Below are 47,120 nucleotides of genomic sequence, written 5' to 3'. Positions count from 1 at the left end.
CTATGCTACGGCGGAAATGACGGAGCGACTGGCGGCATAGAAACCAACCCGATCCACCTTAGCCAAGCCGCCAAACTGTCTCACCAGGCGGGTCCACCTCTGGTGGGGGTCCGTTCGCCCTCGACCATGTCCAGCATCTCGTCCTCCAGGGCGCCGGGCGGACCCAGCCGCTCGGCCCAGGCGGTATCGGTGGCGACATGGCAGGTCGCGCAGGCCAGGGCTCCGCCGCAATCACCGTGAATGCCCTGCACGCCGGCATCGACGGCAGCCCGCATCAGATTGGTTCCCGCGGCGACATTCGCGCTGATTTCCGTGCCATCGGCATCGCGCCAGGTTATGAAGGGCACCGTATTCCTCTCCGTCGTCTTGCGAGGCGCGCCCATCCGCGCCCCGATTGCAGCCGCGGCGGGCGGCACGGGCCACCCGCCACGGCCTCGACCATTTCCGGCGACGGCCTTACTCGGCGGCGACGGCGAACGCGCGCCGGTAGCCGCCTGTCCGCTCGGCGATGTAGCGCATGAAGTCGTGGATCGGGCGTTCCAGATAGGACAGATGCCCCGCCCGCGCCGCATCCGCGCTGAGGCCGCGGAACACCTTTTCGGTGCAGCCGCGATCCTCGGCATTGACCTCGTCCAGCAGGCCCTTGAGCGTCGCGACATATTCCTCGGCGCGCGGATCGGCCATGAACTCGGGCGAAAGGCCGCCGCCGAAGACGATCGACACCTGGCCAGTGCCCTTGGGATGCAGCGACAGATACCAGAAATAGCCCGGCGTCAGCGTGATCAGATGGCTGGGATAAAGCGTGATCAGGGCCGTGGTCTTGCGCCAGCGCCCCTCGAGCCGGCGATTGTCAGGATGCGCATTTCCCATCGGCAGCGAGGCTTCCTTGGTGATCCAGTGATAGTTGAAGGCTTCAAGGCCCGGAGGGCACTCCATTTCCTCGAGCCTGGAGTGACCGCCCACGGTCGCGGCATGGCAGACCGGCAGGTGATAGCTTTCCATGAAGTTCTCGGCGAGCACCTTCCAGTTCGTGTCCCAGACATGGGTCTCGCGGAAGCACTCGACATAGTTCTCCATCTCATAGGGGGCGATCAGCTTTTCCAGCGGGCCAAGGGCCGCGGCGACGCCGGGGCGATCCTTGTCGAGCGTGATGTAGATCCAGCCCAGCCATTCCTCGCAGCGGATCGGGGGCAGGGCGTAGTTCTCCTTGCAGAAGCCGGTGGTCTGGGTCATGAACGGCGCCCCTCGCAGGCGGCCGTCGAGGTCATAGGTCCAGGCGTGATAGGGGCAGACCAGCACCCGCTTGTTGCCGCAGCCCTCGACCAGCGTCGACATGCGATGCAGGCAGACGTTCGAGAAGGCGCGCAACTGGCCATCCTTGCCGCGCAAGACCACGACGGGCTGGCCGGCAAGGTCATAGGTCAGATAGTCGCCGGTCTTGGCAAGCCGGCTGGAGCGGCCGACACAGATCCATTCCTTCGAGAAGATGGTCTCGATCTCATGGGACAGGAATTCGGGGTTGGTATAGACGCCCGGCGGCATGGCGCGTGCGTCCTCGAGCGGCCGGTCGGCGGCTTCGAGCAGTTCGGCAAGGGGTTGGGCTAGAGACATCGGGGCGCTCCTTGTCTTGGCGTGGGAAGCGGACAGCCTGTTCGCGCGGGCCGCAGGTCGGGAACCAGCTTGACCTTTTTGCAAGGAATATGAAAACTCGAATATCCGATGATTAAGACAGGTAAAATATGGTTCGCTTCACGCTGCGCCAATGCGCCTATTTCCGCGCCGTCGCCGAGCATGGCGGCATCGCGCAGGCCGCGCGCGCGCTGAACATCTCTCAGCCCTCGGTGGCGCAGGCGCTGGAAAAGCTCGAGGACGTGACCCGCCTGGTGCTGTTCGAGCGGCATCATGCGCGCGGGCTGACGCTGACGCTGCAGGGCCGGCTGTTCCTTGAGCATGTGAACCGCCTTGAGGAACAGGCCGGGCAGGTCGAGCGCGAGGCGGCGGCACTGGCGGCCGAGACCGCCGGAGAGATCCGGCTGGGCGTGTTCCGAACGCTGTCGCCCTTTTACGCCGCGGGGCTGATCCGCAGTTTCGGCGAGGTGGTGCCGGGGGTGATCGTGCGGCAGCGCGAGATGGCGCTGGCCAATCTGGCCGATGCGCTGCGCGACGGTTCGATCGACCTGGCACTGACCTATGATCGGGGCAGCGATCCCCAAGGGCTGGCCTTCGTGCAGCTTGCGGCGTTACGGCCGATGGTGGTTCTTGCCGCCGATCACCCGCTTGCCGGGCGCGATTCCATCGACCTCGCCGATCTGGCCGACGAGCCCTATGTCATGCTGGAAGGGCCCGGAAGCCGCAGCTATTTCGAAGAGCTGCTGGCCGAAAGCGGGATCAGCCCGCCGGTCTCCTACGTTTCTACCTCGCTGGAGGCGGTGCGCAGTGCGGTCGCGGCGGGTTTCGGCTTTACGCTGCTGGTGATGCGGCCCCCGTCGTCGATGACCTATGACGGGGGCGAGGTTAGGACCTTGCCGATCACGAACGACCTGCGCCCGCTGCGCATCGTGCTGGCCTCGCGCGATGGCGCGCATCGGGGACTTGTCGCGCGGCGCTTCACCCAGCATGCGATCGGCTATTTCGCTGCCCGCCATCACGCCCCGGCCTGACGGCCTTGGAATGCCGGGACGCCGGGGACCGCGCCGTTCGGCAGGGTTTGTCAGGGCAGGGCGGGGCGGGGCGCCGACAACTCGCAAGCCGCATGGGCGGGCCGTATCCATCAGGAAGGATCGGGCGATCCAGGCGCAGGCCGGGCCAGCCCTCCCCTGAGCGCCGCAATCGCCCGGCCCACGGCCAATGACTATGATCATACGATCAAAGCGAGTGTTTTCCTCCTGCAGCCTTGCTCAGGCGATTTGGAACCCGTGGCGCAGCGGGTCGTCGTCGTCGACCAGGATGGTGTTGTGGCCGGTGATCCGGGCCCAGCCGCCGATGCTGGGCAGGATGCCGGAATAGGCGCCCACCGTCACCGCCTGCTCGGCCCGGCCCTCGAAGACGGTGCCGATCAGGCTCTTGTTGCGGAAACTCTCGCCCACCGCCAGCCGGCCCTTGCCATGAAGCTGCGCCATCCGCGCCGAGGTGCCGGTGCCGCCGGGCGAGCGGTCGATGGCCTTGTCGCCGTAAAAGACCGCGTCGCGCCCGTCGCAATCCGGCCCGTCCGGGCCGTCGCACCAGATGGCGTGATGGACGCCGCGGATGCGGTCGTCCTCGGGATGGACGACCGCTTCGCCGATCTCGGCCAGGGCTTCGCGCAGGGCGCGGCTATGCGTCACGATCTCGGCCGCGCTCATGCCGTCGAGGCCGGCCCAGCTCTCCTGCGGCTCGATCACCGCGTAGAAATCGCCGCCATAGGCGATGTCCACGACCAGCGGGCCAAGCCCCGGCACGTCGACGGCAATATCGGCGCTGTGCAGGAAGCTGGGGACGTTGAACAGCCGCACCGAGGCGACGCGCTCGCCTTGCATCGCATACTCCACGTCGACGCGGCCGGCCGGGGTCTCGATGGCCAGCCGGCCGGGGGTTTTCGGGGTGACCAGCCCTTCCTCGATGGCGACGGTGGCAAGGCCGATGGTGCCGGCGCCGCACATCGGCAGGCAGCCCGAGACCTCGATGAACAGGGCTGCGAAGTCGCAATCCTCGCGGAAGGCGGGATAGAGGATCGCGCCCGACATGATGTCATGGCCGCGCGGCTCGAACATCAGCGCGGTGCGCACCCAGTCGTGGTCGCGCAGAAACAGGTTGCGGCGTTCGAAGATCGGCAGATGCGGCAAGAGCGGCGCACCCCCGGCGACGACCCGGAGCGGGTTGCCGCAGGTATGGCTGTCGATGCAGAAAAAGCGGTGGCGCATGGATCGGACCTTTGCAAATGGCTTGACGTTCAGCGTGTCGATTGGGCCGGCGTTCGGCGGGTGAAGCCGTCCGGGTGGTTCACTCGATCCCGGCCCTGCGTTCCCTGATCGCCAGGTTGGCCTTGACACCGATGGTCAGGAAAGGCTGCGGGGGCAGTCTTTTCGGTGCGGGGAAGTCGCGATAGATGCGGGTCAGGTCGGTCTGGACCCCCATGATCTCTTCCGCCGCGGCAAGGCCCGAGGCGGTCGCGCTCGATGCGCCCAGCCCGTTGCAGCCGCAGGCGGCGAAGACGCCCTTCTCGACCTCGCCTCAGGCCGGGACGCTGTTCAGCGTCAGGGCCATGGCGCCGCCCCAGCGGTATTGCATCTTCACGTCCGAAAGTCCTGGGAGGCGCTGGGCGAACTTCCCGTCATGCACATGGCCAGCCCTTCGCAGCGTGCCCTCGCCGACATTCATGCCGGGATTGTAGGTATAGCGCGAACGCACCAGCAGCCGGTCGCCATCAGACCCCGAGACGCGGCGCAGGGTCGTGCCCATGGGCGAGGACGGCGTCGCCGCCCAGTCCCTGAGCCCGCCGAGGCGGTTCGGCGAGAAAGACTCGGTCATCGAGGCATAGGTATAGACATGCATGAGCCGGCCGCGGAAGAAGCCGAAGCGCTCGGCATAGCCGTTATTGGCCAGGACGATCCGCCCCGCCGCGACCGACCCGCCGGGCGTCTCGACCCGCCAGCCATTGCCCTTGGGCTCGAAGGACATCGCCGGCGACTGCTCGTAAAGCGTCACCTTGCCGGCAAGCGCATCGGCCAGCCCGCGGATATAGGCGGCGGGTTGGACGATGGCCGTGCCCGGCATGAAGATCGCCGAGCTGAACGCCTGCGAGCCGGTCACTTCCGCGATCTCGGCGTGGTCCAGCAGCCGGTAGGCTTCGCCCAGTTGGTCGAGCTGTTTGGCGTAGTCGAGGATGTGGTGATCGCCCTCAGGCGCCCGGCTTTCTTCAGACGCGCGTGGCCCGGGAACTGACCACCGCCATGACCTATGCCCAGATGCTGCCCACTATTGCGGTGATCACCTGCGCTTCGGGCCTCGGCAAGAGCATGGCGGCTCGTGGCGCGCCTTCTCGGACCATGACATTGACCACGCCACCCCGACCACAGCAGCAGAGAGGATGGCTGTGGTGGGGCGTGGAGAATCGCGCGCTGAATTGCGCGAGTTCTGTGATTGCGTCCGCAGGGAAGGGTTCAATCGACTTAGGCGCGCTTCGTATGCGCTGGCCTAAGTCGTTGAAAATAATGGTGGGCGATAACGGATTTGAACCGCTGACATCTTCGATGTGAACGAAGCGCTCTACCGCTGAGCTAATCGCCCGATGCGCGCTAGATAGCCGCAGCCGCGGCGGGCCGCAAGAGGCTTTGGCGGAAAAATCACGCCTCGCCCGTCGTGCGGCGGCGCAGGCGCAGGGTGATGACCTCGCCGCCCGAACTGTCGTTGCGCCGGCTGATCCGTGCCCGGCCCAGCGGCGGCAGCGCCAGCGTCATACCGGCGGCAATGGCCTCGTCCAGCTCGGCCAGGGTGGCCTCGACGACGGCCTTGACCTCGCTGTTGCGCAGCCCGGTCCGGCGCGCGACCTGGGCCAGAAGCTGCCGCTTTTGCAGAACCCTTGCCGGCTCCGGCTCGGCCATGCTTTCCCTTCTCGGCTTTCCCTCCGATCTTGCCATGAGCGAACTCCTTTCTGCTGGAGCCTCGGTCAAGAAAAAACCGCGCGGGATGGCCCGCGCGGTCAAATGTCAATGGGCGACCGCCGCGCCGCCGCTGCCCTGGTCGCGGGTCGCGGCCAACCGGCTGGCCTCGGCCGCCTCCTCGGCGGCCTCGTCCCATTCGATGGGCTCGGGCATCCGCACCAGCGCCTGCTGCAGCACCTCGCGCACATGGCTGACCGGGATGATCTTCAGCCCTTCCTTGACGTTGGCCGGGATCTCGGCCAGATCCTTTTCGTTATCGGCCGGGATCAGCACGGTCTTGATGCCGCCGCGCAGCGCCGCCAGCAGCTTTTCCTTGAGCCCGCCGATGGCCAGCACGTTGCCGCGCAGCGTGACCTCGCCGGTCATGGCCACGTCCTTGCGGACCGGGATCTGCGTCAGCACCGAGACGATCGAGGTCACCATGGCGATGCCCGCCGAAGGACCGTCCTTGGGCGTCGCGCCTTCGGGGACGTGGACATGGATGTCCACCTTCTCGAATTTCGGCGGCTTCACCCCCAGTTCGGGGCTGATCGAGCGGACGAAGGAGGATGCGGCGTCGATCGATTCCTTCATCACCTCGCCCAGCTTGCCGGTCGTCTTCATGCGGCCTTTGCCGGGCAGCTTCAGCGCCTCGATCTGCAGCAGATCGCCGCCGACCTGGGTCCAAGCCAGGCCCGTCACCACGCCGACCTGGTCGTCCTGTTCGGCCAGGCCATAGCGATAGCGGCGCACGCCCAGGTACTCCTCGGCCTTCTCGGGCGTGACCTCGACCGACTTGACCTTGCCCTTGAGGATCTCGGTCACGGCCTTGCGGGCCAGCTTGGCGATCTCGCGCTCCAGCGACCGCACGCCCGCCTCGCGGGTGTAGTAGCGAATCACATGGGTCAGGGCCTCGTCGCTGACCGCGAACTCGCCCTTGCGCAGCCCGTTCGCCTTGATCTGCTTGGGCAGCAGGTGCTGGCGCGCGATCTCGCGCTTCTCGTCCTCGGTATAGCCTGCCAGCGGGATGATCTCCATCCGGTCGAGCAGGGGGCCCGGCATGTTGTAGCTGTTGGCCGTGGTCACGAACATCACGTTCGACAGGTCGTATTCCACCTCAAGATAGTGGTCCACGAAACTCGCGTTCTGTTCGGGATCCAGCACCTCGAGCATGGCCGAGGCCGGATCGCCGCGGAAATCCTGGCCCATCTTGTCGATCTCGTCGAGCAGGATCAGCGGATTCGTGGTCTTGGCCTTTTTCAGCGCCTGGATGATCTTGCCGGGCATCGAGCCGATATAGGTGCGGCGGTGGCCGCGGATCTCGGATTCGTCACGCACCCCGCCAAGGCTGATGCGGATGAACTCGCGCCCCGTGGCCCGCGCCACCGAACGGCCCAGAGAGGTCTTGCCGACGCCCGGAGGCCCGACGAGGCATAGGATCGGCCCCTTGAGCTTGGTCGAGCGGTTCTGCACCGCCAGGTATTCGACGATCCGCTCCTTGACCTTTTCCAGGCCGTAGTGATCGGCGTCCAGCACCTCCTCGGCCTTGCCCAGATCCTTGCGGATGCGCGACTTGACGCCCCAGGGCAGCGACAGCAGCCAGTCCAGATAGTTGCGGCTGACCGTGGCCTCGGCCGACATCGGCGACATCGACTTCAGCTTCTTCAGCTCGGCCTCGGCCTTTTCGCGGGCCTCCTTGCTGAACTTGGTCGCGGCGATCTTTTCCTCCAGCTCGGTGATCTCGTTCGAGCCGTCCTCGCCGTCGCCCAGCTCCTTCTGAATGGCCTTCATCTGCTCATTCAGATAGTATTCGCGCTGGGTCTTCTCCATCTGCGTCTTGACGCGGGACTTGATCTTCTTCTCGACCTGCAGCACCGACATCTCGCCCTGCATCAGGCCATAGACCTTTTCCAGCCGCTCGGCCGTCACCAGGGTTTCCAGCAGTTCCTGCTTCTTGTCCAGCGCGATGCCAAGATGGCCGCTGACCAGATCGGCCAGGCGGGTGGAATCGCGCGCCTCGGCCACGGCCGAGACGACCTCCTCGGGGATGTTCTTGCGCACCTTGACGTAACGCTCGAACTCCTCGGCCACGGCACGGGTCAAGGCGGCCAGCGTCTCCTCGTCGCCCGGCTCTTCGGGCAGCAACTCGCAGCGGGCTTCGAAATAGGCGTCATTGGGGACGAAATCCGTGATGCTGACGCGCTCGCGCCCCTCGACCAGAACCTTGACGGTCCCGTCGGGCAGTTTCAGGAGTTGCAGCACATTGGCCAGAACGCCGGTGCGGAAAATCCCCTCGGCGGCGGGCTCGTCGACCGCGGCATCCTTCTGGGCAGCGAGAAGGATCGGGCGGTCCTGCTCCATCACGGCCTCGAGCGCCCGCACCGATTTCTCGCGCCCGACGAACAGCGGCACTATCATGTGCGGAAACACCACGATGTCCCGCAAGGGCAGGACCGGATGGGTGGTTTGGGCGAATTCGTTCATGGAATCAGTCCTTTCTCGCCAAGAGGCGCAACCCCTAAAGACAGGCAGTCTGCGCCCCCTGCTGGCAGACAAGATAGGAAGCCGGCGCAAGAGGTTCAATGGGGGATTGGTTCGCACTTTGTTCCCGCGCGCGGCCGGGTTTGCGGCAAGAATAGGGGCCCCCGGCGCGAACCGGAGGCCCTGGCGGTCGTCCGACCTGGAAAGGCGAGGGGAAGGTCAGGTCTTGTCGCGGAAGAAATGGTCGATCTGCTCGTCGGCCTTTTCCTTGGTCCAGCCGTATTTCTCCTGCAACTTGCCGGCAAGCTTGTCCTTCTTGCCCGCGACTTCGGTCAGCTCGTCATCGGTCAGGTCGCCCCATTTCTCGCGGATGCTGCCCTTGAGCTGGTTCCATTTGCCTTCGATGATATCCCAGTTCATCGCTACTCCTTTCGAGCGGTTTGTGTCCGCATGTGGGAATTGAACGACCGTTCCATGGCAGAGGTTCCCGCACCGGGCCGGAGATCCCCCGTGATTCCCGTCGTGGATGTCGAAGCGCGGCCGTTTTCCGGCAAGGCGGATCGATATGGGAATGGCCGGGCAGGGCGACAGGCGGCAGCCTGCCTTGGCCTGGACAACGAGCACGGCGACGCCTCCGGCCGCTGGGGCAATCATGCGCGGGCCACGGCGCGGTGCTTCAACCATCGGGATATGCACGACTCTTATGGCCTGCTGGCGGATCGCGGGGGGCGGCGTCGCGTCGGTGCGCGGAACGATCCCGACACGTCCGGTGACGCATCCGGTTGTGCAGCGCGGGATCGGATAAACCTGCACCAGCATATCGGCGGAAAAGCGCCGTGGATTTACCGAAAAGATCGACAAGTCCTAAGCTTGATGCCAAATTCGGAAAAGAGCGACCGGATGAGCACGGTGCCCACGTCTCACCCGGTCTTGCCGTACCTGTAAAAGCGGAAATCGTTCAACGGCTGAAGTAACCCTGCAATGAAAGCCGTTGAGCGGGAACCTGCCTTTTTGGTGAGGTTTTCCGATGAATTTCCGTATTTGATGCAATTCAGGCGTGTTTCCGTTTCCGGTTTATTCCATCGTATCGCATGGCGGTTGAATATGGAAAATACAATTCGCCTCTGGAATGAAACCCTGTCCTGTTGCTAAACCCTTTGCGGTAAAGATTCGCAATCAGGGTGTGTGCAACGTGGCCAAGGACAAGGGAAAAGACGAGGATCGCGCGGACCCGGCCAGGATCAGCAAGCAGGCCGCGCGGCAGGCGGCCAACCGCGCCGAGCGCGAAGCGCGGCGCCAGTTGCGTCAGGCCGAGCGCGCCGCAAAGCGCGGAAAGACGGCAGCCAAGGCCAAGCCAGAAGCCAAGCCAGAAGCCAAGCCCAAGGCCGCTCCATCCGCGCCGGTGCAGGCTGTCCCCTTCAACATCCTGCTGGTCGGCCAGGACATTCGCCTGGGCATGGAGGCGGCGCTGTTTGCCGCCAGCCTGCGCCGGAACGCGCCCGGCTGGCACGGCAGGCTGATCGTCGCGGAGCCCAGCCCCGAGGGCGCCTGGGCCGGCGCGCGGACCCGGATACCGGCCCCGATCCGCCTGGCGCTTCTGGGTTTCGGGGCCGAGATCCTGCCCTTTGCCGCCCGGCATTTCGGCGCCAGCTATCCCTTCGGCAACAAGATCGAGGCGCTGTCGGTGCTGCCGCCCGGCGAACCCTTCATCTTCTTCGACAGCGACACGCTTGTCACCGGGCCGCTGGACCGGCTGCCCTTCGACTTCTCGCGCCCCTCGGCCTCGATGCGCCGCACGGCGACCTGGCCCGAGCCGCCACTCTACGGTCCGGGCTATGGCGCGATCTGGAAATCGCTCTATGACCGTTTCGGGCTGGATTACGAAAGCTCGCTGGACACCAGCCAGCCCGACGAGCATTGGGAGCGTTACCTGTATTTCAACGCCGGCTGGTTCTTCGGTGCCGACCCGCAGGAATTCGGCCGGCGCTTCCTGGATTGGGCGCTGGCCATCCGCGACGACCCAGGCGAGGCGCTGGCCAGCCAGAAGCTGGACGTGCTGCTGGACCAGGTGGCGCTGCCGCTGGTGATCCATGCGCTTGGCGGCGGGCGTCCCGGCCCCGGCCTGGCGGGGCTCGACGGTGATGTGACCTGCCATTATCGCGACCTGCCGCTGCTTTACGCGCGGGAAAGCGACCTTGCCGTCGAGACGGCCGAGACGGTGCTGCGCGATCCGCGGCTGGCCCCGCTGGCCGAGGCATGGGCACCCGCCCGCCAGATCGTGCTGGAAGGCATCGGCCGGGACCGCATCCGCCCCATGTTCGACCGTCGCCTGCCGCTGAACGAAGGCCGCACGCGGCAGATCCTGAAGAAGGCCGGCCTCTGGCTGCGCTAGCAGCCAGACCCGCGCCGCGCCGCGGCGGTTCCCGGCGGGCAGGGCGCTGCCGGGACCGCAGCCCTCATCCCTTGGACAGCACCGCATCGCAGCGGGCGCAGGTGCCCGGATGGCGGTGGCTGCCGACATCGGGCAGGATCTTCCAGCAGCGCTGGCATTTCTCGCCCTCCGCCGGCTCGAAGACCACGCCGATGCCGGGCACATCCGACAGCCGGAACGCCTCGCCCGGCGCCGGATCGCCGGTCAGGCTCAGGTCCGAAGTGATGCAGATATCGGCGAAATCCACCGATTTCAGCGCCTTCAGATCCTCGGGCTCCTCGACATGCACGACCGGTGCGGCCTCCAGGCTGGCGCCGATCACCTTGTCCGTGCGCTTGATCTCCAGCGCGGCGGTCACGGTGCGGCGGATGCGGCGGATGGTGTCCCATTTCGCCGCCAGCGGTTCGTTCAGCCATTCCGCCGGGGTGACGGGGAAGTCCCGCAGATGCACGCTGTCCTCCTCCGAGGGGAAGCGGCTCAGCCAGACATCCTCCATGGTGAAGGGCAGGATCGGTGCCAGCCAGGTGACGAGCCGGTGGAACAGCAGGTCCAGCACCGTGCGCGCCGCCCGCCGCCGCGGCGCATCGGGCGCGTCGCAGTAAAGCGCATCCTTGCGGATGTCGAAATAAAAGGCCGACAGGTCCACCGTCGCGAACTGGAATACCGCCTGGAACACGCCCTGGAAGTCGAAGCCGTCATAGCCATGGCGCAATTGCCGGTCGATCTGTGCAAGGCGATGCAGCACCCATTGCTCCAGTTCCGGCATCTCGGCCGGATCGATGCGCTCGGCCTCGGTAAAGCCGGCCAGGTTGCCCAGGATGAAGCGCAGCGTGTTGCGCAGCCGGCGATAGCTGTCGGCGGTGCCCTTGAGGATCTCGGGGCCGATGCGCTGGTCGGCGGTATAGTCGGTCTGCGCCACCCAGAGCCGCAGGATGTCGGCGCCGTATTGCTGGATGACCTCGGCCGGCACGATGGTATTACCGAGCGACTTGGACATCTTCATGCCCTTCTCGTCCAGGGTGAAGCCATGCGTGACCACGTTGCGATAGGGCGCCCGCCCCTTGGTCGCGCAGGCCTGCAGCAGCGAGGATTGGAACCAGCCGCGATGCTGGTCGGTGCCTTCCAGATAGACATCGGCGATGCCGTCCGGCGCCCCGTCGGCGCGGTCGCGCAGCACGAAGGCATGGGTCGAGCCAGAATCGAACCACACGTCCAGCACGTCCATGACCTGCTCGTAATCGGCCGGATCGGCCACGCCCGCCAGCACCTCGGCGGCAAAGCCGGGGCGATACCAGGCATCGGCGCCGTCCCGTTCGAAGGCTTCGATGATGCGGTCGTTCACCCGCTGGTCGCGCAGCAGGAACTCCGGGTCGCCGGGCTTGGCGCCCTTCTTCACGAAACAGGTCAGCGGCACACCCCAGGCGCGCTGGCGCGACAGCACCCAGTCGGGCCGGTTCTCGACCATGGAATGGATGCGGTTGCGGCCCGATTGTGGCCACCATTTCACCAGCCTGTCGATGCTGGTCAGCGCCCGCGTGCGGATGGTGTCGCCATATTCGCCCATGCCATCGGCCAGCGCATGGTCGATGGCCGCGAACCATTGCGGCGTGTTGCGATAGATCAGCGGCGCCTTGGACCGCCAGCTATGCGGATAGGAATGCTTGATCTTGCCCTTGGCCAGCAGTGCGCCGGCCCAGGCCAGCTGCTTGATGACGCTGACATTGGCCGGGCCTTCCTTGCCGTCGGGCGCGATGATCGCCTGGCCGCCGAACAGCGGCAGGTCGGCGCGATAGGAGCCGTCCGGCTCGACATTATAGGTCATCGGCAGCTTGAAGCGCAGCCCAAGCTGATAATCGTCGTCGCCATGGCTGGGCGCGGTATGGACGAAGCCCGTGCCCGCGTCCTCGGTGACGTGATCGCCCGGCAGCATGGGCACGTCATAATCCCATTCGCCCGCGCCGCCCTCGACGCTGCGCAACGGATGCGCGAGCAGCAGCCCCTCCAGATCCGAGGCCGCCACGTCCCGGACCCGCTCCCATGCCTCGATCTTCGCCGCCTGTCGCACGCTCTCGGCCAGCGCGTCGGCCAGAACCAGCAACTCGCCGGTCTTCGCCGTCGCATTCTCGACCACCGCGTCCACGCGATAAAGCCCGTAGGCCACGCCGGGGTTATAGGCCACGGCCCGGTTCTGCGGGATGGTCCAGGGGGTGGTGGTCCAGATCACCACGCTGGCCGGGCTTTCCGTTTCCCAAATACCCTGCGACGATTCCACCCGGAACCGCACCCAGATGGTGTGGCTGGTATGGTCGTGATATTCGACCTCGGCCTCGGCCAGGGCGGTCTTCTCGACCGGCGACCACATCACCGGCTTCGAGCCCTGGTAGAGCGCGCCGTTCATCAAGAGCTTCATGAACTCGGCCGCGATCACCGCCTCGGCGTGATGGTCCATGGTCAGATAGGGATCGTCCCATTTGCCGGTGATGCCCAGCCGCTTGAACTCCTCGCGCTGGACATCGACCCAATGCTCGGCAAAGCGGCGGCATTCCTGGCGGAACTCCACCACGTCGACCGCGTCCTTGTCCTGGCCGGCCTTGCGATATTTCTCCTCGATCTTCCATTCGATCGGCAGGCCGTGGCAGTCCCAGCCCGGCACATAGCGCGCATCGCGGCCCATCATCTGGTGGCTGCGCACGATGATGTCCTTGATCGTCTTGTTCAGCGCGTGGCCGATATGCAGGTTGCCGTTCGCATAGGGTGGGCCGTCATGCAGGATGAAGGGCGCGCGTCCCGCTGCCTTCTCGCGCAGCCGGTCGTAGATGCCGATGCGCTCCCAGCGGGCCAGCCATTCGGGCTCGCGCTGCGGCAGGCCGGCGCGCATCGGGAAATCGGTCTGGGGCAGGAAGACGGTGTCGCGGTAATCGGTCGCGGCCTGGGTCTCGGTGGTCGTGTCGCTCATCTGGCGGGAATCCTTCGCTGGCAGGGCAGGCATGCATGACCCGGCGGCGAGGGCTCCCTACGCCGCCGGGCGAATAATTCGGAAAATCCGCGCCCTGCTGAACATGCGCGGGTTATAGGAAACCGCCCCGGACCCTGCAAGCGCCGCTTGCACCGCCCCGCCAGCAGGCAGGGGCCGTGCCTTTGCCGCATCGCGCCTGCGCTGCCATGCCGCGCCGAGCGGGGCCGCCTCGGGCTTGCGGGCCCGGTCGTTCCGGCCCATATCCGCCGCATGATCCCGCCGCGCTTTGACGTCACCCCCGAACAGATCGACCGCGTCGTCGCCACCTTCTACGCCGCGATTCGCCGGCACGAGGTGCTGGGCCCGGTCTTTGCCGCCCATGTCGCCGACTGGCCCGAGCACGAGGCCAGGATCGCCCGCTTCTGGCGCAATGCCATTCTCTACGAACGCGGCTATGACGGCAATCCGATGCAGGTCCACATGCGCGCGGGCGACGTGCAACCGCAGCATTTCTCGCCCTGGTTGATGCTTTTCGACGAAACCCTGCGCCGCACCCTGCCGCCCGAGACGGCCAGGGCCTGGTCGGCGCTGGCGCATCGCATCGGCGCCGGCCTGCGCATGGGGGTCGAGGACCTGCGCGAGCGCCGTCCCGGCCCGCCGGCCTTGCGCTAGGCGGCGCGCGGGGGCAAACAAAACGGGAACATTTGAAAGGACTTCCCGATGAAGATCGACTATCTCGAATTTTCCTCGCCAGACCTGCCGGCCACGAAAGCCTTCTTCAGGGAAGCCTTCGGCTGGGGTTTCAACGATTACGGCCCCGAATACCAGGAACTCGCCGATGCCGGAATCGCGGGCGGTATTGCTGCCGCTGCCCTGGCGCCGCCGCTGGTGATCCTCAAGGCCGACGACTTGGAAGCCGCGCTGGCCCGCGTGACCGAGGCGGGGGCGACGATCACCCGGTCGATCTTCGACTTTCCCGGCGGCCGCCGTTTCCAGTTCCGCGAGCCGGGCGGCACCGAAATGGCGGTCTGGTCCGAACGCTGACGCCGGTCACTGCCGCGGCGGCCGCGCCTTGTAGACCGGCAGCCGCCAGCCGAAGCCCAGGCCCCCGGCGCGCAGCATCAGCACCATGGCCGCGCAGCCGATCAGCGCCCAGCCGCGCCCGGTACCCAGGCCCAGCAGCAGCAGCGCCGCCACCGCCCCGCCAAAGGCGGCGGTGACGTAAAGCTCGCCCTGCTTCAGCACCAGCGGCACCTCGTTGCCGACCACGTCGCGCATCAGCCCGCCGAAGGTGCCGGTCATCACCCCCATCAGCACGGTCACCACCGGGCTCACTCCCGCCTCCAGCGCCACGCCTACGCCCGCGGGCACCGCCACGGCCAGGGCAAAGGCATCCAGCCACAGGATGGCACGATAGCGGCTTTCCAGGCGATGCGCGGTAAAGAACACCATGATCGCCGCGCCTGCGGTCAGCAGCAGCAGCTCGGGCCGCCCGACCCAGAAGACCGGCACCCGGCCCAGCACCAGGTCGCGCAGGGTGCCGCCGCCGATCCCGGTCAGCGTGGCGAAGAAGATGAAGCCCACGACATCAAGCTGCCCGCGGCTGGCGACCAGCGCCCCGGTCAGCGCAAAGACCAGCACGCTGGCATAATCCAGCAGCGGGATCAGCGCCTCGACGCTCACCCCGAGACCTTCGCCGGCTTGAAGGGCGCCATCCCCGCCCGCGCCAGCGCATCGGCGCGCTCGTTCTCGGGATGGCCGGCATGGCCCTTGATCCATTCCCAGCGCACCTGGTGGCGGGCCTGCGCCGCGTCCAGCCGCTGCCACAGCTCGGCATTCTTCACCGGCTTGCGGTCGGCGGTGCGCCAGCCGTTCTTCTTCCAGCCATGGATCCATTGCGTGACGCCGTTCTTCACATAGGCGCTGTCGGTGGTCACGGTGATCTCGCTCGGCCGGGTCAGCGCCTCGAGCGCCGAGATCGCGGCCATCAGTTCCATGCGGTTATTGGTGGTCATGGCCTCGCCGCCCGACAGTTCGCGCTCCTTCAGCACCCTCTCGCCCTCCATGGCCCGCATCAGCACCCCCCAGCCGCCGGGGCCGGGATTGCCGCTGCAGGCGCCGTCAGTCCAGGCATGAAGCACGCTCATGCCTCCAGCCCCTCGTAGCCGGGCAGGGCGGCGATGCGGTCGAGCCAGCGCCCGATGCCGGGGAAACGCGCCATGTCGAAGCCGCCCAGGCTGCCCGCCGTATGGGTATAGCCGTAAAGGCAGATATCGGCGAGGCTCGGGGCATCGCCCACCAGCCAGTCATGCCCGGCCAGCCGGTCCTCCATCACCTGCAGCAGGACATGGCCGCGTTCCAGCAGCTCCGCCATGCGCTCGGGCGTCGCCTGCGCACGACGGTGCGGATAGGTCCGCAGGGCGGCGCGCACGGCGACGACGCCCTCGTGCTGGTTCTGCTCCCAGAACATCCAGCCCAGCATGGCGGCGTGCCCGAAGGCATCCTTCGGCACGAAGCGTGTGCCCTCGCCCAGCCAGCACAGGATCGCGTTCGATTCCGGCAACAGCCGCCCGTCATCCAGCTCCAGCACCGGCGCCTTGCCAAAGGGCAGCCGCCCTTCGGCCTTGGCGCGTTCCAGCGCCTCGGTCTGGTATTCCACGTCCAGGATCTCGCAATCCCGCCCCAGCAGTGCCAAGAGCAGCCGTACCTTGTAGCTGTTGCCGGATGACGGCATCGACCACAGTTTCATCCCGCAATCCTTCTTTCTTGTCCAAATATCCTGGGGGAGCCCCGCAGGGGCGGGGGCAAGGCCCCCACGGGCGAGGCTCAGGCCTCGCGCAAGACCCGCGGCACCTTGAACTCGACATTCTCGCGCGCCGTCTCGACCATCTCGACGGTCAGGTCGTAGCGTTCGGCAAAGGCTGCGACCACCTCGTCGACCAGCACCTCGGGGGCCGAGGCGCCGGCGGTCACGCCAACCGCCCGCGCGCCCGCGATGGCGCGCCAGTCGATCTGGTCGGCCCGCATCACCAGCTGCGAATAGGCGCAGCCGGCGGCGCTGCCGACCTCGACCAGCCGGCGCGAGTTCGAGCTGTTCGGCGCCCCGATCACCAGCAGCGCGTCGATCCGCCCGGCGATGGCCTTGACCGAGGCCTGGCGGTTGGTCGTGGCATAGCAGATGTCCTCCTTGGCCGGGCCGACGATGCCCGGAAACCGCGCCTGCAGCGCCGCGACGATGGCGGCGGTGTCATCGACCGACAGCGTGGTCTGGGTGATGAAGGCCAGCCGCGAGGGATCGCGCGGCGCGATCATGGCCACGTCCTCGACCGTCTCGACCAGCAGCACCTCGCCCTCGGGCAATTGCCCCATGGTGCCCAGCACCTCCGGGTGGCCGGCATGGCCGATCATCACCATCTGCAGGCCCTCGGCATGATGGCGCTCGGCCTCGACATGGACCTTGCTGACCAAGGGGCAGGTGGCGTCCACGAAGACCATCTCGCGCCGCCGCGCCTCGGCCGGCACGGATTTCGGCACGCCATGGGCCGAGAAGATCACCGGCCGGTCGGAGGGCACATCGTCCAGCTCCTCGACAAAGACCGCGCCCTTGTCGCGCAAGCTGTCCACGACGAACTTGTTGTGCACGATCTCGTGGCGGACATAGACCGGCGCGCCCCATTTCTGCAGCGCCATCTCGACGATCTTGATGGCGCGGTCCACGCCGGCGCAAAAACCGCGCGGCGCGGCCAGGTAAAGGGTCAGGGGCGGTTTCTTGTCCATGGGCCTCACCTAACCCCGGCAAGGGCCTGCCGCAAGGGATCAGGCGCCCTCGAAACTGGTCAGGGCATGGACCTCGTGGCCCAGCCCCTCCAGCAATGCCCGCCCGCCCAGCTCGGGCAGCTCGATCACGAAGGCGCTGCCCACCACCTCGGCCCCCAGCCGCTGGCAAAGCGAGATGCCGGCCGCGGCGGTGCCGCCGGTGGCCAGAAGATCGTCGACGATCAGCACCCGCTCGCCGGGTTTCAGCGCGTCGTCATGGATCTCCATCACCGCCTCGCCATATTCCAGCGCATAGGCCTGGCTGATGACCGCGCCGGGCAGCTTGCCCTTCTTGCGGATCGGCACGAAGCCCACGGAAAGCTGATGCGCCACCGCGCCGCCCAGGATGAAACCGCGCGCCTCCAGCCCCACCACCTTGTCGATATCCTCGCCGGCATAGGCGGCCAGCAGCTGGTCCACCGCCATGCGAAAGCCGCGCGCATCGGCGAAAAGCGTGGTCACGTCGCGAAACAGGATGCCCTCATGCGGGAAATCCACGATGGTGCGGATATAGTCGCGCACCGTGCGGCTGTCGCGGCGGCGTCTTTCGGGCCGGTTCTCCATCAGGGGCGCTCCATCTCGAAGGTCTGGGTGGTGATGGTGTAATCCTTGTAGCCCATGCGCGACAGCCAGCCGGTGCCGTGCAGGTCGAAGCGGCCGTCCTTCAGGCAATCCTCGCGCAGGTGGATGCCGGTGACGACGCCCAGCACCATGTAATTTGCTTCGCCCGCCAGCCGCAGGATGCGGGTCGCGCGGCATTCCAGCGCCGCGGCGGCGCCGGCCACGCGCGGGCAGTCGATGGTCTGGCATTCGGCGGGCTCGATCCCGGCCGCCTCGAATTCGTTCACCCCGGCGGGGAAGGCGGCGGAACTGGCATTGACCTGGTCCTTCAGCGGCCCGTCGGCGATATTGACGCAGAAGACGCGCGACTCGGCGATCTGGGCCACGCTGTCCTTGGTGCCCTGCCGGTCCGGCTTGGCCGAGGTCGAGGCGAACATGACCTGCGGCGGCACATAGGCGGTCAGGTTGAAGAAGGAATAGGGCGCCAGGTTGTCGCCCTGCCGGCCGCGGGTCGAGATCCAGCCGATCGGGCGGGGCGCAACGATGGCGTTCAGCGGGTTGTGCGGCAGCCCGTGGCCGTCCTGGGGTCGGTAGAACATGGCGTGCCTCGCTGGTCCCTGCGTGATGCGGGGCCCAGAAGTGACCCCATGCGCCGGGCGCGTCAAGCGTTCTTGCCGCCCACCCGTCTACCTTTGCGACAGGCCGGCGAATTTTGCCGCCGGGGTTCCGCAGGCGGTTTTCCCGGCCGCGGCCGCATGTTACGCGGTCCCTGCGCCGCGCCAAGACCACCCGAATCCCGACCCCAGCACCGGAGGCAGGATGTACGAACTTTGCCCCGAAACCCCCGCCGACACGCCCGAGGTCGAGGCGCTTCTGGACCTGTGCTTCGCGCCGGGGCGCACGGCGCTGTCCTCTTACAGGCTGCGCGACGGGGTCGCCCCGGTCGGACCGCTCTGCCTGATGCTGCGCGGCGATTTCGGCGCATTGATGGGGGCGATCCGCTATTGGCCGGTGCGCGTGGCCGGGCGGCCGGTGCTGCTCTTGGGCCCCGTCGCGGTGCATCCGACCACGCAGGGCGAGGGGCTGGGGGCGCTGCTGATGCGCGAAAGCCTGACACGGGCGGCCGAGATGGGGTGGCAGCGGGTGATGCTGGTGGGCGATCTTCCTTATTATCAACGCTTTGGCTTTTGGAAGCTCGAAGGCGTCGAGATGCCGCCGCCCACCAACCCCGACCGCGTCCTGGGGCTGGAACTGGTGCCCGGCGCCTGGGCCGGCATCACCGGAACGGTCGAGCGCGAGACCGGCGAATCCGCACCCGGCCAGCGCGAGATGCGCCGCGAGGGCGGCGCCGGTCTCGCGCCGCCCGATCACTCGGCATAGATGAAATCCTGCGGATGATTGGCCAGGCTGCCGGTCAGCGCCGCATAAAGGATGGTGCGCCCGTCGATCGTCTCGGGCCCGCCGGCCATGCCGAGCCAGGTCAGCAGTTCCGCCCCCTCGCCGTCGCGCACCGAAAGCACGCCATGGGCCGTCCCGCTGCCCGGCGCATAAAGCACCGCGAACTGGTTTGCCGCGCAATCGTGCTGCTTGCAGGCGGTCATGGCCAGATAGTCCTGGCCGCCGAAGGCGACCCTCTGGCTGGGCGAGATCACCGCGCCTTCGCTCAGCCATTCGGGCATCTGGTGGCCCTCGGCCATCTTCTCGACCGCGGCGGTCAGGCCCTGGTCCTTGCCCAGATCGGCCAGCGTCAGGCCCATATCGGCGGCGGCTGCCTGTCCGGCCGATTGCCCGGCCGTCGCCTGCGCCCCCGTCTCTTGCGTTGCCGTGTCTTGCATCCCGGTGTCCTGTGCCCCGCTCTCCTGCGCCAGGGCGGCCGGCCCCAGCGCCAGCGCGGCGGTCAATGTCAGGGCGGGGATCGTGCGGCGGATGTTCATTGCGATCTTCCTCGTCTTCCGTGTCTTTGCTGTTCTGCCCGTCTTCCGGCGCCGGGCTGCCCATTCGCCAGCGGAACCCGCGCGACGGGTTGCGGGTTCCCTTGCCAACGCCCAGTTCTAGCACAGCCAAGACATTGCAGGGTATCCGCAGGATGACCGAACAAAGCCAAATCCCCGTCCACCAGGCCGTCCTGCCGCCGATCGACGACCCGACCGTGCATGCGGCGATCGACCGGCTGGCCCGGCGCTATCTCCAGGCGGGCGGCGTGGCGATGGAATTGCTGACGGCCATCGGCGGCAAGGCCGAGGGGCTGATCGAGCGCCTGCCGCCCTCGGTGCGCGGGCGGGTGGACCGGATCACGCTCGCGGCGCTGAACCGCGCCTTCGACGCCGCCTCGCGGTCGCGCGGGGTGCTGCGGGAACGGGGCGATCTGTTCAACCGCCTGCTCTCGACCACATCGGGCGCGGTGGGCGGGCTGGCCGGGGTCGGCGGCGCGGCGCTGGAACTGCCGGTGACGGTGACGTTGCTTTTGCGCGCCATCATGGACATCGCCGCCGAACACGGCTTCGACCCGGTCTCGGACGAGGCCCGGCGCGAGGCGCTGCATGTCTTTGCCTCGGCGGGGCCGCTTTCGGATGACGACGGCACCGACCTGGGGCTGCTGGCGGCGCGCATGACCATCACCGGACAGACCGTGCAGGCGCTGATCGCGCGGGTGGCGCCGCGGCTCTCGGCCTCGCTGGCGCAGAAGCTGGCGGCGCAGGCGGTGCCGGTGCTGGGCGCGCTGGCCGGGGCCTCGATCAATTACAGCTTCACCCGCTACTATCAGGAACTCGCCCGCGTGCATTTCGGCCTGCTGCGGCTGTCGCAGGAAACCGGCATCCCGCGCGAAGCGCTGGCCGAGGCGCTGGAGCTGCGCATGATCCAGCTGCGCCCGAACACGGCGGCGCGCAAGCTGTCGCGGCGCGGCTAGCTAGGCTCCTGCGGCTATTCCTGGGCCTCGGCGGCCAGTTCCAGCACCGCGGCCGGGGCCTCCAGGTGATCGGTCCGCAGCGGTGCCGAGGGCCGGGCCAGCCGCGATTTCACCACCCAATGCAGCCGCTCCTGCGCGCGGGTGATGGCGACATAGGCCAGCCGCTTCCACAGCGCGATGCCGGCCTCGGACCGGCCGGACCAGGCGGCGGCGGCGATATCGGGGGCAAAGACTTGCACGTCGGGCCATTGGCTGCCCTGCGCCTTGTGGATCGTCACCGCGGCGCCATGCAGGAAGGCCGCGCCCATGCGGGCGGCATAGGGGATGAAGGGCTCCTCGACATCCGGCATCTCGATCTTGACGATCGAGGCGGCGGAAAGCCGCGGCTCCTCGGCGCCCACGACATGCAGGCGCGAGAAGCCGGGCTTGCGGCCGGGGCCCAGATAGATCACCTGCGCGCCCTTGATCAGCCCGCGCGCCTCCAGGTCGATGCGCTTCTTGCGGTGCTTCAGCGGCAGTTCCAGCCCGTCGCAGATCAAGGGTTCGCCCGGCAGCAGCGCATCGCCCGGCGCGCCATAGGCCGAGCGGAAGGCCTGGATCAGCTTGATGCGGGTGATGTTGCGCCAGACCAGCACCGGGCTTTGCGCCATCAGGTCGGATTCCACCCGTTCGGCCCAGGTCACGCGCGGATCGCGGCTGGCGGCGTCGCGGATCATGCGCTCGAAGCCGTCGAATTGCAGCGCCGGATCGGCCAGCGCATGCGCGAGGTCCAGGATCGGGCTGTCGCCCTCCTGGCGGTGGATGCGGCTCAGCATCAGCCGCTGCGGGGCGGCCAGCCGGTCGAAGACCATCTGGCCCGATTGACCGACCGGGGCCAGCTGCGCCGGATCGCCGAACAGGATCAGCAGCGGAAAGATCTCGCGCAGGTCGTCGAACTGGCGCTCGTCCAGCATCGAGGCTTCGTCGACCAGCCCGATGTCCAGCCCGTCCTCGCGCCGCTTCCAGCCGCGGATGAAGTCCGAGCCGCGCAGGCCGGCGGCGGCCAGGGCGCCGGGGATCGAGGCATGCTGGTCGTAAAAGGCCTTTGCCCGGTCCAGCGCCGCCTCGGTCAGCCCTTCCATCAGCCCCTCGACCGAGGGGCGCTCGCCCGCGCCGGTCAGCCAGTCGGCGATGCGTTCGTATTCCGGGTCGTAGACCGGGGTATAGAGGATGCGGTGGATCGTGGTCGCCGGCACGCCGCGCATGCGCAGCACGAAGGCCGCCTTGTTGGTGGGGGCCAGGATGGCGACGGTGCGGCGGTCCTTGCGCTTCTTGCCCTCGTAATCGCCCGAGACGATATCGACCCCGGCCGCCTTCAGCGCCTTGGTCAGTTCGGCAAGCAGCAGGGTCTTGCCCGAGCCGGCCTTGCCGATCACCGCCATGACCCGGCCCTTGCCGGGCTGCGGCGGCGCGATCTCCTCCGAGACCAGGTCGATGCCGGACTCCTCGAGCGCGGCGGCAAGCGCATCCCAGGCTTCGGCCTGATCGGGGGAAAGGGCGGGCAGGGTCATGTGCCCTTGTTAGCCCGCGGCGCGAGGGGCGGAAAGGCCGATCCGGTGGCGCCGCCGCGATTTGGGTATTTGTGCAACGAAGAAGAAGCCGGGTGCGGCCCCGATCTTCTCTGTTCTCCAAATACCCATGCGGCGCGCGCGCGTTCGTCATGGGCAGGGTTTTTTCGGGGCGCAGGCGGGCGGCCTTATCCGTGGCTTGCCGCGATCAGCGCGGCGACGCCCAGCACGATCAGCGCCATGCCCGCCACCTGCCGCCCCGAGATGCCTTCGCGGAACACCCGGCCCGAGACGAGCTGCGCCATCACCACCTCGACCAGGGCCAGCGTGCGGACATTGGCCGCCGCTGTCAGCGCGAAGCCCAGGAACCAGAACAGCGAGGCCAGCGCTCCCAGCGCGCCCGCGCCCAGCGAACCGCGCCAGTGCCGGGCGATACCCCTCAGCGCCGCGCGGTCGAGCGCGCCCAGCCAGGCCAGCATGATCGCGCTTTGCAGGGCCAGGCTGAGCAGCAGGACGGTGGCGGCCCGCACCGGCTCGGCGCCGAAGGGCAGGGCAAGGATCGCGCCGCGAAAGCCGATGGCCGAAAGCCCGAACAGCGCCCCGGCCGCGATGCCGAGGCCCGCCGCGCGCCAGGTGCCGCGCCGCCAGTCGGCCCCCGACATCAGCACCACGCCCAGCGTCGCCGTGACGATCGCCGCCATGCGGACGGGGCCCAGCGGCTCGGCCAGGATCAGGGCGCCGATCAGCGCCAGCGTCACCGGTTCCGTCTTGATCAGCGCGGTGGTGACGCCGAAGCCGCGGCTTTCCATCGTCACCAGCATCAGCGCGGTGGCGGCGATCTGCGAGGCGGCCCCCAGCGCCGCCCAGAGCAGCACCGCCGCATCGGGCAGGGGCACAGGCACCAGCGCCGCCAGCCCCGCCAGCACCAGCGCCGCGAAGGGCAGGCCGAAGAGGAAGCGCACGGCGGTCGCGCCCATGGTGCCGAGTTCCGCGGTCAGCCGGCGCTGCGCCGCATTGCGCCCGGTCTGGGCCGCGGCGGCGATCAGCGTGGCGAGGATCCAGCTCAAGCCCCGACCCCGCCCATCAAACGCGGATCGCCTCCAGCATCCGCGCGACGTTCTCGGGGTCGGCCTCGGGGGTGATGCCATGGCCGAGGTTGAAGATATGCGGCCCCTGCGAGAAGGCCCTCACGATCCGCCGCGTCTCGGAGACGAGTTCCTCGCCGCCCGTGACCAGCAGGCGCGGGTCCAGGTTGCCCTGCACGCAGCTGTCCTTCTGCACCTGTGCCGCCGCCCAGTCGGCGCCGACCGAATTGTCCAGCGCCACGCAATCGGCCCCCGTGGCACGGGCAAAGCCCGCATAGCGCGGCCCGGCCTCGCGCGGGAAGGCGATCACCGGCACGCCGGGGTGGCGGGCCTTGAGCGCGGCGATGATCCGGCGCGCGGGCTCGACTGCGAAATCGTCGAAGTCCCGGCCCTTGAGCGAGCCGGCCCAGCTGTCGAACAGCTTCACCACCTCGGCCCCGGCATCGATCTGGGCCGAGAGATAGTCGATGGTCGCCTCGGTGATGCGGTCGATCAGCGCGGCGAAGGCGGCGCGATCCTCGGCCTTGAAGCCGTGGGCCGGGGCCTGGTCGGGGGTGCCGCGGCCGGCGACCATATAGGTCGCGACGGTCCAGGGTGCGCCGGCAAAGCCGATCAGCGTGGTTTCCCGCGGCAGTTCGCGCGCCAGGATGCGGACGGTTTCATAGACCGGCGCCAGCGTGTCGTGGATCGCCTCGGCCGGCTTCAGGGCCGCCACCCCGGCGGCGCTGGTGATGGTGGAAAGCCGCGGCCCCTCGCCGGTCACGAACCACAGGTCGAGCCCCAGCGCCTGCGGCAGCAGCAGGATGTCGGCAAAGAGAATCGCCGCGTCGAAACCATAGCGGCGGATCGGTTGCAGCGTGACCTCGGCCGCCAGGTCGGGGGTGTAGCACAGCGACAAAAAGTCGCCGGCCTGGGCGCGGGTGGCGCGGTATTCCGGCAGGTAGCGGCCGGCCTGGCGCATCATCCAGACGGGCGGAACGGGCAAACGCTCGCCCTTCAGCGCGCGCAGGATGGTTTTTTCGGACATAATTCACCTCTCGCCCCCTTCATGGCGCGCGCGTCCCCGTTGTCAAGGCCGAGGGGGGGCGCTAAGCCCTGTGCCATGACCCAGATGCCCGACCCCCAGAACCCCATCCGCATCGGCACCCGCGGCTCGGCGCTTGCGCTGGCGCAGGCGCATGAAACCCGCGACCGGTTGATGGCCGCGCATGGCCTTGCCGCCAAGTCCTTCGAGATCGTGGTGATCAAGACCACCGGCGACCGCGTTCTGGACCGCCCGCTGAAGGAGATCGGCGGCAAGGGCCTGTTCACCCGCGAGATCGAGGATGCGCTGCTGGCGGGCGAGATCGACATCGCCGTGCATTCCATGAAGGACATGCCGACGATCCAGCCCGAGGGGCTGGTGATCGACTGCTACCTGCCGCGCGAGGATGTGCGCGACGCCTTTGTCAGCGCCCGGTTCGCGGCGATTTCCGAGCTTCCCCAGGGTGCTGTCGTCGGTTCATCGAGCCTGCGGCGGCGGGCGCAGCTGGCGGCGCGGCGGCCCGACCTGAACCTGGTCGAGTTTCGAGGAAACGTGCAGACCAGGTTGAAAAAGCTGGAGGAAGGCGTGGCCGTGGCGACCTTCCTGGCCATGGCGGGGCTGACGCGGCTGGGCATGCTGCATGTCGCGCGCGGCGCGGTCGATCCCGACGAGATGCTGCCCGCGGTGGCGCAGGGCTGCATCGGGGTCGAGCGGCGCGCCGATGACGCGCGCATTGCCGCGCTGCTGGCGGCGATCTCGGACCGGGACAGCGCGCTGCGGGTGACGGCCGAGCGCGCCTTCCTCGCCCGGCTCGACGGCTCCTGCCAGACGCCCATCGCCGGGCTGGCGGAACTGGATGGCGACCGGCTGCGGCTGCGCGGCGAGATCCTGCGCCCCGACGGCAGCGAGGTCATCGCGGGCGAGCGCATCGGTCCGGCCTCGGAGGGCGCAGCCATGGGCACCGACCTGGCCGAGGAATTGCGCGGCCGGGCGCCGGCCGATTTCTTCGACTGGTCCTAGAGCGGAATCGCCAGCGCCAGACCCAAACCCAGCAGCGCCATCGCCCGGCGATAAAGCGCCAGCCCGCGCAGCAGGTCCGTTGCGCCGGGGTCGCGAGCGGCCCCGTTCAGCCATGGCTCGGGGCTTTCCACGCCGTGATAGCGGCGCGGGCCGGACAGGCGCACGTCCAGCGCGCCGGCCATGGCGGCCTCGGGCCAGCCGGCATTGGGCGAGCGGTGGCGGCGCGCGTCGCGCCGGATCACCCCTGCCGCGCGTCCTCCGGCAGGCGGCGCGGCCAGCAGGAACAGCAGCGCCGTCAGCCGCGAGGCCGGCAGGTTCACCAGATCGTCCAGCCGTGCCGCCGCCCGCCCGAACAGCGCATGGCGCGGGCTCATGTGGCCGATCATCGAATCGAGCGTGTTGATCGCCTTGTAGGCGGCGATTCCCGGCAGACCGGCCACCGCTGCCCAGAACAGGGGCGCGACCACGCCGTCCGAGGCGTTCTCGGCCAGGCTTTCCAGCGCCGCGCGGGCGATGGGCTCGGGCCGGTCGTCCAGGTCGCGGCCGACGATCATCGCCACCGCCGCTTTCGCCGCCGGTACATCCCCCTCGGCCAAGGGTCGCGCCACCGCGGCGACATGGTCGTGCAGCGAGCGGGTGGCGACCAGCGGCCAGGCCAGCACGCCCAGCAGGACGGGGCCCAAGGGCAGCGGCGCGAGCGCCCAGGTCAGCAGCAGCGCCGGAAGCAGCGCCGTGCCGACCGTCACCCCCACCGCCAGCGCGCCGCGGGCGATGCGATGCCCACCCCTGTTCCAGCGGGCGTCCAGCGCCGAGATCAGCCGCCCGAGCCAGACCACCGGATGCGAGATGCGGCGATAGAGCGCCTCGGGCCAGCCGATCAGCGCATCGACCAGCAGCGCCACCAGCGCAATGGTCAGCGTGTCCTGCGACAGGATCATGGCGCGGCCTGGGGCGCGACCCGGTTGACGGCCTCGACGGCCCAGCCGGCAGGGCTGCGCGACAGGATGGTCAGCGACAGCGGCGCCACGGAAAAGGACAGTGCCGCCGGGCCGACCGCCAGGGCCAGGGCGGCGCGCACCGTGCCGGCATGGGCGATCACCGCCACCGTGCCCTGCGCGCGCGCCAGCAGCGGCTGCACCCGCGCCGCCATGTCGAGGAAGCTTTCGCCCCCCGGGGGGCGCTGGCGGGCAAGTTCCGCGGGCGGCAGCGGGCCAAGGTCCGGGATGGCGGCGCCGGGCTGCTCCCAGGCGCCGAAATCCTGCTCCCACAGGGCGGGGTGCCATTCGGGGTCCAGCTCCAGAGCCGCGCAGGTCTGCCGGCAGCGCAGGGCGGGGCTGGACCAATGCGTTCCCGCCACAGCCAGCGCCGTGCGCGCCCAGGCGAGTGTTGCCCGGTCGCTGCAATCCGCCGCCACGTCGCGCCGCCCTGCCAGTCCAGGTTGGGCCAGTGGCGCGTGGCGCAGGATCAGCAGCCGCGCGGCGGTATCGGGAAGCGGGCTCATCGGGCATCCTTGCGGCTTTCCGCGGCAGGAATGGCGCGAGGGGACAGGCTTGTCAACGAAGCCTCGGCCGGCGCAGGATCGACCGCAAGAGGAGATGCCGCACAGAAGGCTTGACGCGGGCCCCGCCCCGGCGGCATAAATCAGTTAAATGAACACTCGTTCAATAAATGGAGGAGATGGCCGATGTTCACCGCGGGAATGCAGTTCGACCTGGGCGAGGACGTGAACGCCCTGCGCGACACCGTCCATCGCTGGGCGCAGGAGCGGGTGAAGCCCATCGCGGCCGAGGTGGACCGCAGCAACGCCTTTCCGAACGAGCTGTGGCGCGAGATGGGCGATCTGGGCCTTCTGGGCATCACCGTGCCCGAGGAGTTCGGCGGCAGCGGCATGGGCTATCTGGCGCATGTGATCGCCACCGAGGAGATCGCCCGCGCCTCGGCCTCGGTCAGCCTGTCCTATGGCGCGCATTCCAATCTTTGCGTGAACCAGATCAAGCTGAACGGCACCGACGAGCAGCGGGCGAAATACCTGCCCGACCTGTGCAGCGGCAAGGCGGTCGGTGCGCTGGCCATGTCCGAGGAAGGCGCGGGCAGCGACGTGGTCGGCATGAAGCTGCGGGCCGAGAAGAAGAACGACCGCTATGTGCTGAACGGCAACAAATACTGGATCACCAACGCGCCCGACGCCCATACGCTGGTGGTCTATGCCAAGACCGACCCCGAGGCCGGCAGCAAGGGCATCACCGCCTTCATCGTCGAACGCGGCATGAAGGGCTTCTCGACCAGCCCGCATTTCGACAAGCTGGGCATGCGCGGCTCGAACACCGGCGAGTTGATCTTTCAGGATTGCGAGGTGCCCTTCGAGAACGTGCTGGGCGAGGAAGGCAAGGGCGTGCGGGTGCTGATGTCCGGCCTCGATTACGAGCGGCTGGTGCTGTCGGGCATCGGCACCGGCATCATGGCCGCCTGCCTCGACGAGGTGATGCCCTATGTCAAGGAACGCAAGCAGTTCGGCCAGCCGATCGGTTCGTTCCAGCTGATGCAGGGCAAGATCGCCGACATGTATGTCGCGCTGAACACGGCGCGGGCCTATGTCTACGAGGTGGCGAAAGCCTGCGATGCCGGCAAGGTGACGCGACAGGATGCGGCGGGCGCGGTGCTTTACGCCAGCGAACAAGCCATGGTGCAGGCGCATCAGGCGGTGCAGGCGCTGGGGGGCGCGGGCTTCCTGAACGATTCGGTGGTCAGCCGGCTGTTCCGCGACGCCAAGCTGATGGAGATCGGCGCCGGCACCTCGGAAATCCGCCGCATGCTGATCGGTCGCCAGCTGATGGAGATCGCCTGATGCGCCCGCTTGTCCTGTCCCTGCTGCTGGCCGCCGGCCCGGCGCTGGCCCAGGACGGCCCGCGATACGATGCCGATGGTTTCGCGAAATGCATTGCGGATGCGGAAGCCGATGCCAGCGCCGCGCCGGGGCTGCGAAGCTGCATTGGCCAGGCCTCGACGCAATGCATGGCGACTCCGGGCGGCGAGACCACCGTGGGCATGGTGGAATGCCTGGGCCATGAGGCGAAGGNCGCCGCGCCGGGGCTGCGAAGCTGCATTGGCCAGGCCTCGACGCAATGCATGGCGACTCCGGGCGGCGAGACCACCGTGGGCATGGTGGAATGCCTGGGCCATGAGGCGAAGGATTGGGACACGCTGCTGAACGGCTATTACGAGCGGGCGCTGAAGGCCGCCAAGGCGGCGGATGCGGAACTGGCCGATCTCGGCTCGGCCGCCGAACCGGCGGCCCCGGCCCTGCAGCAGGCGCAGCGCCACTGGATCGCCTTCCGCGATGCCTCTTGCCGCTATGAGAGCCTGCGCTATCAGGGCGGCACGCTGGGCGGTCCGGCAGCCCAGGATTGCGTGCTGCGCCTGACGGCCGAACAGGCGCTGCGCCTGCGCGACATCGCGGAGGGGATGGAATGAACCGCCTGGCCGGATGCGCGCTGGCCCTGCTGCTGGCGGCGCCATGCTTGGCCGGCGATGCCTCGGGCTTCGATCCCGCCGCCATCGACCGTTGCCTTGCCGATGCCTCGACCCAAGGCACCCGCGCCGATTGCGCCGCGACCGGCATGGAAGCCTGCCTCGACTACGCACGCGGCAAATATACCGGCGACGACCCGGATTTTCCGATGGCGAACTGCCTCGACGCCTCGCATCAGGCCTGGGAGGCGAAGCTGACCGGGGTCTACGAGGCGGCGCTGAAGGCCCAGGGAAAGAAGGACAACGGGGCGCAGGAGATGCTGCGCCAGGCCGAGCGCAGTTGGCTGCAGTTCCGCGAGGATCTGTGCAACCAGGTCCGGGACGCGGCGGCCGAGGGCAAGGGCGACCTGGCCCGTGCCCGCTGCATCCGGGACGAGACGGCGCGGCAGGTGGCGCTGCTCATGGCGCTGGTAGACCCGCGATGAACAGGACGGCGATGAGCAGAGACACGCAAAAGGGGCGCCGCCGATGGCAGCGCCCCCCGCAAGGCCGTGACGGCGGCCTAGAACTTGATCACATAGCTGATGCCGGCAACCACCGGATCGACATCGACCGAGCCGATATTGGCGCCGTCCAGCTCGACATCGGCATTGATGTCGATCCAGCGCAGGTCGGCGCGCAGGGCCGAGCGGTCGTTGATCCAGTGATCCACGCCCAGATGCGCGGCCAGGCCCCAGCTGTTCTTGACCCGCAATTCGCTGCCGGCCAGCGGCCCCTTGGCCTCGCCGTCCCAGAAACCGGTGAAGTTCACGCCCAGGCCGACAAAGGGCTTCCAGCGCGGATGCATGTCAAAGTGATATTGCAGCGAGACGACCGGCGGCAGGTGCTTGACCGTGCCGATCTCGGTCCCGTTCGACTTGATCGAATGCTTGAAGGGCAGGGCGCCCAGCACCTCGATGCCGATATTGTCGCGGATGAAATATTCGAAGGTGATGCTGGGGCGGGTGCTGTCGTCGATGCTGATCGGCGTCGGCCCTGCCAGCACGCCATTGTCCGATTTCGGATTCACATGCGCGATCCCGAAGCCGAGCGTCCATTCGCCTTGCGATTGCGCAAGTGCAGGCGAAGCAAGCGCGGCAAGTGCCGCGGCAATGGCAAGCTTGTGTCTCATGGCGATCCTCTCTTCTTGTCGCATGTCCGCTCATCGCGCCTTGCTTCGGGCTTCGACGTTGATCTGGATCAAGATTTCCGCTTTTGGCCGACCTGCGACAAACTGGCGCAGATCTCCGGCACCCTGCCCGAAAGGATGATGCGATGAAGCTTGGCACCTCGGTCCTGCCTTCCTCGGAAACCTTCCGCGCCAATCGCGCGGCGCATCTGGCCATGCTGGAAACCGTGCGCGAGGCGGCGCTGGCCGCGGCGTCGGGCGGCGGCGCGAAGGCGCTGGAGCGCCATGTCGCCCGCGGCAAGATGCCGCCGCGCGAGCGGGTGGCGAATCTGCTCGATCCCGGCTCGCCCTTCCTGGAGATCGGCGCCACGGCCGCGCATGGCATGTATGACGGCGCCGCGCCCTGCGCGGGCGTGATCGCCGGCATCGGCCGGGTGCATGGGCAAGAGGTGATGGTGGTGGCCAACGATGCCACGGTCAAGGGCGGCACCTATTACCCGATGACGGTGAAAAAGCACCTGCGCGCGCAGGAGATCGCCGAGGAATGCCAGCTGCCCTGCGTCTACCTGGTCGATTCCGGCGGCGCCAACCTGCCCAACCAGGACGAGGTCTTTCCCGACCGCGACCATTTCGGCCGCATCTTCTACAACCAGGCGCGGATGTCGGCCAAGGGCATCGCGCAGATCGCCGTGGTCATGGGCAGCTGCACGGCGGGCGGCGCCTATGTCCCGGCCATGTCCGACGTGACGATCATCGTCAAGGGCCAGGGCACGATCTTCCTCGCCGGACCGCCCTTGGTCCGGGCCGCGACCGGCGAGGTGGTCTCGGCCGAGGATCTGGGCGGCGGCGACGTGCACACCCGGCTTTCGGGCGTGGCCGACTACCTGGCCGAGGACGACGCCCATGCCCTCGCCCTCGCCCGCCGCGCCATTGGGAACCTCAACCGCAGCCTGCCTGCGACCGTGCAATGGCAACCCCCCGAGCCCCCGGCCCATGACCCCGAGGAGATCCTGGGCGTCGTCCCCGCCGACCTGAAGATCCCCTATGACATCCGCGAGGTGATCGCGCGCGTCGTGGACGGCTCGCGCTTCGACGAGTTCAAGGCCCGCTTCGGCGAGACGCTGGTGACGGGATTCGCGCATCTCGAAGGCTGCCCCATCGGCATCGTCGCCAATAACGGCGTGATCTTCTCGGAGGCCGCGCAGAAGGGCGCGCATTTCATCGAACTCTGCTCGATGCGCGGCATCCCGCTGGTCTTCCTGCAGAATGTCACCGGCTTCATGGTCGGCCGCAAATACGAGAACGAGGGCATCGCCCGGCACGGCGCCAAGATGGTGACGGCGGTGGCGACCACCAGCGTGCCCAAGATCACCATGCTGGTCGGCGGCAGCTTCGGCGCCGGCAATTACGGCATGGCCGGCCGCGCCTACGGGCCGCGCTTCCTCTGGACCTGGCCCAATTCGCGCATCTCGGTGATGGGCGGCGAGCAGGCGGCGGGCGTGCTCGCCACCGTGCGCCGCGAGGGGATCGAGCGCCAGGGCGGCAGCTGGTCGCCCGAGGAAGAGGCCGAGTTCAAGCGCCCCACCATCGAGATGTTCGAGCGCCAGTCCCACCCGCTCTATGCCTCGGCCCGGCTCTGGGACGACGGCATCATCGACCCGCGCAAGACCCGCGACGTGCTGGCGCTGAGCCTGCGCGCCAGCCTCAACGCGCCGATCGAGCCGACCCGCTTCGGCATCTTCCGGATGTGACGGCCATGGACCGGCCCCGCCTCACCACCCTGCAAGGCGACATCACCCGGCTCGCCATGGACGCCATCGTCAACGCCGCCAATCGCAGCCTGCTGGGCGGCGGCGGGGTGGACGGCGCCATCCACCGCGCCGCCGGGCCCGAACTGCTCGACGAATGCCGCAGCATCGGCGGCTGCCCGACCGGCGAGGCCCGCATCACCCGCGGCTACGCCCTGCCGGCCCGCTACGTGATCCATGCCGTCGGCCCGGTCTGGCGGGGCGGCGGGGCGGAGGAGGACGCGCTGCTCGCCAGCGCCTATCGCCACAGCCTGCTCCTCGCCCAGGCCCATGACCTCGCCCGCATCGCCTTCCCGGCGATCTCGACCGGCATCTACGGCTTCCCGGCCGAGCGTGCCGCCCGCATCGCCGTGGCCACCATCCTCGGCCACGGCGCCGGCCTCGAGGTAACTCTGGTCGGCTTCGACGCCGCCAGCCACGCCACGCTTCGCCGTGCGGTGGACGAGGCCCGCCGATGATTTCTCCGTTTCCCCAATACCCCACGGGGGTCCGGGGGTGTGAAACCCCCGGCGCCGCCCGCGCCACGAGGAGCTGCCCATGTTCCAGAAGATCCTGATCGCCAACCGCGGCGAGATCGCCTGCCGGGTCATCGACACCGCCCGCAAGCTGGGCGTGCGCACCGTCGCAGTCTATTCCGAGGCCGATCGCGGCGCCCGCCACGTCGCCATGGCCGACGAGGCCGTGCCGATCGGCGGTCCGGCGCCCAGGGACAGCTACCTGCGCGGCGACGCCATCATCCAGGCCGCGCGCGAGACCGGCGCGCAGGCCATCCATCCCGGCTACGGCTTCCTCAGCGAGAACCCGGATTTCGTCGATGCGGTGACGGCGGCGGGGCTGGCCTTCATCGGCCCCTCGGCCGACGCCATCCGCAAGATGGGCCTCAAGGACGCCGCCAAGGCGCTGATGGCCGAGGCGGGCGTGCCGGTCGTGCCCGGCTATCACGGCGAGAACCAGGACGCCGCCCATCTGGCGGACCAGGCCGACAGAATCGGCTATCCGGTGCTGATCAAGGCGGTGGCCGGCGGCGGCGGCAAGGGCATGCGCCTGGTTGAGCATGCGCGGGACTTCCCGGCCGCGCTGCAATCGGCGCAGGGCGAGGCCGCCACCGCCTTCGGCAACCCGGCGGTGCTGATCGAGAAATACATCCAGCAGCCCCGCCATATCGAGGTGCAGGTCTTTGGCGACGGCAGCCGCGCGCTGCACCTGTTCGAACGCGACTGCTCGCTGCAACGCCGTCACCAGAAGGTGATCGAGGAAGCCCCGGCCCCCGGCATGACGCCCGAGATGCGCGCGGCCATGGGCGCGGCCGCCGCCCGCGCCGCCGAGGCCATCGGCTATGCCGGCGCCGGCACGGTCGAATTCATCGTCGATGCCAGCCAGGGCCTGCGCCCCGACGGTTTCTGGTTCATGGAGATGAACACCCGCCTGCAGGTCGAGCATCCGGTGACCGAACTGATCACCGGCGTCGATCTGGTGGAATGGCAGCTGCGCGTCGCCAGCGGCGAGCCCCTGCCGGCCCGGCAGGAGGATCTGACCATCACCGGCCATGCCTTCGAGGCCCGGCTCTATGCCGAGGACGTGCCGGCGGGCTTCCTGCCCGCCACCGGAACCCTTGCGCATCTGCGCTTTCCCGACCATGCCCGGATCGAGACCGGGGTACGGCCCGGCGACACCATCTCGCCCTGGTATGATCCGATGATCGCCAAGATCGTCACCCATGGCGCGACCCGCGCCATCGCGCTGCGGGCACTGGAATCGGCGCTGGTCGATACCGAGGTGGCGGGTTCGGTCACCAATGTCGATTTCCTGATCGCGCTGACCCGGCACGAGGGCTTCGGCAAGGGCGAGGTCGATACCGGCCTGATCGCCCGCGACCTTCAGGCGCTGGTCGCCGCCGCCGAGCCCGATCCGCGGGCCAAGGCGCTAGCGGTCCTCGGCCTTGCCGGATTGGACGATCCGATGCTGCGCGGTGGCATCACCCTTTGGCAGCCCCTGCGCCGCACCATCGCCTGGGAGGGCGGCGAGGCGGTGCTGGAGGTGCTGGGCCCCGGTGCCGCCCGCGTCACGCTGGACGGCAGCACGCATGAGATCGGCTATGAGGGCGGGCGCTGGTGGGTCGACGGCAGCCCGCGCCGCTCGCGCATCGTCAACCACGCCGCGGGCACCAGCGTCTTCGGCGGCCGCTCGCTGACGCTCGCCCCCCTCGACCCGCTGGCGCGCGGCGGCGAGGAGGCGGGCGGCGGCATGACGCTGTCGCCGATGCCGGGCCTCGTCAAGGTGATCTTCGTCGAGCCGGGGCAGGAGGTGGCGGCGGGCGAGCCGCTGGCGATCCTCGAGGCGATGAAGATGGAGCATACGCTGACCGCCGCCCGCGACGGTCGCGTGGCCGAGGTCTTCGCCCAGGCCGGCGACCAGGTCGAGGCCGGCGCCGCCCTGATCCGGCTGGAGGAGGAAGAACACGCATGATCCTGCATCACGTCCCCGGCTCGCGCTCGATGCGCGTGCTCTGGCTGATCGAGGAACTGGGGCTCGATTGCGAATTGCGGCTCTGGTCGCTGACCGACGGCAGCCTGCGCAGCGCCGCGTTCCGCGCGCTGTCCCCCGCAGGCCGCATCCCGGCGCTGGAAATCGACGGCCGCGCCATCTTCGAATCCGGCGCCATCCTGCAATACCTGACCGAGCGCGAGGGCAGGCTGGCCCCGAAACCGGGCGCGCCCGAGCGCGGCGATTTCTTGGAATGGGTGCATTTCGCCGAGACCCAGGCGAATATCCTGCAGGCCCTGAACATCCACCATATCTTCCTGCGGCCCGAAAGCGCGCGCTCGATCCCGCTGATGCGCCTCGACACGAAACGGCTGGCCGTCACCGCCCGGGCACTGGACGATCATCTGGCGGGGCGCGAGACGCTGCTCTCCGGGTTTTCCGCCGCCGATTGCATGCTGGGCTTCAATATCGAGGCGCTGTTCCGCTTCCTGCCCGCCGCCGACCATCCGGCGCTGGCGGCCTATCGCGACCGCATGACGGCGCGTCCCGCCTATCGCCGCGCCGCCACCCGCGCCGGGGGCGACGCGATCTATGACCGCGATTTCTACGAGGTGCCCGATGTCCAAGGTTGAGATCTTCGAAGTCGGCCCCCGCGACGGCCTGCAGAACGAAAAGCGCCCGATCCCGGCGGCGGAAAAGATCGCGCTGGTCGACCTGCTGTCGCAGGCCGGCTTCCGGCGCATCGAGGTCACCAGCTTCGTGCCGCCGAAATGGGTGCCGCAGATGGCCGACGCGGCCGAGGTCATGGCCGGCATCGCCCGGCGGCCCGGCATCCGCTACGCGGTGCTGACCCCCAACCTGCGCGGCTACGAGGCGGCGCGGGCGGCCGGCGCGGACGAGGTGGCGATCTTCGCCTCGGCCTCGGAAGGCTTCTCGCGCGCCAACCTGAACGCCAGCATCGCCGAAAGCCTGGAACGCTTCGCGCCCGTGGCCGAGGCGGCGCGGGCCGACGGCATTCCGCTGCGCGGCTATGTTTCGGTGGTGACGGATTGCCCCTTCGATGGGCCGGTGCCGCCCGCGAATGTCGCCCGGGTCACCGCCGCCCTGCGCGACATGGGCTGCTACGAGGTCAGCCTGGGCGACACCATCGGCCAGGGCCGGCCCGAGACCATCGATGCCATGCTCTCCGCCGTGCTGCAGGAACTGCCGCCCGACAGGCTGGCTGGCCATTACCACGACACCGCCGGCCGGGCGCTGGAGAATATCGACGCGAGCCTTGCGCGTGGGTTGCGGGTCTTCGACGCCGCGGTCGGGGGCCTGGGCGGCTGCCCCTATGCGCCCGGTGCGGCGGGCAATGTCGCGACCGAAGCCGTCGCCGCCCATCTGGCTGCGCAAGGCCATGACACCGGGCTCGACATGGCGGTGATCGAACGGGCCGCCGCCATGGCGCGCGCGATGAGAGGAGGAGCATGATGGAGGCGATCCGCATCGACACCGACGCCCGCGGCGTGGCGCATCTGTGGCTGGCGCGCGCGGACAAGCACAATGCGCTGTCGGCGCAGATGATCCGCGAATTGACCGAAGCCGCCCGGGCGCTCGGCGCCGATCCGGCGGTGCGCGTCGTGGTGCTGGCGGCCGAGGGCAAGAGCTTCTGCGCCGGCGGCGATCTGGGCTGGATGCAGGAGCAGATGCGCGCCGATGCCGAGACCCGCCGGGCCGGCGCCCGCGAACTCGCCATGATGCTGAACGCGCTGAATACCCTGCCCAAGCCGCTGATCGGCCGGGTCCAGGGCAATGCTTTCGGCGGCGGGGTCGGCCTGATCTCGGTCTGCGATGTCGCCGTGGCCGTGCCCGAGGCGCGCTTCGGCCTGACCGAGACCCGGCTCGGCCTGATCCCCGCCACCATCGGCCCCTATGTCCTGGCCCGCATGGGCGAGGACAGGGCGCGCCGCGTCTTCATGTCCGCGCGCCTCTTCGACGCGGGCGAGGCGATGCGGCTGAACCTGCTGGCGAGCCTTGCCGATGCCGCGGTGCTGGACGCGGCCGTCGAGGCCGAAATCGCGCCCTATCTCTCCTGCGCCCCCGGCGCGGTGGCGGCAGCCAAGCGCCTGGCCCGCCGCCTCGGCCCGCCCATCGGCGAGGCCGAGATCGAGGCCAGCATCCAGGCCCTGGTCGATGTCTGGGAAGGCGACGAGGCGCAGGAAGGCATCGCCGCCTTCTTCGACAAGCGCAAGCCACGCTGGCAGCCGGGCTGAGGCGCTGGCCCGGTATCTTCTTCGTTCCGAAAATACTCATCGGAAGATTTTCTGCAGGGCCGAGATTGCAGGTTCAGTCGCCGCATCGACGCTGCGCCTGCCCGCGCTGCGGGATTTGGGTATTTGGGGAACGAAGAAGACAACCGGCGGCATGCCGTCGCAGCCTTGCGCCCATTGCATGTCAGGACTTCGCGGCAGGCGGCTTGGCGGCATATGGTCGCATCTGTTAACGCTAGCGGGCCTGTTTTTCCCAGATCCGCCAGCCCTGAAGGTGCCGCCATGCCGCCGCAGCCCAATCTCAAGCTTGCCATCCTTGCCCTGGGCCTTGGCGCCTTCGCCATCGGCACATCGGAATTCGCCGCCATGGGGCTCTTGCCCTGGTATGCCAGCGACCTCGGCATCAGCGAGCCGCAGGCCGGCCATGTGGTGTCGGCCTATGCGCTGGGCGTGGTGGTGGGCGCGCCGATCACCTCGATCCTGGGCGCGCGGCTGCCGCGGCGGCGCTATCTGGCGGCCCTGATCGCGGCCTATGGGGTGATGAACCTGCTGGCGGCGGTGCTGCCGGGCTATGGCACCCTGGTCGGTACCCGCTTCCTGGCCGGGCTGCCGCATGGCGGCTTCCTGGGCGTGGCCATGCTGTTTGCCGCCGATGCCCTGCCGCGGGACCAGCGCGCCAAGGGGGTGACGCAGGTGCTGCTGGGCCTGACCATCGCCAATATCGCCGGGGTGCCGCTGGCCGGGGTGCTGGGGCAGGGGCTTGGCTGGCGCTGGGGCTTTGCGCTGCCCGGCGTGCTGGCGCTGCTGGCGGGCTGGCTGATCCTGCGGCTGGCGCCGCGGGTCGGTGCGCCCAGGGATGCGCAGCCGCTGGCCGAGCTGAAGGCGCTGCGCAATCCGGCCGTCATGCTGATCCTGCTGGTCGGCGCCATCGGCTTCGGCGGGCTTTTTGCGGTCTATTCCTATCTTTCGGCCGCAATCCTGGCGACGACACAGGCGCCGGGCTGGGCGATCCCGGCCGCGCTTTCGGCCTTCGGCATCGGCGGCACTCTGGGCAGCATCCTGGCCGCGCGGCTGACCATGCGCCACGGCACCTGGGGCGCGGCCTTGCGGCTGATGCTGTTCATGGCCGCGACCCAGGCCTTCGCCGCCTGGGCGGTGGGCAATTGGGGGCTGATGCTGGCCTCGTCCTTCCTGCTGGGCCTGGGCTCGGGCATGGTGGTGCCCTTGCAGACCCGGCTGATGGAGGTCGCCGGCGAAGCGCAGAGCATGGCCGCGGCGATGAACCACGCCGCCTTCAACGCCGCCAATGCGCTGGGGCCCTGGCTCGCGGGGCTGGCGCTGGCGGCGGGCTGGGGCTGGCGTTCCTCGGGGCTGGTGGCGGTGGCGCTGTCAGGGGCCGGGCTGCTCGCCCTCGGGCTTGCCTGGTGGCAGGCCCGTCTCGCCGGGGACCAGCTTCATGATCGCCCGGCGCGAGTGTGAGGCAAATTCGCGTCGCCACGAGATGAAGAGCACATAGCTGGTGGCCAGGAACAGGCCCAGCGGTCCAGCCAGCCAGCCAAGCGCCCCCAGCGCGAAATAGACGCAGCGCAGCCCCGAGTTGAAGCTTTTCGCCGCGGTGATGTTGATATCGGCCGCCTGCATGGCCAGCGGCAGGGCGCGCGGGTCGTCGGGCTCGTTCGGGACCGAGGCCATGATGATCGCGCAATAGCCGAAGAGCCGGTGCGACCAGACGAAGCGCAACAGCGCATTGGCCACGAAAAACAGCACCACGACGATCTTGATTTCCCATTTCAGCGTCGGCACATGGCCCAGGTCGAACTGGCGCGCCACGCCGGCAAGCTGGTCGGTATTGCCGATCAGGGCCAGCCCGCCCCCCACCGCGATCAGGCAGGCCGAGGCGAAGAAGGCCGTGCCCTCGCGCAGGGTGGTCAGGATGGCGCTGTCGAAGATGCGCGGGTCGCGTGTGATGAATTGTCGCATCCATTCGCGGCGATGCGCCTTCATCAGCACCGTGACCGAAGGATGGGCCTTGGGCGGGTATTCGGTGATCCAGCCTATGCCCAGCCAGGCCAGGAACAGCCAGAGCAGGGCAGCAAGGTCGGCCGGGGTGAGCGGGCCGAAGGCGGTCAGGCCGGGCAGGGCGGTGTTCGGGTCCATGGCGCGGTTCTATCCTCGTGGTCTTGTTGTTGCCAGCCGGCGGCGCGGCGTCTATCCAGCGGTCTGGTTGTCTTTGTACCGGAGTAGATGAAAATGGCAGCACCTCACGCCATCCACGAGGAATTTCCGAACGATGCGGCGCGCATTCACGAGCTGAAGGTCTCGGATGCGCATTTCGCGCGCCTGCTTGAGGAATATGACGCGGTGAACGACGAGGTTGCGGGGGCGGAAAGCCGCCATACGCCGATGTCGGAGGAGGCCGAGAACGCGTTGCGCAAGAAGCGCGCCGGGCTGAAGGACGAAATCGCCCGCATGCTGGCTGCTGCCCGCGCCTGATCGGCCGGTCGCGCGCCGGCCGTACGGCGGCGGCTCGGGAGAGGCAGGAGGCGCGCGCGGCCCCGCCGCGCGCCCTTTTTGCCGGGCGATCCGCGCCTTGGCCCGGACTTGAAAGCCGCGGGCCGCATTCCTACTTCAACGCTGTCGGAGGGCCCTTGCGGCGCCGACGGACCTGCCCGCCCGGACCGGGGGGCAAGCCTTTGTATCGCTTGAAGAAGGATGCGAAACATGCGCAATTTCGACCTGACTCCGCTTTACCGTGCCTCGGTCGGCTTCGACCGCATGGCCGATGTCATGGACCGGGCGCTCTCGGCCGATATCGCCAGCTACCCGCCCTATAACATCGAGAAGACCGGCGAGAATGCCTATCGCATCTCGATCGCCGTCGCCGGCTTTTCCGCCGACGAGCTGAATGTCGAGGTCAAGGACGGGGCCGTCATCGTCTCGGGCCGGAAGGCCGCCGAGGACGAGGGCCGCAGCTACCTGCACCGCGGCATCGCCACCCGCGCCTTCGAGCGCCGCTTCACCCTGGCCGACCATGTCCGGGTCGAAGGGGCGAGCCACGAGGACGGCATGCTGAACATTGACCTGGTGCGCGAGATTCCCGAGGCGCTGAAGCCGCGCCGCATCGAGATCGCCAAGCCGGCGAAGCCGGTGGAAAAGCTGGACGCCTGAGCTTCGGCTGAAGGACGCGGGGGCTGTCATGTGTCAAAACCTCTGATCTACGGTGTCAAAAGGTTTGAGCCTGTTATTCGGGGGATCAGGTGGGAATAACCGATTACAGGCGATAGTCCGGGGGGTGTGGCGAATTTGGCTGCCACACTACCCGGGCGAACCAGCGGCCCGTTGCAACCATTCGTCGATGATTTCCAGCACGTCGCCACGATCTTCATCAGAAAAGCCGATGAAGGGCCGGGCTGGAATGTCGCCCCAGAGGTTTGGATATTCGGCCTTGCGACCACCGGACTGCATCATTGCCGCCTGAATGGCGTTTGACCCAATCGTGGCGGCGTCCTTCTTGGCCTGCATATGGATCTTGCAGTAAAGGTCACCGCTCCGCCACAGAGGCTTCTTTCCGTAGCGATCGCCTGCCTTGCCGTAGCGCCCAGGCGTCACTGGCGAACGCGGCACGAAGGGTGTTCCTTCCGGCGTCATGCCGGCCTTGAAACGCTTCGTGGTTGAGGCAAGCAAAGAATCCCCGAGGTCGTTCATCAGCCCGGAGGTATCCGTCAATGCTTGCTCTATGCCCTGGAATGCTCGGCAAATAGCTGTGTCGTTGATCTCGATTTTAAGCACGGCTGTGTTTCGGCGCGCAAAACTGGCTCTGACGCAGATTGTGTGATGTCCGTATGCGTCCGCTCTACATTCGGTGTGTTTGTTCAAGGAGGTGGACATCATGCCGGCACGCTGCGATGCCAAGCTCTTGCCTGAGGGTGTGCGCGCAACCGGATACAGGGTGGACGGCGCGGTGATTTCGGTTGATGCGGAGATGATCCGGTCCGAAGCGTTCTGTCCCGGGTGCGGCTTGCGGTCGGCGCGCCGACATGGGCGCTATGTCCGCAGTCTCGCAGATCTGCCCGTCCACGGCCGAACTGTTCAGCTGCGCCTTTCGGTTCGGCGGTTCCGATGTCTGATTGCGCAATGCCCGGTCAAGACGTTTGGCGAGGCAGTCCCAGTTTCTCTCGCGCAGCCGCATGGTCGGCGAACGGGCCGCTTCCAGGATCTCGTTGCATATCTTGGTCGGGCCATGGGGGGCCGACCTGCCCAGGCACTTGGGCGTCGCATTCTGCTGCGCGTCAGCAAAGACACCTTCCTGCGAGGCGCGGTGCGACCGGCGAATGCGCCGTTTCCGCGACCGCGTGTCGTCGGTCTTGACGACTGGGCGTGGCGCAAGGGGCAGCGCTACGGCACCCCGGTCCGTGATCCCAAGCGCCGCGCTGTCATCGACCTCCTGCCGGATCGCGAGCCCGCGACCGTGGCCGCCTGGCTGCGACGTCATCCGCAGATCGAGATTGTCGCGCGGGATCGGAATGGCGGGTATGGCCGGGCAATCTCACAAGCTCTTCCGGACGCCATACAGGTCGCCGACCGCTGGCACCTCCTCCAGAATGCAAGCGATGCGCTCCTGTCCGCAGTCCGCCGCGCGATGTCGCAAATCCGCAAGGTGGCCTATCATGCCGAACTCGACCCTGGCATCCTGACCGCTGCAGAGCGGCTGCAATATCAAGGGTTTCAGAGGCGCCAGCCGACCAACGCGCTGATCCAGCGCATGGGACGGGAAGGCGTGCCCATCAAGCGGATCCTCCGTATCACCGGCCTCAGCCGCGGGCTCGTCCGTTGCGTGCTTCGCGGCGAAGGTGAAGACGTTTTCCGCCTTCGGCAGAACAGCCTGACACCCTGGTTCCGACACATATCTCCGCAACCATATGCGGATGGAGGCGAGTTGTACGGATGCGAGGAAGTTGCCGTCTCGCTTGTCGTATCGCGGGAGGAAAGCGTTTTCGGGTCGGTATGGGGCGGATATTGGCCCGGGCACCGCGTTCGGCGAACCTATCGCGCAGCCGGTGNGAGAACCGGATCGAAGGGAGGAAAGCGTTTCCGGGTCGGTATGGGACGGATATTGGCCCGGGCACCGCGTTCGGCGAGCCTATCGCGCAGCCGGTCGCGGTCGTAGCCCCGGCCGGCGAGCAGGATCCGGCCCGCGCCGATGGACCCGACCATATCGTCCCCCGAGCGTCCGTCATGCGCCTGGCCTTCGGTCAGGTTCAGGCGGATCGGGCGGCCGCGGGCATCGACCACAGCGTGGATCTTCGCGGTCAGCCCACCGCGCGCGCGCCCCATGCAACGGGATCGCCTCCCTTTTTCGGGCGGTTCGCCCCATGCTGGTGAACCCGGATCGAGGACGGGTCGATCATCTGGACTTTCCCGTCATAAGCCTCTGACACGGCTTGCAGAATGCGCGCCCAATGGCCCGCCTTGCGCCAGCGGCTGAAGCGGTTCACGCAAACCGTAAAGGGGCCGTAGCGCGCTGGAATGTCCGCCCAGGGCGCCCCCGTCCGCAGCCGCCAGAAGATGCCGTTCAACACCTGCCGGTCATCCACCCGCTTCACGCCGCGCACCTTCATTGGCAACAAAGGCCGGATCACCTCCCGCTCGAGATCCGTCAGATCGAAGCCTGCCATCCCACCTCCTCATGCATGTGCAGAAGTGAAGCACAACTCAGCCCGGAGTATTTGGAGAACGAAGAATGCCAAGGGGCGCCGGTTTCGGAGCCCCTTTTGTCATGCGCAGCATGGGCTCGCCTCCCGCGTCTTTCTCCGTTTCAAAAATACCCCGGGGTCCGGGGCAGAGCCCCGGCTCTGCGGGCGCCGCTAGAACTGGCGGCGGGCGCGCAGCGCGGCGGTGATGGTGCCGTCGTCGAGATAGTCCAGTTCCCCGCCGATCGGCACCCCCTGGGCCAGGCCGGTCACGGCGACGCCGGCCGGGGCCAGGGCCTCGGCGATGTAATGCGCGGTGGTCTGGCCCTCGACCGTGGCCGAGAGGGCGAGGATGATCTCGGTGACGTTTTCCTCGGCGATGCGGGCGATAAGCTGGGGGATGCGCAGGTCTTCCGGACCGATTTCGTCCAGCGCCGAAAGGCTGCCGCCCAGCACGTGGTAACGGCCGTGGAAAGCGCGGCCGCGTTCCAGCGCCCAGAGGTCGGCCACCTCGGTCACCACGCAGATCTCGCCGGTGGCGCGGGCCGGGTCCGCGCAGATCGGGCAGATGTCGGCCTGGGTGATATTGCCGCAGACCAGGCATTCGCGGGCGTTTTCCGCCACGCTGGCCATCAACGCCGCCAGCTGCGCCATCTGCCCGGCGCGGCGGCGGATCAGGTGCAGAACGATGCGCCGCGCCGAGCGCGGCCCGAGTCCCGGCAGCCGCGCCATGGTGGCGATCAGCGTCTCGATCTCGTCGCCGGAGGCGGTCGACATCGGTCAGAAGGGCATTTTCATGTCGGCGGGCAGGCCCAGTTCGCGGGTCAGGCGGGCCATTTCCTCGGCCGCCTTGTCCTGCGCCCGGCGCTGCGCATCCTTGATCGCGGCCAGGATCAGATCCTCGACCACTTCCTTGTCCTCGGCCTTGAAGATCGAGGGGTCGATGTCGAGCGCCGTCAGCTCGCCCTTGGCCGTCGCCGTGGCCTTGACCAGGCCGGCCCCGGCCTCGCCGGTGACGGTCAGGCGGTTCAGCCCCTCCTGCATCTCGGCCATCTTGCTTTGCATCTGCTGGGCGGCCTCCATCATCTTTGACAGATCGCCCATGTCGCCAAGGCCCTTGAACATCGCCTAATCCTCGTCCTCGAAGGGATCCCATTCCTCGACCTCGGCCACCGGGCCTTCGGTCAGCTCATGCGGGGATGTATCCTCGCCCGCCGGTTTTTCAACCGCAACCGGCACCGGGATGGGCCGGATCCGGGTGATCTTCGCGCCGGGGAAGGCGGCGAAGATCGCCTGCACGGTCGGGTTCTGCATGGCGCGGGCGCGGGCCTCGGCCTCGCGTTCGGCGCGCCGTTCGCTGATCGTGGGCCGGCCGGGGTCCGAGGTCACGGTCACCGCCCAGCGTTGGCCGCCGGTCCAGCCGCGCAGCCGTTCTGCCAGCCGCTGCGCCAGGTCGCGCGGCGCGTGTTCGGTGGGCTGGAACTCGATCCGGCCGGGCGAATAGCGAACCAGCCGCAGATGGTCCTCGACATCGAGCAAGAGCTTCATGTCGCGCATGCGCCGGATCAGGTCGATCACCGATTCGAAATCCGGGAATCCCGCCAGCGCATTGGGCGAGACGGCGAGCGCCGCGGCGCTGCCATCGGGCCGTGCGGCGACGGGCGCGCGGGGCGCGGCAGCCTGCGGTGCATCTTGCCGCGCCTCGCTGCGCTGTATCGGGGGCGCGGCGCTGCGGCTGAACGCACCCGCTGCGGCGCTGGCCTGCACCTTGCGGATCAGCGCCTCGGGGTCGGGCAGGTCGGCGACATGGGTCAGGCGGATGATCGCCATCTCGGCCGCCATCATCGCATTCGGGGCCTGGCCGACCTCGTCGAGCGCCTTGAGCAGCATCTGCCACAGCCGGGTCAGCGCCCGCATCGGCACCTTTTCCGCGATCTGCTGGCCGCGGGCGCGTTCGTCGGGGCCGATGGTGGGGTCGTCCAGCGCCTCGGGGGTGATCTTCACGATCGAGACCCAATGCGTGATCTCGGCCAGGTCGCGCAAGACCGCCATCGGGTCGGCGCCATCGGCATATTGCGCCTGCAGCTCGGCCAGCGCCTCGGCCGCCGCGCCGCGCAGGATCATGTCGAAGAGATCGAGCACCCGGCCGCGATCCGCGAGCCCCAGCATGGCCCGGACCTGCGCCGCCGTCGTCTCGCCCGCGCCGTGGCTGATGGCCTGGTCCAGAAGGCTGGTCGCGTCGCGGGCCGAGCCCTCGGCGGCGCGGGTGATCAGCGCCAGCGCGTCGTCGGTGATCTGCGCGCCTTCGGCCGAGGCGATGCGGCGCAGCAGCGCGATCATCACCTCGGGCTCGATGCGGCGCAGGTCGAAGCGCTGGCAGCGCGACAGCACCGTGACCGGTACCTTGCGGATTTCCGTGGTGGCGAAGATGAACTTCACATGCGGCGGTGGTTCCTCCAGCGTCTTCAGAAGCGCGTTGAAGGCGCTGGTGGACAGCATGTGGACTTCGTCGATGATATAGATCTTGTAGCGGGCGGAGGCGGCGCGATAGTGAACCGATTCAATGATTTCCCGGATATCATTCACGCCGGTTCTAGATGCTGCGTCCATCTCCATCACGTCCACGTGCCGGCCCTCGGAGATCGCCACGCAATGCTCGCAGACCCCGCAGGGCTCGGTCGTCGGGCCACCCTGGCCGTCGGGGCCGGTGCAGTTCAGCCCCTTGGCGATGATGCGCGCGGTGGTGGTCTTGCCGGTGCCGCGGATGCCGGTCATCACGAAGGCCTGGGCGATGCGGTCCGCCGCGAAGGCGTTCTTCAGCGTGCGCACCATCGCGTCCTGGCCGACCAGATCGGCAAAGGTCTCGGGGCGGTATTTCCGCGCCAGCACTTGATAGGTCTGTTCTTCGCTCATGCACCGGCCTTTCGTGACCGGCGCAGATTAGCGACCCGGCTCCGGGGCGGCAACCGCTCTCAGGCCGGTTGCCAGTCGAAGGCCAACTCCTCGCGGAAGGCGAAGCGGGCGATGTGGCTGTCGACGATGTGGCGCATATGCGCGGTGGTCTCCTCGGGCGCCTCCAGCCGGATCTCCAGCGCCTCGGGCGTGGCCGCCAGCGTCACCGTGCGGTTCTCGGGCATGGCGATGCGGCCGCGGCTCGGGTCGAACTCGACCTCGAACTTGTGCGCCCAGTGCTTGCAGAGCTGTTGCAGGTAGCGGCTGGCATGCGCGGTCGCCACGCGGCAGGTCGAAAGGATGACGGTCTGGGACATGGGCTTTCCTGTCTTGCGGGTCCGGCTGGCGGCGGCTGGCGGACATGAAAGGGTCACGAATGGGTGAGCCTGCTCGGCCCGGACCCGGTGTCCCCCATATAACCCGGATGAGGCGACGTTCAATCCTGCTGGCCCTGCCGCTGCTGGCGATGCCGTGCCTGGCGCGGGGCGCGCTGCGCGAGATGCTCGAGGTGGTGGACCTGCCGCAGCTGCGCGCCATCGCCATCTGGCGCGACGGCGAGGAGGTGGCGGCGCGCGGCTTCGGCGGCTTCACCCCGGACCGGCCGACCAACATCAAGTCGGCCTCGAAATCCATCGTCTCGGCGCTGGCCGGCATCGCCATCGCGCGCGGGCTGTTTTCCGGCACCGACCAGAGGGTGGCCGAATTGCTGCGCGCCGACCTGCCCGCCGATCCCGACCCGCGCCTCGCCCGGCTGACGCTGGGTCATCTGCTGTCGATGCAGGCGGGGCTGGAACGGCAGTCGGGGCCGAATTACGGGGCCTGGGTCAGCAGCCGCAACTGGGTGCGCGCCGCGCTGGCCGCACCCTTCGTCGCCGATCCCGGGCAGGGGATGCTCTACTCCACCGCCTCGACGCATCTGGTCTCGGCCATGCTGGCGCGGGCTTCCGGGCGCTCGACCCTGGCGCTGGCGCGCGACTGGCTCGACATTCCCGGCTTTTCCATTGCCGCCTGGGACCGCGACCCGCAGGGCATCCATCTGGGCGGCAACCAGATGGCGATGAGCACCCGCAGCCTGCTCTGCTTCGGCGCCGCCTATGCCGCGGGCGGGCAGGGGGTGATCCCGCCGGGCTGGATCGCGGAAAGCTGGCAGCCGCGCACCCGCTCGATCTTCAACGACGAGGCCTATGGCTATGGCTGGTTCATCAGCCGTATCGCCGGCCGGCCGGTGCGCTACGGCTGGGGCTATGGCGGGCAGATGATCTATGTGTTTCCTGCCGGCTCCATGGGCCGGTCGCCGGTTGCCATCGCCATGACCTCGGACCCCGACCGGCCCTCGGCGCGCTCGGGCTATCGCCGCGACCTGCATGCGCTGGCCGGCCGGCTGGTCCAGGCGCTGTAACCCCCCGCCATTTTTCCGTTGCGAAAATACCCCGGAGGAGGCCCGCGGGGACCGGTGGTGACGGCTGACAAGGGGCTTGATACCAGGGCATTTCCTGGCCAAATAAAATCAATGCCTTGCATGGGAAAGTGTCAGAAGTTCGACACCATGGGGCCGAAATCTGGCCGGTTCGCGAAGATGGCGAAAGTCCGTTGACGTAAAATCAATATGTTATAGCTAAAGTTGTAGGCTGTTTTTGCCCACAACCCACGACCTATTCCGATGTTAGATGCTCCTTCATGGACGTGAAGCGCCGCACCAGCTCGCGGGCTTCCTCGGCGGCGTATTCGTCGGAGGTTTGCGAGAAGCCTGAGCCATCCGCCGAGAATCGGCCAGTGAGGCAAGCTGCGATCCGCCGTCTTCTGGTCTCCAGGGACGAGGGGATCGGACGATGCCGAAAGGCAGGAACCATG

At 68.3% G+C, this 47,120-nt stretch carries 49 protein-coding genes, 1 tRNA gene and 2 pseudogenes; 21 read left to right on the top strand and 31 right to left on the bottom strand.

Going from position 1 to position 47,120, the window contains the following annotated elements:
- Nucleotides 1-80: 80 nt before the first annotated feature.
- Nucleotides 81-347, bottom strand: coding sequence for a 2Fe-2S iron-sulfur cluster-binding protein (locus ACDP63_RS17230; RefSeq protein WP_409928357.1), 267 nt, complete (start codon nucleotides 345-347; stop codon nucleotides 81-83).
- 109 nt (nucleotides 348-456) lie between these two features.
- Nucleotides 457-1,611 carry an aromatic ring-hydroxylating oxygenase subunit alpha gene (locus ACDP63_RS17225; RefSeq protein WP_011749712.1) on the bottom strand — a complete coding sequence of 385 codons (1,155 nt, stop codon included), beginning with the start codon at nucleotides 1,609-1,611 and terminating at the stop codon, nucleotides 457-459.
- Between the two features lie 128 nt (nucleotides 1,612-1,739).
- Here ACDP63_RS17225 and ACDP63_RS17220 point away from each other — a divergent pair, with 128 nt between their 5' ends.
- Complete coding sequence (locus ACDP63_RS17220) at nucleotides 1,740-2,660, top strand: LysR family transcriptional regulator (protein WP_024845055.1); 921 nt, start codon at nucleotides 1,740-1,742, stop codon at nucleotides 2,658-2,660.
- A gap of 237 nt (nucleotides 2,661-2,897) precedes the next feature.
- Here the strand turns inward: ACDP63_RS17220 and ACDP63_RS17215 are convergent, their stop codons facing one another.
- From ACDP63_RS17215 to ACDP63_RS17185, 7 genes are all read right to left on the bottom strand, one after another.
- Entirely contained in the window at nucleotides 2,898-3,899 is a 1,002-nt protein-coding gene (locus ACDP63_RS17215) for a 4-hydroxyproline epimerase (protein WP_409928356.1), read from the bottom strand.
- 79 nt (nucleotides 3,900-3,978) lie between these two features.
- Nucleotides 3,979-4,113: a hypothetical protein gene (locus tag ACDP63_RS17210; RefSeq protein ID WP_256233575.1), complete on the bottom strand. Its 135-nt coding sequence runs from the start codon at nucleotides 4,111-4,113 to the stop codon at nucleotides 3,979-3,981.
- A gap of 96 nt (nucleotides 4,114-4,209) precedes the next feature.
- On the bottom strand, nucleotides 4,210-4,863 hold the full coding sequence (locus ACDP63_RS17205; RefSeq protein ID WP_197025577.1) for an NAD(P)/FAD-dependent oxidoreductase: 654 nt from the start codon (nucleotides 4,861-4,863) through the stop codon (nucleotides 4,210-4,212).
- A gap of 327 nt (nucleotides 4,864-5,190) precedes the next feature.
- Nucleotides 5,191-5,265 (bottom strand) — tRNA-Val (locus tag ACDP63_RS17200).
- A 56-nt stretch (nucleotides 5,266-5,321) separates the two neighbouring features.
- The gene (locus tag ACDP63_RS17195) at nucleotides 5,322-5,615 is read right to left on the bottom strand and encodes an HU family DNA-binding protein (RefSeq protein ID WP_024845057.1); all 294 of its coding nucleotides are present in this window, start codon (nucleotides 5,613-5,615) and stop codon (nucleotides 5,322-5,324) included.
- Between the two features lie 69 nt (nucleotides 5,616-5,684).
- Entirely contained in the window at nucleotides 5,685-8,102 is a 2,418-nt protein-coding gene (gene lon, locus ACDP63_RS17190; protein WP_024845058.1) for an endopeptidase La, read from the bottom strand.
- 216 nt (nucleotides 8,103-8,318) lie between these two features.
- A complete protein-coding gene (locus ACDP63_RS17185) occupies nucleotides 8,319-8,960 on the bottom strand; it encodes a CsbD family protein (RefSeq protein ID WP_374327841.1) in 642 nt (213 codons plus the stop codon).
- Between the two features lie 331 nt (nucleotides 8,961-9,291).
- Here ACDP63_RS17185 and ACDP63_RS17180 point away from each other — a divergent pair, with 331 nt between their 5' ends.
- Nucleotides 9,292-10,491 carry a hypothetical protein gene (locus tag ACDP63_RS17180; RefSeq protein WP_024845060.1) on the top strand — a complete coding sequence of 400 codons (1,200 nt, stop codon included), beginning with the start codon at nucleotides 9,292-9,294 and terminating at the stop codon, nucleotides 10,489-10,491.
- A gap of 64 nt (nucleotides 10,492-10,555) precedes the next feature.
- Here ACDP63_RS17180 and ileS read toward each other — a convergent pair whose 3' ends face one another.
- On the bottom strand, nucleotides 10,556-13,486 hold the full coding sequence (gene ileS / locus ACDP63_RS17175; protein WP_024845061.1) for an isoleucine--tRNA ligase: 2,931 nt from the start codon (nucleotides 13,484-13,486) through the stop codon (nucleotides 10,556-10,558).
- Nucleotides 13,487-13,756: 270 nt separating this feature from the next.
- Here ileS and ACDP63_RS17170 point away from each other — a divergent pair, with 270 nt between their 5' ends.
- Both ACDP63_RS17170 and ACDP63_RS17165 read left to right on the top strand, forming a co-directional pair.
- A complete protein-coding gene (locus tag ACDP63_RS17170; protein WP_024845062.1) occupies nucleotides 13,757-14,158 on the top strand; it encodes a group III truncated hemoglobin in 402 nt (133 codons plus the stop codon).
- Nucleotides 14,159-14,206: 48 nt separating this feature from the next.
- On the top strand, nucleotides 14,207-14,530 hold the full coding sequence (locus ACDP63_RS17165) for a VOC family protein (protein ID WP_024845063.1): 324 nt from the start codon (nucleotides 14,207-14,209) through the stop codon (nucleotides 14,528-14,530).
- Between the two features lie 6 nt (nucleotides 14,531-14,536).
- On the opposite strand, the gene ACDP63_RS17160 is transcribed toward ACDP63_RS17165, so the two are convergent.
- The 6 genes from ACDP63_RS17160 to ACDP63_RS17135 form a co-directional block, all read right to left on the bottom strand.
- On the bottom strand, nucleotides 14,537-15,169 hold the full coding sequence (locus ACDP63_RS17160; protein WP_024845064.1) for a trimeric intracellular cation channel family protein: 633 nt from the start codon (nucleotides 15,167-15,169) through the stop codon (nucleotides 14,537-14,539).
- Nucleotides 15,166-15,633, bottom strand: a complete 468-nt coding sequence (gene rnhA / locus ACDP63_RS17155; protein WP_024845065.1) for a ribonuclease HI — start codon at nucleotides 15,631-15,633, stop codon at nucleotides 15,166-15,168. Before rnhA ends, ACDP63_RS17160 begins: the two co-directional genes overlap by 4 nt.
- Nucleotides 15,630-16,235 carry a glutathione S-transferase family protein gene (locus ACDP63_RS17150; protein WP_024845066.1) on the bottom strand — a complete coding sequence of 202 codons (606 nt, stop codon included), beginning with the start codon at nucleotides 16,233-16,235 and terminating at the stop codon, nucleotides 15,630-15,632. The genes rnhA and ACDP63_RS17150 overlap by 4 nt, the downstream gene beginning before the upstream one ends.
- Nucleotides 16,236-16,312: 77 nt before the next feature.
- Nucleotides 16,313-17,263: a 4-hydroxy-3-methylbut-2-enyl diphosphate reductase gene (gene ispH, locus ACDP63_RS17145; RefSeq protein ID WP_024845067.1), complete on the bottom strand. Its 951-nt coding sequence runs from the start codon at nucleotides 17,261-17,263 to the stop codon at nucleotides 16,313-16,315.
- Nucleotides 17,264-17,302: 39 nt separating this feature from the next.
- On the bottom strand, nucleotides 17,303-17,866 hold the full coding sequence (locus ACDP63_RS17140; protein ID WP_024845068.1) for an adenine phosphoribosyltransferase: 564 nt from the start codon (nucleotides 17,864-17,866) through the stop codon (nucleotides 17,303-17,305).
- Complete coding sequence (locus ACDP63_RS17135) at nucleotides 17,866-18,462, bottom strand: flavin reductase family protein (protein ID WP_024845069.1); 597 nt, start codon at nucleotides 18,460-18,462, stop codon at nucleotides 17,866-17,868. The genes ACDP63_RS17140 and ACDP63_RS17135 overlap by 1 nt, the downstream gene beginning before the upstream one ends.
- A 220-nt stretch (nucleotides 18,463-18,682) precedes the next feature.
- On the opposite strand from ACDP63_RS17135, the gene ACDP63_RS17130 reads away from it, so the two are divergent.
- Nucleotides 18,683-19,243 (top strand): GNAT family N-acetyltransferase, encoded by a 561-nt coding sequence (locus tag ACDP63_RS17130; RefSeq protein ID WP_024845070.1) that lies wholly within the window; start codon nucleotides 18,683-18,685, stop codon nucleotides 19,241-19,243.
- Here the strand turns inward: ACDP63_RS17130 and ACDP63_RS17125 are convergent.
- Nucleotides 19,231-19,797, bottom strand: a complete 567-nt coding sequence (locus ACDP63_RS17125; RefSeq protein ID WP_024845071.1) for an Ivy family c-type lysozyme inhibitor — start codon at nucleotides 19,795-19,797, stop codon at nucleotides 19,231-19,233. The genes ACDP63_RS17130 and ACDP63_RS17125 overlap by 13 nt on opposite strands.
- 152 nt (nucleotides 19,798-19,949) lie before the next feature.
- Between ACDP63_RS17125 and ACDP63_RS17120 the strand changes: the two genes are divergently transcribed.
- Nucleotides 19,950-20,771, top strand: a complete 822-nt coding sequence (locus tag ACDP63_RS17120) for an EcsC family protein (RefSeq protein ID WP_024845072.1) — start codon at nucleotides 19,950-19,952, stop codon at nucleotides 20,769-20,771.
- Nucleotides 20,772-20,785: 14 nt separating this feature from the next.
- On the opposite strand, the gene ACDP63_RS17115 is transcribed toward ACDP63_RS17120, so the two are convergent.
- From ACDP63_RS17115 to hemE, 3 genes are all read right to left on the bottom strand, one after another.
- Entirely contained in the window at nucleotides 20,786-22,321 is a 1,536-nt protein-coding gene (locus ACDP63_RS17115; RefSeq protein WP_024845073.1) for an ATP-dependent RecD-like DNA helicase, read from the bottom strand.
- 185 nt (nucleotides 22,322-22,506) lie between these two features.
- A complete protein-coding gene (locus tag ACDP63_RS17110) occupies nucleotides 22,507-23,385 on the bottom strand; it encodes an EamA family transporter (protein ID WP_028710551.1) in 879 nt (292 codons plus the stop codon).
- Between the two features lie 16 nt (nucleotides 23,386-23,401).
- Nucleotides 23,402-24,430 carry a uroporphyrinogen decarboxylase gene (hemE, locus tag ACDP63_RS17105; protein WP_024845075.1) on the bottom strand — a complete coding sequence of 343 codons (1,029 nt, stop codon included), beginning with the start codon at nucleotides 24,428-24,430 and terminating at the stop codon, nucleotides 23,402-23,404.
- Nucleotides 24,431-24,505: 75 nt separating this feature from the next.
- Here hemE and hemC point away from each other — a divergent pair, with 75 nt between their 5' ends.
- The gene (gene hemC / locus ACDP63_RS17100; protein ID WP_024845076.1) at nucleotides 24,506-25,447 is read left to right on the top strand and encodes a hydroxymethylbilane synthase; all 942 of its coding nucleotides are present in this window, start codon (nucleotides 24,506-24,508) and stop codon (nucleotides 25,445-25,447) included.
- On the opposite strand, the gene cbiB is transcribed toward hemC, so the two are convergent.
- Nucleotides 25,444-26,385, bottom strand: coding sequence for an adenosylcobinamide-phosphate synthase CbiB (gene cbiB, locus ACDP63_RS17095; protein ID WP_028710550.1), 942 nt, complete (start codon nucleotides 26,383-26,385; stop codon nucleotides 25,444-25,446). The genes hemC and cbiB overlap by 4 nt on opposite strands.
- Entirely contained in the window at nucleotides 26,382-26,948 is a 567-nt protein-coding gene (locus tag ACDP63_RS17090) for a histidine phosphatase family protein (RefSeq protein ID WP_024845078.1), read from the bottom strand. The genes cbiB and ACDP63_RS17090 overlap by 4 nt, the downstream gene beginning before the upstream one ends.
- 183 nt (nucleotides 26,949-27,131) lie before the next feature.
- On the opposite strand from ACDP63_RS17090, the gene ACDP63_RS17085 reads away from it, so the two are divergent.
- From ACDP63_RS17085 to ACDP63_RS17075, 3 genes are all read left to right on the top strand, one after another.
- Nucleotides 27,132-28,292 carry an isovaleryl-CoA dehydrogenase gene (locus ACDP63_RS17085; RefSeq protein WP_024845079.1) on the top strand — a complete coding sequence of 387 codons (1,161 nt, stop codon included), beginning with the start codon at nucleotides 27,132-27,134 and terminating at the stop codon, nucleotides 28,290-28,292.
- Nucleotides 28,292-28,918 carry a lysozyme inhibitor LprI family protein gene (locus tag ACDP63_RS17080; RefSeq protein ID WP_409928355.1) on the top strand — a complete coding sequence of 209 codons (627 nt, stop codon included), beginning with the start codon at nucleotides 28,292-28,294 and terminating at the stop codon, nucleotides 28,916-28,918. Before ACDP63_RS17085 ends, ACDP63_RS17080 begins: the two co-directional genes overlap by 1 nt.
- Complete coding sequence (locus ACDP63_RS17075; RefSeq protein ID WP_024845081.1) at nucleotides 28,915-29,400, top strand: lysozyme inhibitor LprI family protein; 486 nt, start codon at nucleotides 28,915-28,917, stop codon at nucleotides 29,398-29,400. The genes ACDP63_RS17080 and ACDP63_RS17075 overlap by 4 nt, the downstream gene beginning before the upstream one ends.
- Before the next feature lie 77 nt (nucleotides 29,401-29,477).
- On the opposite strand, the gene ACDP63_RS17070 is transcribed toward ACDP63_RS17075, so the two are convergent.
- Complete coding sequence (locus ACDP63_RS17070; RefSeq protein ID WP_114669301.1) at nucleotides 29,478-30,086, bottom strand: OmpW/AlkL family protein; 609 nt, start codon at nucleotides 30,084-30,086, stop codon at nucleotides 29,478-29,480.
- Nucleotides 30,087-30,229: 143 nt separating this feature from the next.
- Between ACDP63_RS17070 and ACDP63_RS17065 the strand changes: the two genes are divergently transcribed.
- From ACDP63_RS17065 to ACDP63_RS17035, 7 genes are all read left to right on the top strand, one after another.
- Nucleotides 30,230-31,834 carry a carboxyl transferase domain-containing protein gene (locus ACDP63_RS17065; RefSeq protein ID WP_024845083.1) on the top strand — a complete coding sequence of 535 codons (1,605 nt, stop codon included), beginning with the start codon at nucleotides 30,230-30,232 and terminating at the stop codon, nucleotides 31,832-31,834.
- A 5-nt stretch (nucleotides 31,835-31,839) separates the two neighbouring features.
- Nucleotides 31,840-32,349 (top strand): O-acetyl-ADP-ribose deacetylase, encoded by a 510-nt coding sequence (locus ACDP63_RS17060; RefSeq protein ID WP_024845084.1) that lies wholly within the window; start codon nucleotides 31,840-31,842, stop codon nucleotides 32,347-32,349.
- A gap of 79 nt (nucleotides 32,350-32,428) precedes the next feature.
- Entirely contained in the window at nucleotides 32,429-34,357 is a 1,929-nt protein-coding gene (locus ACDP63_RS17055; RefSeq protein WP_024845085.1) for an acetyl/propionyl/methylcrotonyl-CoA carboxylase subunit alpha, read from the top strand.
- Complete coding sequence (locus ACDP63_RS17050) at nucleotides 34,354-35,007, top strand: glutathione S-transferase family protein (protein ID WP_024845086.1); 654 nt, start codon at nucleotides 34,354-34,356, stop codon at nucleotides 35,005-35,007. Before ACDP63_RS17055 ends, ACDP63_RS17050 begins: the two co-directional genes overlap by 4 nt.
- Nucleotides 34,994-35,848, top strand: a complete 855-nt coding sequence (locus ACDP63_RS17045; RefSeq protein WP_024845087.1) for a hydroxymethylglutaryl-CoA lyase — start codon at nucleotides 34,994-34,996, stop codon at nucleotides 35,846-35,848. The genes ACDP63_RS17050 and ACDP63_RS17045 overlap by 14 nt, the downstream gene beginning before the upstream one ends.
- Entirely contained in the window at nucleotides 35,845-36,630 is a 786-nt protein-coding gene (locus ACDP63_RS17040) for a crotonase/enoyl-CoA hydratase family protein (protein WP_024845088.1), read from the top strand. Before ACDP63_RS17045 ends, ACDP63_RS17040 begins: the two co-directional genes overlap by 4 nt.
- 279 nt (nucleotides 36,631-36,909) lie before the next feature.
- Nucleotides 36,910-38,106: an MFS transporter gene (locus tag ACDP63_RS17035; RefSeq protein ID WP_024845089.1), complete on the top strand. Its 1,197-nt coding sequence runs from the start codon at nucleotides 36,910-36,912 to the stop codon at nucleotides 38,104-38,106.
- Here the strand turns inward: ACDP63_RS17035 and ACDP63_RS17030 are convergent.
- On the bottom strand, nucleotides 38,017-38,784 hold the full coding sequence (locus tag ACDP63_RS17030; protein ID WP_028710548.1) for a DUF599 domain-containing protein: 768 nt from the start codon (nucleotides 38,782-38,784) through the stop codon (nucleotides 38,017-38,019). The two genes, ACDP63_RS17035 and ACDP63_RS17030, sit on opposite strands and share 90 nt — an antisense overlap.
- Nucleotides 38,785-38,877: 93 nt before the next feature.
- Here ACDP63_RS17030 and ACDP63_RS17025 point away from each other — a divergent pair, with 93 nt between their 5' ends.
- The gene (locus ACDP63_RS17025) at nucleotides 38,878-39,120 is read left to right on the top strand and encodes a YdcH family protein (RefSeq protein ID WP_024845091.1); all 243 of its coding nucleotides are present in this window, start codon (nucleotides 38,878-38,880) and stop codon (nucleotides 39,118-39,120) included.
- A 228-nt stretch (nucleotides 39,121-39,348) separates the two neighbouring features.
- A complete protein-coding gene (locus tag ACDP63_RS17020) occupies nucleotides 39,349-39,795 on the top strand; it encodes an Hsp20 family protein (RefSeq protein WP_024845092.1) in 447 nt (148 codons plus the stop codon).
- Nucleotides 39,796-39,942: 147 nt separating this feature from the next.
- Here the strand turns inward: ACDP63_RS17020 and ACDP63_RS17015 are convergent, their stop codons facing one another.
- Nucleotides 39,943-40,416: a phage virion morphogenesis protein gene (locus ACDP63_RS17015; RefSeq protein WP_024845093.1), complete on the bottom strand. Its 474-nt coding sequence runs from the start codon at nucleotides 40,414-40,416 to the stop codon at nucleotides 39,943-39,945.
- Between the two features lie 100 nt (nucleotides 40,417-40,516).
- Between ACDP63_RS17015 and ACDP63_RS17010 the strand changes: the two are divergent.
- Nucleotides 40,517-41,278: pseudogene (locus ACDP63_RS17010) on the top strand (ISL3 family transposase); the annotation flags it as partial.
- A 264-nt stretch (nucleotides 41,279-41,542) separates the two neighbouring features.
- Here the strand turns inward: ACDP63_RS17010 and ACDP63_RS17005 are convergent.
- The 5 genes and pseudogenes from ACDP63_RS17005 to ACDP63_RS16985 form a co-directional block, all read right to left on the bottom strand.
- Nucleotides 41,543-42,302: pseudogene (locus ACDP63_RS17005) on the bottom strand (IS5 family transposase); the annotation flags it as partial.
- A 189-nt stretch (nucleotides 42,303-42,491) separates the two neighbouring features.
- Nucleotides 42,492-43,094: a recombination mediator RecR gene (recR, locus tag ACDP63_RS17000; RefSeq protein ID WP_024846167.1), complete on the bottom strand. Its 603-nt coding sequence runs from the start codon at nucleotides 43,092-43,094 to the stop codon at nucleotides 42,492-42,494.
- A 3-nt stretch (nucleotides 43,095-43,097) separates the two neighbouring features.
- A complete protein-coding gene (locus tag ACDP63_RS16995; RefSeq protein ID WP_024846166.1) occupies nucleotides 43,098-43,442 on the bottom strand; it encodes a YbaB/EbfC family nucleoid-associated protein in 345 nt (114 codons plus the stop codon).
- Between the two features lie 3 nt (nucleotides 43,443-43,445).
- A complete protein-coding gene (locus tag ACDP63_RS16990) occupies nucleotides 43,446-45,230 on the bottom strand; it encodes a DNA polymerase III subunit gamma/tau (protein WP_024846165.1) in 1,785 nt (594 codons plus the stop codon).
- Between the two features lie 59 nt (nucleotides 45,231-45,289).
- Nucleotides 45,290-45,586 carry a DUF2218 domain-containing protein gene (locus ACDP63_RS16985; RefSeq protein ID WP_024846164.1) on the bottom strand — a complete coding sequence of 99 codons (297 nt, stop codon included), beginning with the start codon at nucleotides 45,584-45,586 and terminating at the stop codon, nucleotides 45,290-45,292.
- Nucleotides 45,587-45,693: 107 nt separating this feature from the next.
- Here ACDP63_RS16985 and ACDP63_RS16980 point away from each other — a divergent pair, with 107 nt between their 5' ends.
- Nucleotides 45,694-46,668, top strand: a complete 975-nt coding sequence (locus tag ACDP63_RS16980; protein ID WP_024846163.1) for a serine hydrolase domain-containing protein — start codon at nucleotides 45,694-45,696, stop codon at nucleotides 46,666-46,668.
- Nucleotides 46,669-46,921: 253 nt separating this feature from the next.
- On the opposite strand, the gene ACDP63_RS16975 is transcribed toward ACDP63_RS16980, so the two are convergent.
- On the bottom strand, nucleotides 46,922-47,120 hold a 199-nt coding region (locus ACDP63_RS16975; protein ID WP_409928354.1), incomplete at its 5' end, for a hypothetical protein.

It is taken from the genome of Paracoccus sp. P2, from assembly GCF_046335115.1.
Lineage (GTDB): Bacteria > Pseudomonadota > Alphaproteobacteria > Rhodobacterales > Rhodobacteraceae > Paracoccus > Paracoccus pantotrophus.
Note: the sequence above shows the minus strand (reverse complement) of the source record. Positions and strands in the feature narration are given on the sequence as shown.

Bases quoted from the DNA above. Each gene is read 5' to 3' on its own strand.
- ACDP63_RS17225 (WP_011749712.1), bottom strand. From the start codon at position 1,611: ATGTCTCTAGCCCAACCCCTTGCCGAACTGCTCGAAGCCGCCGACCGG.
- ACDP63_RS17220 (WP_024845055.1), top strand. From the start codon at position 1,740: ATGGTTCGCTTCACGCTGCGCCAATGCGCCTATTTCCGCGCCGTCGCC.
- ACDP63_RS17215 (WP_409928356.1), bottom strand. From the start codon at position 3,899: ATGCGCCACCGCTTTTTCTGCATCGACAGCCATACCTGCGGCAACCCG.
- ACDP63_RS17210 (WP_256233575.1), bottom strand. From the start codon at position 4,113: ATGGGGGTCCAGACCGACCTGACCCGCATCTATCGCGACTTCCCCGCA.
- ACDP63_RS17195 (WP_024845057.1), bottom strand. From the start codon at position 5,615: ATGGCAAGATCGGAGGGAAAGCCGAGAAGGGAAAGCATGGCCGAGCCG.
- lon (WP_024845058.1), bottom strand. From the start codon at position 8,102: ATGAACGAATTCGCCCAAACCACCCATCCGGTCCTGCCCTTGCGGGAC.
- ileS (WP_024845061.1), bottom strand. From the start codon at position 13,486: ATGAGCGACACGACCACCGAGACCCAGGCCGCGACCGATTACCGCGAC.
- ACDP63_RS17170 (WP_024845062.1), top strand. From the start codon at position 13,757: ATGATCCCGCCGCGCTTTGACGTCACCCCCGAACAGATCGACCGCGTC.
- ACDP63_RS17165 (WP_024845063.1), top strand. From the start codon at position 14,207: ATGAAGATCGACTATCTCGAATTTTCCTCGCCAGACCTGCCGGCCACG.
- rnhA (WP_024845065.1), bottom strand. From the start codon at position 15,633: ATGAGCGTGCTTCATGCCTGGACTGACGGCGCCTGCAGCGGCAATCCC.
- ACDP63_RS17150 (WP_024845066.1), bottom strand. From the start codon at position 16,235: ATGAAACTGTGGTCGATGCCGTCATCCGGCAACAGCTACAAGGTACGG.
- ispH (WP_024845067.1), bottom strand. From the start codon at position 17,263: ATGGACAAGAAACCGCCCCTGACCCTTTACCTGGCCGCGCCGCGCGGT.
- ACDP63_RS17140 (WP_024845068.1), bottom strand. From the start codon at position 17,866: ATGGAGAACCGGCCCGAAAGACGCCGCCGCGACAGCCGCACGGTGCGC.
- ACDP63_RS17135 (WP_024845069.1), bottom strand. From the start codon at position 18,462: ATGTTCTACCGACCCCAGGACGGCCACGGGCTGCCGCACAACCCGCTG.
- ACDP63_RS17130 (WP_024845070.1), top strand. From the start codon at position 18,683: ATGTACGAACTTTGCCCCGAAACCCCCGCCGACACGCCCGAGGTCGAG.
- ACDP63_RS17125 (WP_024845071.1), bottom strand. From the start codon at position 19,797: ATGAACATCCGCCGCACGATCCCCGCCCTGACATTGACCGCCGCGCTG.
- ACDP63_RS17120 (WP_024845072.1), top strand. From the start codon at position 19,950: ATGACCGAACAAAGCCAAATCCCCGTCCACCAGGCCGTCCTGCCGCCG.
- ACDP63_RS17115 (WP_024845073.1), bottom strand. From the start codon at position 22,321: ATGACCCTGCCCGCCCTTTCCCCCGATCAGGCCGAAGCCTGGGATGCG.
- hemE (WP_024845075.1), bottom strand. From the start codon at position 24,430: ATGTCCGAAAAAACCATCCTGCGCGCGCTGAAGGGCGAGCGTTTGCCC.
- hemC (WP_024845076.1), top strand. From the start codon at position 24,506: ATGACCCAGATGCCCGACCCCCAGAACCCCATCCGCATCGGCACCCGC.
- cbiB (WP_028710550.1), bottom strand. From the start codon at position 26,385: ATGATCCTGTCGCAGGACACGCTGACCATTGCGCTGGTGGCGCTGCTG.
- ACDP63_RS17090 (WP_024845078.1), bottom strand. From the start codon at position 26,948: ATGAGCCCGCTTCCCGATACCGCCGCGCGGCTGCTGATCCTGCGCCAC.
- ACDP63_RS17085 (WP_024845079.1), top strand. From the start codon at position 27,132: ATGTTCACCGCGGGAATGCAGTTCGACCTGGGCGAGGACGTGAACGCC.
- ACDP63_RS17075 (WP_024845081.1), top strand. From the start codon at position 28,915: ATGAACCGCCTGGCCGGATGCGCGCTGGCCCTGCTGCTGGCGGCGCCA.
- ACDP63_RS17070 (WP_114669301.1), bottom strand. From the start codon at position 30,086: ATGAGACACAAGCTTGCCATTGCCGCGGCACTTGCCGCGCTTGCTTCG.
- ACDP63_RS17065 (WP_024845083.1), top strand. From the start codon at position 30,230: ATGAAGCTTGGCACCTCGGTCCTGCCTTCCTCGGAAACCTTCCGCGCC.
- ACDP63_RS17060 (WP_024845084.1), top strand. From the start codon at position 31,840: ATGGACCGGCCCCGCCTCACCACCCTGCAAGGCGACATCACCCGGCTC.
- ACDP63_RS17055 (WP_024845085.1), top strand. From the start codon at position 32,429: ATGTTCCAGAAGATCCTGATCGCCAACCGCGGCGAGATCGCCTGCCGG.
- ACDP63_RS17050 (WP_024845086.1), top strand. From the start codon at position 34,354: ATGATCCTGCATCACGTCCCCGGCTCGCGCTCGATGCGCGTGCTCTGG.
- ACDP63_RS17045 (WP_024845087.1), top strand. From the start codon at position 34,994: ATGTCCAAGGTTGAGATCTTCGAAGTCGGCCCCCGCGACGGCCTGCAG.
- ACDP63_RS17040 (WP_024845088.1), top strand. From the start codon at position 35,845: ATGATGGAGGCGATCCGCATCGACACCGACGCCCGCGGCGTGGCGCAT.
- ACDP63_RS17035 (WP_024845089.1), top strand. From the start codon at position 36,910: ATGCCGCCGCAGCCCAATCTCAAGCTTGCCATCCTTGCCCTGGGCCTT.
- ACDP63_RS17030 (WP_028710548.1), bottom strand. From the start codon at position 38,784: ATGGACCCGAACACCGCCCTGCCCGGCCTGACCGCCTTCGGCCCGCTC.
- ACDP63_RS17025 (WP_024845091.1), top strand. From the start codon at position 38,878: ATGGCAGCACCTCACGCCATCCACGAGGAATTTCCGAACGATGCGGCG.
- ACDP63_RS17020 (WP_024845092.1), top strand. From the start codon at position 39,349: ATGCGCAATTTCGACCTGACTCCGCTTTACCGTGCCTCGGTCGGCTTC.
- recR (WP_024846167.1), bottom strand. From the start codon at position 43,094: ATGTCGACCGCCTCCGGCGACGAGATCGAGACGCTGATCGCCACCATG.
- ACDP63_RS16995 (WP_024846166.1), bottom strand. From the start codon at position 43,442: ATGTTCAAGGGCCTTGGCGACATGGGCGATCTGTCAAAGATGATGGAG.
- ACDP63_RS16990 (WP_024846165.1), bottom strand. From the start codon at position 45,230: ATGAGCGAAGAACAGACCTATCAAGTGCTGGCGCGGAAATACCGCCCC.
- ACDP63_RS16985 (WP_024846164.1), bottom strand. From the start codon at position 45,586: ATGTCCCAGACCGTCATCCTTTCGACCTGCCGCGTGGCGACCGCGCAT.
- ACDP63_RS16980 (WP_024846163.1), top strand. From the start codon at position 45,694: ATGAGGCGACGTTCAATCCTGCTGGCCCTGCCGCTGCTGGCGATGCCG.